General features: G+C 71.4%; 55 protein-coding genes (1 of these 55 only partly in view). 23 read left to right on the top strand and 32 right to left on the bottom strand.

Annotated features, from left to right (window positions below):
• The 3 genes in view from AB0C01_RS13080 to AB0C01_RS13090 are tightly spaced (at most 20 nt apart) and all read left to right on the top strand, a layout consistent with a single transcriptional unit that may run on beyond the window.
• Positions 1-41 carry the 3' portion of an LLM class flavin-dependent oxidoreductase gene (locus tag AB0C01_RS13080; protein ID WP_357255447.1) on the top strand. Its footprint begins 1,297 nt before the window's first position, so only the last 41 of its 1,338 coding nucleotides appear in the window; its start codon lies beyond the left edge, outside the window; its stop codon occupies positions 39-41.
• A gap of 20 nt (positions 42-61) precedes the next feature.
• Positions 62-1,105: an aldo/keto reductase gene (locus AB0C01_RS13085; protein ID WP_357571185.1), complete on the top strand. Its 1,044-nt coding sequence runs from the start codon at positions 62-64 to the stop codon at positions 1,103-1,105.
• Entirely contained in the window at positions 1,105-2,229 is a 1,125-nt protein-coding gene (locus AB0C01_RS13090; RefSeq protein WP_357255452.1) for an LLM class flavin-dependent oxidoreductase, read from the top strand. The genes AB0C01_RS13085 and AB0C01_RS13090 overlap by 1 nt, the downstream gene beginning before the upstream one ends.
• Before the next feature lie 108 nt (positions 2,230-2,337).
• On the opposite strand, the gene AB0C01_RS13095 is transcribed toward AB0C01_RS13090, so the two are convergent.
• From AB0C01_RS13095 to AB0C01_RS13105, 3 genes are all read right to left on the bottom strand, one after another.
• Positions 2,338-2,784, bottom strand: coding sequence for a glutaredoxin domain-containing protein (locus tag AB0C01_RS13095; protein ID WP_357571186.1), 447 nt, complete (start codon positions 2,782-2,784; stop codon positions 2,338-2,340).
• A gap of 6 nt (positions 2,785-2,790) precedes the next feature.
• On the bottom strand, positions 2,791-4,086 hold the full coding sequence (locus tag AB0C01_RS13100) for a GAF domain-containing protein (protein WP_357255456.1): 1,296 nt from the start codon (positions 4,084-4,086) through the stop codon (positions 2,791-2,793).
• Between the two features lie 146 nt (positions 4,087-4,232).
• Entirely contained in the window at positions 4,233-4,697 is a 465-nt protein-coding gene (locus AB0C01_RS13105) for a hypothetical protein (protein ID WP_357571187.1), read from the bottom strand.
• Positions 4,698-4,936: 239 nt separating this feature from the next.
• On the opposite strand from AB0C01_RS13105, the gene AB0C01_RS13110 reads away from it, so the two are divergent.
• The 3 genes from AB0C01_RS13110 (at position 4,937) to AB0C01_RS13120 (ending at position 7,857) form a co-directional block, all read left to right on the top strand.
• Positions 4,937-6,349, top strand: coding sequence for a hypothetical protein (locus AB0C01_RS13110; protein WP_357571188.1), 1,413 nt, complete (start codon positions 4,937-4,939; stop codon positions 6,347-6,349).
• 200 nt (positions 6,350-6,549) lie between these two features.
• A complete protein-coding gene (locus tag AB0C01_RS13115) occupies positions 6,550-7,155 on the top strand; it encodes a response regulator transcription factor (RefSeq protein ID WP_357571189.1) in 606 nt (201 codons plus the stop codon).
• Between the two features lie 117 nt (positions 7,156-7,272).
• Entirely contained in the window at positions 7,273-7,857 is a 585-nt protein-coding gene (locus AB0C01_RS13120; RefSeq protein WP_357255464.1) for a response regulator transcription factor, read from the top strand.
• Positions 7,858-7,883: 26 nt separating this feature from the next.
• Here the strand turns inward: AB0C01_RS13120 and AB0C01_RS13125 are convergent, their stop codons facing one another.
• The 4 genes from AB0C01_RS13125 to lanKC form a co-directional block, all read right to left on the bottom strand.
• Positions 7,884-9,659 carry an ATP-binding cassette domain-containing protein gene (locus AB0C01_RS13125; RefSeq protein WP_357571190.1) on the bottom strand — a complete coding sequence of 592 codons (1,776 nt, stop codon included), beginning with the start codon at positions 9,657-9,659 and terminating at the stop codon, positions 7,884-7,886.
• Complete coding sequence (locus AB0C01_RS13130) at positions 9,656-11,380, bottom strand: ABC transporter ATP-binding protein (protein WP_357255468.1); 1,725 nt, start codon at positions 11,378-11,380, stop codon at positions 9,656-9,658. Before AB0C01_RS13130 ends, AB0C01_RS13125 begins: the two co-directional genes overlap by 4 nt.
• Positions 11,381-11,452: 72 nt before the next feature.
• Positions 11,453-11,572: a SapB/AmfS family lanthipeptide gene (locus AB0C01_RS13135; RefSeq protein WP_013734295.1), complete on the bottom strand. Its 120-nt coding sequence runs from the start codon at positions 11,570-11,572 to the stop codon at positions 11,453-11,455.
• Positions 11,573-11,577: 5 nt separating this feature from the next.
• A complete protein-coding gene (lanKC, locus tag AB0C01_RS13140) occupies positions 11,578-14,154 on the bottom strand; it encodes a class III lanthionine synthetase LanKC (RefSeq protein ID WP_357571191.1) in 2,577 nt (858 codons plus the stop codon).
• A 241-nt stretch (positions 14,155-14,395) separates the two neighbouring features.
• Here lanKC and AB0C01_RS13145 point away from each other — a divergent pair, with 241 nt between their 5' ends.
• The 3 genes from AB0C01_RS13145 (at position 14,396) to AB0C01_RS13155 (ending at position 17,927) form a co-directional block, all read left to right on the top strand.
• Entirely contained in the window at positions 14,396-14,716 is a 321-nt protein-coding gene (locus AB0C01_RS13145; RefSeq protein ID WP_357571192.1) for a helix-turn-helix domain-containing protein, read from the top strand.
• A 122-nt stretch (positions 14,717-14,838) separates the two neighbouring features.
• Positions 14,839-15,846, top strand: coding sequence for a zinc-dependent alcohol dehydrogenase family protein (locus AB0C01_RS13150; protein WP_357571193.1), 1,008 nt, complete (start codon positions 14,839-14,841; stop codon positions 15,844-15,846).
• A 335-nt stretch (positions 15,847-16,181) separates the two neighbouring features.
• A complete protein-coding gene (locus AB0C01_RS13155) occupies positions 16,182-17,927 on the top strand; it encodes an RICIN domain-containing protein (RefSeq protein WP_357571194.1) in 1,746 nt (581 codons plus the stop codon).
• Positions 17,928-17,997: 70 nt separating this feature from the next.
• On the opposite strand, the gene AB0C01_RS13160 is transcribed toward AB0C01_RS13155, so the two are convergent.
• From AB0C01_RS13160 to AB0C01_RS13175, 4 genes are all read right to left on the bottom strand, one after another.
• Positions 17,998-19,452, bottom strand: a complete 1,455-nt coding sequence (locus AB0C01_RS13160) for an alkaline phosphatase PhoX (protein WP_357571195.1) — start codon at positions 19,450-19,452, stop codon at positions 17,998-18,000.
• 131 nt (positions 19,453-19,583) lie between these two features.
• Entirely contained in the window at positions 19,584-20,702 is a 1,119-nt protein-coding gene (locus tag AB0C01_RS13165; RefSeq protein ID WP_357571196.1) for a Gfo/Idh/MocA family oxidoreductase, read from the bottom strand.
• On the bottom strand, positions 20,672-21,382 hold the full coding sequence (locus AB0C01_RS13170; RefSeq protein ID WP_357571336.1) for a ThuA domain-containing protein: 711 nt from the start codon (positions 21,380-21,382) through the stop codon (positions 20,672-20,674). The genes AB0C01_RS13165 and AB0C01_RS13170 overlap by 31 nt, the downstream gene beginning before the upstream one ends.
• Before the next feature lie 170 nt (positions 21,383-21,552).
• Complete coding sequence (locus tag AB0C01_RS13175) at positions 21,553-22,239, bottom strand: class I SAM-dependent methyltransferase (RefSeq protein WP_357571197.1); 687 nt, start codon at positions 22,237-22,239, stop codon at positions 21,553-21,555.
• A 162-nt stretch (positions 22,240-22,401) separates the two neighbouring features.
• Between AB0C01_RS13175 and AB0C01_RS13180 the strand changes: the two genes are divergently transcribed.
• Positions 22,402-23,031 (top strand): TetR/AcrR family transcriptional regulator, encoded by a 630-nt coding sequence (locus tag AB0C01_RS13180; protein WP_357255136.1) that lies wholly within the window; start codon positions 22,402-22,404, stop codon positions 23,029-23,031.
• A gap of 27 nt (positions 23,032-23,058) precedes the next feature.
• On the opposite strand, the gene AB0C01_RS13185 is transcribed toward AB0C01_RS13180, so the two are convergent.
• A complete protein-coding gene (locus AB0C01_RS13185; RefSeq protein WP_357255139.1) occupies positions 23,059-24,651 on the bottom strand; it encodes a mucoidy inhibitor MuiA family protein in 1,593 nt (530 codons plus the stop codon).
• A gap of 130 nt (positions 24,652-24,781) precedes the next feature.
• On the opposite strand from AB0C01_RS13185, the gene AB0C01_RS13190 reads away from it, so the two are divergent.
• Together AB0C01_RS13190 and AB0C01_RS13195 are read left to right on the top strand one after the other, a co-directional pair.
• Positions 24,782-25,462, top strand: a complete 681-nt coding sequence (locus AB0C01_RS13190) for a GAD-like domain-containing protein (RefSeq protein ID WP_357255142.1) — start codon at positions 24,782-24,784, stop codon at positions 25,460-25,462.
• Positions 25,459-25,743 (top strand): hypothetical protein, encoded by a 285-nt coding sequence (locus AB0C01_RS13195; protein WP_357255145.1) that lies wholly within the window; start codon positions 25,459-25,461, stop codon positions 25,741-25,743. The genes AB0C01_RS13190 and AB0C01_RS13195 overlap by 4 nt, the downstream gene beginning before the upstream one ends.
• Before the next feature lie 84 nt (positions 25,744-25,827).
• Here the strand turns inward: AB0C01_RS13195 and AB0C01_RS13200 are convergent, their stop codons facing one another.
• From AB0C01_RS13200 to AB0C01_RS13210, 3 genes are read right to left on the bottom strand one after another with little or no spacing between them, the layout of a single operon-like run.
• The gene (locus tag AB0C01_RS13200) at positions 25,828-27,321 is read right to left on the bottom strand and encodes an RICIN domain-containing protein (protein WP_357571198.1); all 1,494 of its coding nucleotides are present in this window, start codon (positions 27,319-27,321) and stop codon (positions 25,828-25,830) included.
• Positions 27,322-27,372: 51 nt separating this feature from the next.
• The gene (locus AB0C01_RS13205) at positions 27,373-28,812 is read right to left on the bottom strand and encodes a glycoside hydrolase family 43 protein (RefSeq protein WP_357571199.1); all 1,440 of its coding nucleotides are present in this window, start codon (positions 28,810-28,812) and stop codon (positions 27,373-27,375) included.
• A 36-nt stretch (positions 28,813-28,848) separates the two neighbouring features.
• Positions 28,849-30,378 carry a family 43 glycosylhydrolase gene (locus AB0C01_RS13210; RefSeq protein ID WP_357571200.1) on the bottom strand — a complete coding sequence of 510 codons (1,530 nt, stop codon included), beginning with the start codon at positions 30,376-30,378 and terminating at the stop codon, positions 28,849-28,851.
• 197 nt (positions 30,379-30,575) lie between these two features.
• Between AB0C01_RS13210 and AB0C01_RS13215 the strand changes: the two genes are divergently transcribed.
• Positions 30,576-31,058 (top strand): hypothetical protein, encoded by a 483-nt coding sequence (locus tag AB0C01_RS13215; RefSeq protein ID WP_357255158.1) that lies wholly within the window; start codon positions 30,576-30,578, stop codon positions 31,056-31,058.
• A 60-nt stretch (positions 31,059-31,118) separates the two neighbouring features.
• Here the strand turns inward: AB0C01_RS13215 and AB0C01_RS13220 are convergent, their stop codons facing one another.
• From AB0C01_RS13220 to AB0C01_RS13230, 3 genes are all read right to left on the bottom strand, one after another.
• A complete protein-coding gene (locus tag AB0C01_RS13220) occupies positions 31,119-31,994 on the bottom strand; it encodes an endonuclease/exonuclease/phosphatase family protein (protein ID WP_357571201.1) in 876 nt (291 codons plus the stop codon).
• Positions 31,995-32,174: 180 nt separating this feature from the next.
• A complete protein-coding gene (locus tag AB0C01_RS13225; protein ID WP_357255164.1) occupies positions 32,175-32,720 on the bottom strand; it encodes an SUKH-4 family immunity protein in 546 nt (181 codons plus the stop codon).
• A gap of 149 nt (positions 32,721-32,869) precedes the next feature.
• Positions 32,870-33,784 carry a phosphotransferase gene (locus AB0C01_RS13230; RefSeq protein WP_357571202.1) on the bottom strand — a complete coding sequence of 305 codons (915 nt, stop codon included), beginning with the start codon at positions 33,782-33,784 and terminating at the stop codon, positions 32,870-32,872.
• Between the two features lie 180 nt (positions 33,785-33,964).
• Between AB0C01_RS13230 and AB0C01_RS13235 the strand changes: the two genes are divergently transcribed.
• Complete coding sequence (locus AB0C01_RS13235; protein ID WP_357571203.1) at positions 33,965-34,717, top strand: hypothetical protein; 753 nt, start codon at positions 33,965-33,967, stop codon at positions 34,715-34,717.
• Between the two features lie 9 nt (positions 34,718-34,726).
• Here the strand turns inward: AB0C01_RS13235 and AB0C01_RS13240 are convergent, their stop codons facing one another.
• Positions 34,727-35,743: an ATP-binding protein gene (locus AB0C01_RS13240; protein WP_357255173.1), complete on the bottom strand. Its 1,017-nt coding sequence runs from the start codon at positions 35,741-35,743 to the stop codon at positions 34,727-34,729.
• Positions 35,736-36,431 (bottom strand): response regulator transcription factor, encoded by a 696-nt coding sequence (locus AB0C01_RS13245; protein WP_357255311.1) that lies wholly within the window; start codon positions 36,429-36,431, stop codon positions 35,736-35,738. Before AB0C01_RS13245 ends, AB0C01_RS13240 begins: the two co-directional genes overlap by 8 nt.
• A 149-nt stretch (positions 36,432-36,580) precedes the next feature.
• Between AB0C01_RS13245 and AB0C01_RS13250 the strand changes: the two genes are divergently transcribed.
• Positions 36,581-37,660 carry an NAD-dependent epimerase/dehydratase family protein gene (locus tag AB0C01_RS13250; RefSeq protein ID WP_357255176.1) on the top strand — a complete coding sequence of 360 codons (1,080 nt, stop codon included), beginning with the start codon at positions 36,581-36,583 and terminating at the stop codon, positions 37,658-37,660.
• Here the strand turns inward: AB0C01_RS13250 and AB0C01_RS13255 are convergent.
• Positions 37,632-38,987: a hypothetical protein gene (locus AB0C01_RS13255; RefSeq protein WP_357571204.1), complete on the bottom strand. Its 1,356-nt coding sequence runs from the start codon at positions 38,985-38,987 to the stop codon at positions 37,632-37,634. The two genes, AB0C01_RS13250 and AB0C01_RS13255, sit on opposite strands and share 29 nt — an antisense overlap.
• 147 nt (positions 38,988-39,134) lie before the next feature.
• Here AB0C01_RS13255 and AB0C01_RS13260 point away from each other — a divergent pair, with 147 nt between their 5' ends.
• The 7 genes from AB0C01_RS13260 (at position 39,135) to AB0C01_RS13290 (ending at position 44,335) form a co-directional block, all read left to right on the top strand.
• A complete protein-coding gene (locus tag AB0C01_RS13260) occupies positions 39,135-39,812 on the top strand; it encodes a glycosyltransferase family 2 protein (RefSeq protein WP_357255181.1) in 678 nt (225 codons plus the stop codon).
• A complete protein-coding gene (locus tag AB0C01_RS13265) occupies positions 39,809-40,489 on the top strand; it encodes a DUF2064 domain-containing protein (RefSeq protein ID WP_357571205.1) in 681 nt (226 codons plus the stop codon). The genes AB0C01_RS13260 and AB0C01_RS13265 overlap by 4 nt, the downstream gene beginning before the upstream one ends.
• A gap of 95 nt (positions 40,490-40,584) precedes the next feature.
• Positions 40,585-41,199, top strand: coding sequence for a methyltransferase domain-containing protein (locus tag AB0C01_RS13270; RefSeq protein ID WP_357255314.1), 615 nt, complete (start codon positions 40,585-40,587; stop codon positions 41,197-41,199).
• Positions 41,196-42,344: a molybdopterin-dependent oxidoreductase gene (locus tag AB0C01_RS13275; protein WP_357571206.1), complete on the top strand. Its 1,149-nt coding sequence runs from the start codon at positions 41,196-41,198 to the stop codon at positions 42,342-42,344. The genes AB0C01_RS13270 and AB0C01_RS13275 overlap by 4 nt, the downstream gene beginning before the upstream one ends.
• Positions 42,341-42,754: a hypothetical protein gene (locus AB0C01_RS13280; protein ID WP_357571207.1), complete on the top strand. Its 414-nt coding sequence runs from the start codon at positions 42,341-42,343 to the stop codon at positions 42,752-42,754. Before AB0C01_RS13275 ends, AB0C01_RS13280 begins: the two co-directional genes overlap by 4 nt.
• Before the next feature lie 31 nt (positions 42,755-42,785).
• Positions 42,786-43,628 (top strand): S-methyl-5'-thioadenosine phosphorylase, encoded by an 843-nt coding sequence (locus tag AB0C01_RS13285; RefSeq protein WP_357571208.1) that lies wholly within the window; start codon positions 42,786-42,788, stop codon positions 43,626-43,628.
• Positions 43,629-43,723: 95 nt separating this feature from the next.
• The gene (locus AB0C01_RS13290) at positions 43,724-44,335 is read left to right on the top strand and encodes a DM13 domain-containing protein (RefSeq protein ID WP_357571209.1); all 612 of its coding nucleotides are present in this window, start codon (positions 43,724-43,726) and stop codon (positions 44,333-44,335) included.
• A gap of 9 nt (positions 44,336-44,344) precedes the next feature.
• On the opposite strand, the gene AB0C01_RS13295 is transcribed toward AB0C01_RS13290, so the two are convergent.
• A complete protein-coding gene (locus AB0C01_RS13295; RefSeq protein WP_357255197.1) occupies positions 44,345-44,947 on the bottom strand; it encodes a histidine phosphatase family protein in 603 nt (200 codons plus the stop codon).
• 9 nt (positions 44,948-44,956) lie between these two features.
• On the bottom strand, positions 44,957-45,601 hold the full coding sequence (locus AB0C01_RS13300) for a transcriptional regulator (RefSeq protein ID WP_357255198.1): 645 nt from the start codon (positions 45,599-45,601) through the stop codon (positions 44,957-44,959).
• Between the two features lie 87 nt (positions 45,602-45,688).
• Between AB0C01_RS13300 and AB0C01_RS13305 the strand changes: the two genes are divergently transcribed.
• Complete coding sequence (locus tag AB0C01_RS13305; RefSeq protein ID WP_357571210.1) at positions 45,689-46,819, top strand: PEP/pyruvate-binding domain-containing protein; 1,131 nt, start codon at positions 45,689-45,691, stop codon at positions 46,817-46,819.
• Positions 46,820-46,860: 41 nt separating this feature from the next.
• On the opposite strand, the gene AB0C01_RS13310 is transcribed toward AB0C01_RS13305, so the two are convergent.
• The 9 genes from AB0C01_RS13310 to AB0C01_RS13350 all read right to left on the bottom strand — a co-directional run bounded on the left by AB0C01_RS13310 (position 46,861) and on the right by AB0C01_RS13350 (position 55,651).
• Positions 46,861-47,238: an AtzH-like domain-containing protein gene (locus AB0C01_RS13310; RefSeq protein WP_357255204.1), complete on the bottom strand. Its 378-nt coding sequence runs from the start codon at positions 47,236-47,238 to the stop codon at positions 46,861-46,863.
• A 79-nt stretch (positions 47,239-47,317) separates the two neighbouring features.
• Positions 47,318-48,946, bottom strand: coding sequence for a regulator (locus AB0C01_RS13315; RefSeq protein ID WP_357571211.1), 1,629 nt, complete (start codon positions 48,944-48,946; stop codon positions 47,318-47,320).
• Positions 48,947-48,958: 12 nt separating this feature from the next.
• Complete coding sequence (locus AB0C01_RS13320) at positions 48,959-49,651, bottom strand: cysteine hydrolase (protein ID WP_357571212.1); 693 nt, start codon at positions 49,649-49,651, stop codon at positions 48,959-48,961.
• 9 nt (positions 49,652-49,660) lie between these two features.
• Positions 49,661-50,350, bottom strand: coding sequence for an isochorismatase family cysteine hydrolase (locus AB0C01_RS13325; RefSeq protein ID WP_357255211.1), 690 nt, complete (start codon positions 50,348-50,350; stop codon positions 49,661-49,663).
• A gap of 39 nt (positions 50,351-50,389) precedes the next feature.
• Positions 50,390-52,192, bottom strand: coding sequence for an allophanate hydrolase (atzF, locus tag AB0C01_RS13330; protein WP_357255214.1), 1,803 nt, complete (start codon positions 52,190-52,192; stop codon positions 50,390-50,392).
• 81 nt (positions 52,193-52,273) lie between these two features.
• Positions 52,274-52,939 carry a GntR family transcriptional regulator gene (locus AB0C01_RS13335; protein WP_357255217.1) on the bottom strand — a complete coding sequence of 222 codons (666 nt, stop codon included), beginning with the start codon at positions 52,937-52,939 and terminating at the stop codon, positions 52,274-52,276.
• A 153-nt stretch (positions 52,940-53,092) separates the two neighbouring features.
• Positions 53,093-54,352 (bottom strand): SpoIIE family protein phosphatase, encoded by a 1,260-nt coding sequence (locus tag AB0C01_RS13340; protein ID WP_357255220.1) that lies wholly within the window; start codon positions 54,350-54,352, stop codon positions 53,093-53,095.
• Complete coding sequence (locus AB0C01_RS13345; protein ID WP_357571213.1) at positions 54,349-55,179, bottom strand: alpha/beta hydrolase; 831 nt, start codon at positions 55,177-55,179, stop codon at positions 54,349-54,351. The genes AB0C01_RS13340 and AB0C01_RS13345 overlap by 4 nt, the downstream gene beginning before the upstream one ends.
• Before the next feature lie 235 nt (positions 55,180-55,414).
• Positions 55,415-55,651 (bottom strand): hypothetical protein, encoded by a 237-nt coding sequence (locus tag AB0C01_RS13350; protein ID WP_357255225.1) that lies wholly within the window; start codon positions 55,649-55,651, stop codon positions 55,415-55,417.
• Between the last annotated feature and the right edge of the window lie 346 nt (positions 55,652-55,997).

Raw genomic sequence — 55,997 nt, forward strand, 5'->3', positions numbered from 1 at the left:
TCAACCAGTCCGCACGGCGGCTCGCCGCCGCTTCCCACTGACCACCTGGAGAGGACGAACGATGGTGGAGCAACGACCCTTCGGGCGCACCGGCGTACGAATCAGCTCGCTGACGCTGGGCGCGATGAACTTCGGCGAACGGGGGAACCCCGACCACGAGGACGGCATCCGGATCATCCATCGAGCCCTCGACGCGGGCATCAACGCCATCGACACCGCCGACGTCTACTCGCACGGCGAGTCGGAGGAGATCGTCGGCAAGGCGCTCGCCGGTGGGCGTCGCGACGAGGTCTTCCTCGCCACCAAGTTCCACGGCCAGGTGGGCGACAACCCGCAGCACCGGGGCAACTCCCGCCGCTGGATCGTCCAGGCGGTGGAGCACAGCCTGCGTCGGCTGGGCACCGACTGGATCGACCTGTACCAGGTGCACCGGCCGGAGCCGGACACCGACTTCGACGAGACCCTGGGCGCGCTCACCGACCTGGTCCGCCAGGGCAAGATCCGCTACATCGGCTCCTCCACGTTCGAGCCGTCGGCCATCGTGGAGGGTCAGTGGCTCGCGGAGCGGCGCGGCCGGGAGCGGGTGGTCAGCGAGCAGCCGCCGTACTCGATCCTGGCCCGCGGGATCGAGCGCGAGGTGCTGCCGGTGGCGCAGCGCTACGGGCTGGCGGTGATCCCGTGGAGCCCGCTGGCCGGCGGTTGGCTCTCCGGGCGCTACCACGGCAAGCTCGACGCCCCGATCTCCCGCCGGGCCGACCGGCTCCCCGCGCGGTTCGACCCGACCCGCCCGGCCAACGCCGCCAAGCTCACCGCCGTCGACAAGCTGGCCGCCCTCGCCGACGAGGCCGGGTTGTCGTTGATCCACCTGGCTGTCGCGTTCGTCCTGGAGCACCCGGCCGTCACGTCGGCGATCATCGGCCCGCGCACGCTCACCCATCTGGAGTCACATCTCGGCGCGGCCAAGGTGACCCTGTCCCGCGACGTGCTGGACCGCATCGACGCCATCGTGCCGCCGGGCACCACCCTGAACCCCGCCGACGCCGGCTACCAACCACCGTCGCTGACCGACCCGGCACAACGGCGTCGCGGCGGAGGGAACGGCTGATGAGCGCGAAGTTTCTCTGGTACATCCCCAACCAGGTCGAACCCGGCCACCGCGGGGACGACGTCGTCCAGCACCACAACAGTCTGGACACCCTGACCGGTCACGCCCGGGCCATCGAGCAGCACGGGTGGGCCGGTGCGCTCATCGGCACCGGCTGGAGTCGCCCCGACACCTTCACCGTCGCCGCCGCGCTGGCCGCCCGCACGACGACATTCCAACCACTGATCGCGATCCGGCCCGGCTACTGGCGTCCGGCCCACTTCGCCGCTGCCGCCGCGACGCTGGACCACCTCACCCAGGGGCGGGTGCTGATCAACATCGTGTCGGGCAAGGACAACCTGGCCGCGTACGGCGACACCGACGGCGACCAGGCCGCACGGTACGCCCGGACCAGGGAGTTCATCCAGATCGTGCGCCGCCTGTGGACCGACGACACCGTCACCTACCGCGGCGAGCACTTCAGCGTCACCGACTCGACGCTCGGGCCCCGACCGGTCGTCCGGGGCGAGCGCCGGCACCCACCGCTGTACTTCGGCGGTGCCTCGGCCGCCGCCGAGGAGGTGGCCGCCACCGAGGCCGACGTCCAGCTCTTCTGGGGCGAGCCGCTCGACGGCGTGGCCGAGCGGATCGATCGGCTGCGGCAGCTCAGCGACAAGCTGGGGCGCGAGCACGCCCCGTTGGAGTTCGGGCTGCGGGTCACCACGCTGGTCCGGGACACCACCGACCAGGCGTGGGCCGACGCCGAGGCGAAGGTTGCCCAGCTGGCAAGCCGCAACGGCGGCATCGAACGCAACCCGCACTGGCAGGCCGCAGTAGGCCAGCGGCGGTTGCTCGACCTCGCCGCGCGCGGCGAGGTGCTCGACGACAACCTGTACACCGCTCCCGGCAGGTACGGCGGCGGCGGGGCCGGCACCACCTGGTTGGTCGGGTCGGCCGAGGACGTGGCGCAATCACTGCGCAGGTACCAGCGTCTCGGCATCACGCACTTCGTGCTCTCCGACACGCCCTACCTCCCGGAGATCGACCGCCAGGGCACGCAGCTCCTGCCCCTGCTGCGGGAAGGGGCGATCGACGCCCGCCGGACCAGCACGCGGGACCGGGGCGCGGTACCGGCGGTCAGCTGAACCCGATCACCCGCAGTGCGGCCCGGTCGGCCCGGCAGGCAGCGTGTAGAGCCGGGCGGCCGGGCACCCTCTGGCGTGGCGGCACGGTCCGTCGTCCCTCGGTCCTGCTCAGACCGAAAGGAGCCGCTCGCGGAGCCAGGCCCGGTCGGGGTTCACCACAGCCTGATCACCGAGTACGACAGTGGGCACCGTCTCGTTGCCACCGGCTACCGCCCGGACCGCGGCAGCACCCGCCGGGTACCGCCAGATGTCCACCCAGTGCGCCCGCCCGGCGAGCCGGCCAAGCGCGAACCGGAGCTGGAGGCAGTATCGACACCCCGGGCGCCAGTACACGATCGGCCGCCCGTCCGCCGCGCTGGCCCGTTGCGCCTCGGCGGCATCCACCGAGCGGGGAAAGGCCCACGGCGACAGCACCAGTGCCAACGTCAGGAAGATCACCAGCTCGACGCCGCCGACGGCGGGCAGACCGTCGGCCAGTTGTGTCACCAGGACCAGCACGCCGCACGCCGCCATCACGATCGCCAGGATCCACCGCCGCAGCCAGGGTGAGAACATACTCGTCTAGCGCTTGAGGTACGCCGCCAGGCCGCCGAGCTCCTCGCTGGCGATGAACACCGACCGTACGTTGAGGATGGCCTCCTCGACGTGGGCGGAGCAGCCCCACGCCGCGTCGCCCCACGAATCGGCGATCTTGATCTCGGCCGGGGCGGTGCATCCCAGGGCGCCGCCGAGCTCGCAGTGCTCCGGGTGCGGCATGGCCGCCTGCGTGGCCGCCGCCGCGCGCATCCGGGCGGCGAGTTCCGCGGCGGCGCTCGCGCGCTGCTCGGCCTCGGCGCGCAGCTCCCGTTCCACGCGTACCACCTTGGCCAGCTCGTCATGGGCGGACCTGGCACGTGCTTCGGCGGCTCGGCGCGCCTGCTCGCTGTGGTGACACTCGATGGCCAGGGCGGCGGTGCCGGCGAAGACCCGGGCAAGGGCGAGGTCGGAGTCCTGCGGGGCGCGCGGGGTGCGGTGGTACATGGCGAAGGTGCCCAGGAGGCCGCCGTCGCGGGCCAGGATCGGCGTGGACCAGCAGGCCGACAGACCAGCCTGCTCGGCCAGGTGCCGGAAGTCGTCCCAGAACGGGTCGGTGCTGATGTCGGTGACGATCACCGGCTCCCGCCGGTGGGCGGCCGTGCCACAGGACCCGACGCCCTCGCCGGTGGCGATCCCGTCGATGGCCTCGTTGTAGAAGTCGGGAAGGCTGGGTGCGGCACCGTGGCGCAGGTGCCGGCCGTCGGGATCGGCGAGGAGAACGGAGACGAGCACCTCCTGTGGTGCGAGATTCTCGATACAGCGGGCCATCCCGTCGAGCACCTCGGTCAGGGGTGCCTGCCGGGCGATCTGCTCCACCAGGGCGCGGTGTTCGGCCATCAACCGCTGGGCCTGCTTGACCTGGGTGGTCTCCACGCCGAGCACCCGGATCCCGGAGACCTGACCGGAGACGTCCCGGCGCGGCTCGTAGGTGAAGTCGAAGAACGCCTCCCGCGCCTGCGGGCCGGTGCCCAGCAGGATCCGGGCGTCACTGCCGGTGTAGGGCGCACCCGTGCGGTAGACCTGGTCCAGCAGCCCGATGAAGCCCTGACCGGCCAGTTCGGGCATCAGGTCCACGAGCGCGACCCCGGTGCGGGCCCGTTCCTCGCCGATGGTGGCGAAGAACGCCGGGTTCGCCGTCTCCACCAGGTGCTCCGGCCCCGCCAGCGAGGCGAAGACGGCGGTGGACTGCCCGAACAACGCCCGCAGATCCTCGTCCGCCCCTCCCTGCTCGGAACCCGCCGGATCCGCAGCCCTGGGCAGTTGGCCTGGTACCGCCGTCACGTCGTGGTCCGCCTCTCGTCCGGGTTACGGGAATGACTCGGTGGTGCGTCGCTCGGTGTACCTGTGCTGACCGTACGCGCGGAGGGTGGCTGAGGCCGCCGACGCAGCGTACCGGCGGGACGGACCGACGGCGAACGCACGCAGGTTCAGGACCTCCGGCGGCCGTAGGAGACGGTTGTCCCCACCAGCAGCACGGCCCCCAGGAAGAAGTAGGTGTTGATTCCTAGGCCGACCCAGAACTCGCCGGTGGAGATGTCGTCGGCGCCGACAAAGCCGCCGCGGCGGACACCGGTGACCATCAGCAGGTTCTCGACCATCCCGGGAACACCCCGGAGCACGAGCAGGATGCTGCCGCCCAGGAGCGGCGGCAGAAGGAGCCACCGGGGAAGGTGCCGAGCCCAGGGACGGACGGTGGCGTGGACGACGACCGCCCCGACGGCCGACACCGCGATGAGTACGACGTTGAAGATCACGTAGGCCCGCAGACTCCACGGTCCGCCACCGGTCGGATCGTCACCGGGATAGAACACCAGGACCACATGGGACACGACGAAGAAGATCAACCAGGCGAGGGCGCCGTACGCCCAACGCGGATCCTTGCAGGCGGGCATACCAGCACCATCGTCGCGCCGGCCCGACGACGCCTCCCTCCTTCGGGGGGCATTCCTCCCGCGGCTGAGCGAGGCGCGGCAGTGTCCACACGCCCAACGTCCACGCGCTCAACTCGGTTCCGAGGCGAGACACTCGGTGCGGAGACGCATGGCCGACAGAACGAGAATCAGCGGATGCAGATACGTGAGCGCATCGCTACCATGGGTCAGCAATCCAGAGGGAAGGGGGTCGTGGCCGCGTGCGAAGTCCCGTCAACGGAACCGCACCGACGTCCGCGCCGGGCGGCCCGTCCGCGCCGCCTACGGCCGACCGACTGCGCCGGCTCGTCCGCCGGACGGTGCTGTTCGCGGCTGCCGTCGGGGCCGGTTTCCTCCTGGCCGCGCTGTTCCAGGGGCCGGCCGCCGCCGACGGGATGCGCAGCGGCTCCGGCGCCGAGCCTCGTCTGGAGATCGGCGGTCTGGTCGAGCCGGTCACGCGGCTCATGGAGGCGGCACGCCCCGACCAGGACCGCCAGCGGGCCGCGGGTGCCGACCACCGCCGCAGCGGTGCCCCCGACGCCCCGGTGACCAGAGCCATCGGTGATCTCGTCGCCCCCCGCGACACGAAACCCGCGCCGAGGGCTCCACGGTCGACGGTGTCCGTGCCGCTCCCCCGGGTCGACACCTCCGGCGCAGCGGAGCGCGAAAGCCTCCGGCCCGCCTCCTCGGCTCGCGCGGATCATCGTCCCGCTCGCCGCGTTCCGGCGGCGCGGCCACCCGCTGACCCAGTACGGCAGGCGGCCCGCGCCGTGCCCGAACTGCCCGCGATGCCCAGACCAGCCGATACGCCGGCGGCGGACCTGATCACCGCCCCGCTACCGCGCGTCGCGGACACCGTGCACGCCCCGATCCCGCGCGTCACGGACCTCGTGCACGACGCGGTGCCGCGCGTCGCGGACACCGTGCACGCCCCGCTGCCGCGCGTCGCGGAGATCGTGCACGCTCCGATCCCGCACGTCACCGACGTCGTGCACGACACGCTGCCGCGCGTCACGGGCATCGTGCACGCCCCCCTCCCGCACGTCGCGGACCTCGTGACCGCCGCGCTGCCGCACGTCATCGGAGTGGTGAGCGCAGTGCCGATTCCGCCTGTCGTCACGGCGCTCTGCCAGGTCACGGATGCCGCCCTGGCGCCCGCTCGCGACGCGATGGCCGTTCCGGCGGCGCCTCCGCCGCCCAGTCCCCCACGGCTCGGGCCGGCCGCCGAGCCGCTGGCCGCCCCGGCACCCGCGCCGGCCGTACCGACGCCACCGGCGCAACAGGCGGAACCGGCGGCGTCGGCGGAACCGGCGTTGGCACCGGCACACGCCGCCGCGGCGGCGGCCACGGCCGCGTCACCGTGGCTGTCCGTCGTCGAGCCCGCGCACGCCAGGGCCTCGACGGGACATCCCGCCGCGCGCCCGGATCCGGTGACCGTGGACGTCGACCTTCCGGGTCGACCCGTCACGCCCGCTGACCAGGACGCCGACGGTGCCGACGACGGATCGCCGCCCGGCCCGGGACTGGTCCGACCGGCCGACCGGCAGGCGTACCTGCGCGCCGGGCAACTCCGCGACCTCGTGCCCCTTCTCGTCGAGAGCCGCGCTCCGGCACCGATCGCCCGCCCCGGCTGAGGCGGGTCGACCGACCCGGGTGGCTGGCCCGCACGGCCGTCACACCCTCCGGTCTGGTCGACCAGTGCCCGTGCCCGTCCGTCGTACGGGTGCCACGGGCCATGCCTATCCGTCCGTCGCGCACGACCGCCCTGACCAAACCCGTGCATGTTCCGGGATCGGTGGCCGGTGTGACGCGTACCTGAGATCGGAGAAACGTGGTGATCCACGTTGTCGTCGCCGAGGACATGGGTTTGCTGCGTGGCGCGCTCTGCGCCGCGCTGTCAGGTGAGGAGGACATGAAGGTGGTGGCCGACGTCGACGGCGTCGGCGAACTGTTGACCGTGGTCCGGCGGTGCCAGCCCCAGGTGGTGGTGCTGGCGCTGACACCGGAGCTGCCCGACCCGGTGGAGGTGGTGGCGCGGATCTGCGCCGATGTGCCGCATGCCGCGGTGCTGGCGATGAGCCCCCGGTGGAGCCCGACGCTTGTGGAGGCGGCACTGGCGGCTGGCGCGCGCGGCCTGGTCGGGAAGGACAGCTCCCTGGCGGAGCTGGTACGGGCGATCCGTGCGCTGGCGGCCGGGGAACGAGCGATCGACCCGGCCGCGGCGGTGGCGGTGCTGAGCCCACCGGAGATTCCGTTGACACCCCGGGAGATCGACGTGCTGCGGATGGCCGCCGAAGGGCTGCCCCTGAAGGAGATCGCGGCCCGCCTCTTCCTGGCCCACGGAACGGTGCGCAACCACCTGTCGGTGATCCTGCGCAAGACGGGGACCCGCAACCGGTTGGAGGCGGTGTGGCGCGCACGGTGTAACGGCTGGTTGTAGCCGTACGGGCGGGTCCGGCGGAAAGGTCTGGGCTCGCCCCCTCGCCGTGCGGACCCACCGGATGCGTGTTTGAATATTGACGTTGAGTGATCACCATCGGAGTGCGGGAAGGTCATCGTGATCCGTACCCTGCTCGCCTTGGACGGTGCCCTGGTGCTGGGCGCACTGTCGTTCGTCCTCGCCGCCGAGGACGACATCGATGTCGTGGCGGAGGTCGGCCGGGGCGACGCCGTCTCCGCGGCCGTCCACGCCCAACGCCCAGACGTGGTGGTGGCCGACCTCGACGTCGTCGAGGCGGTCGAGCCGAGCCGACTCGGCCCGTGCCCCGTCCTGGTGCTTGCCCACCCACAGCGGGCGCGGCGGCTGCGCGGCATGCTCTGCCCCAGCCGGACGGTCGGCATCCTGCCCAGCGACGCCGGTCCGCAGCGGGTCATCGACGGGATCCGCCGGCTGGCCCGCCGCGAGCCGGTGCTTGACGCTGATCTCGTCGTCGCGGCGCTGCGCTCGGACGGCCCGCTGACCAGCCGTGAGACCGAGGTACTCACGCTGACGGCGGCGGGGGCGCCGGTCGCTGAGGTGGCGGTGTCGCTCGGGCTCAGCCGGGGCACCGTCCGCAACCATCTCGGTCGGATCGCCCGCAAGGTGGGCGCGCGCACCCGGGTGGAGGCCGTGCGGATGGCCGGCGAGGCGGGCTGGATCTGAGCGGTGCCGTCGGCTCGGCCGGGGCTTCAGCCCCGCCAGGCCGGTGCCGTCCGGGGCGGCAGCACCGGATCGTCCCAGCAGCCGACGAGCGCCCGGTAGGTGGCCGAACGGGCCAGCAACTCCCGGTGCGTCCCGAGCACGGGCTCGTCGCCGTCGAGGACCAACACCCGGTCGGCCCGCAGCGCGGAACTGATCCGGTGCGCGATCACCACGAGGCTGCCGGGCCGCCGGGCGAAGGCACTCTCGACCGTCGCCTCCAACGCCGGGTCCAGGTGGCCGGTCGCCTCGTCGAGGATCACCAGCGGGGCGGGTGCCAGCCAGGCCCGGACCGCCGCGATGAGCTGCCGCTCCCCGGCGGAGAGCACGGCCGGCGTGACCGGCCCGCCCAGCCCGCCCAGGCGGGTCGCCAGTGGACGCGCGCCGAGGGCGTCGAGGGTGACCTCCAGCGTCCGGTCGTCGACGTCTGGCCGTAGGTAGCGGAGGTTGTCGGCGAGACTGCCGGTGAAGACGTACGCCTCCTGGGGCACCAGCACCCGCAGGCCGGCCAGCACGTCCGGCTCAGCGTCGGTGACCGCCACACCGGCCAGGTGGATGGTGCCGGTGTGCGGCGGTACCAGTCCCGCCACCAGGGCGGCCAGTGTGGACTTTCCCGCGCCGCTCGGTCCCACCACGGCGAGGTGCTCCCCGTCGGCCACCGTCAGCGAGAAGTCGCGGACGACCGGACGGGCGCGCGGGCCGTAGCCGAAGGTCAGCCCCCGGACCTCGACGGCCGGCGAGCAGCCGACCGGGCCGGTGGACGGGCAGCGGGGCGTCCGGCTGGCGGGGCCGGGCCGGCGGGGGCCGGCGGGGGCCGGACCGGCGCGCAGGATGTTCTCCAGGGTGACCACGTACCGCAGCCCGCCGCCGCCGAGGCCCTGCACGAGGGTGTGCAGGGCCGGTTGCAGCCCGGTGGAGACGTAGATCAGCGCACCCAGCACCGCGCCCGCGGTCAACCCGCGCTCGACCAGCCACGGAGCAGCCGCGAGCAGCACCACGAGCGGCACCCACCCGCCGATGCCGAGGCTGAGGCTGCGGATCGCGGCCATCCGGGCGAGGGTGCGTTCGGCCGCGGCCTGCGCCGACACCAGGCGTTCCACATCGGCCGTCACGCGTGTCTGAGCGCCACAGGCCAGCACGTCGCGGTGACCGGCAAGCGCCGTCGCGGCCGACTGGCCGAGCTGCTCGCCGGCGCGGACGTACGCGCGCTGGTGCGCGGCCATCGCCGGCAGCGCGGCGAGGAACACGGCCAGTCCGGCGACCATCGGCGCGGCGGCCAGCACCGCCACCACCGGTGCCAGGGCGAGGAGGCCGAGCAGGGCCGCGCCGGCGGAGAAGAGAAAGCCACGGGTCACCATCAGCAGACCGGCGAAGGTGTCGCGGACGATTTCCATCTGGTGGGTCAGTCGGGTCACGGCGGCGCTGTCCGGGCGACCACCCGCCCGGGTGGCGTCGCGAATCGATCCCCGGACCACCTGGGCGGCCACCTCGTCGCGGAAGGGCTCGACCACGGCGCCGAGGCACCGGTACGTCCGACCGGTCGCCACCGCGCCGACCAGCACGGCCACGGCGAGGGCCGCCAACCACACCAGGCCGTCGAGGAGACGTCCGGCCAGGAAGCCGTCGTCGACGGCGCGGGCGACCAGGAGGCCGGCGAGCAGGGCGGGCAGCGACTCGACGAGCGACCAGCCGCAGAGCCGGGCGAGATCGCGCCGGCGGGCCCGCAGCGCGAGCCAGGTCACCCGCCGTACGCCGGGTCGGTTCACGAGACACCGCCGGCCGGTTGGAAGACAGCCCGGTAGTCCGGGTCGGCCCAGAGCCGCAGGTGCGGCGCCAGTCCGCGCAGCCGACCGCCGTCCAGCCAGGCGACGAGGTCGGCCGCCGCGGCCACCGCCGGCCGGTGGGTGACGACCAGTCGGGTACGCGAGCCGACCCACCCGATCACCGCCTCGGTGATCAGGTGTTCGGTCGCGGTGTCCAGGCTGGACGTCGCGTCGTCCAGGATGAGCAGCCGCTCGGCGGCGAACGCCCGGGCCAGGCCGAGGCGCTGGGCCTCACCGCCGGAGAGCGGTGTGTCCACGAGCGGGGTGCGGTAGCCGTCGGGCAGCCGTTCGATCACGTCGGCGACCGCCGCCAGGTGGGCCGCCCGGAGGACCGCCGGTGTGGCCGGGCTCCGGCCGGGCGGCACCGCCGAGTCAACGGGCAGCGCCAACCCGATCGCGTCGTGGACTGTCGCGCCGACGAGCACCGGCCGGTCGAAGGCGTAGCCGACGGCTCGGCGCAGCGCCGAGGGGTCGAGGTCGCGCAGCGGCACCCCGTCGAGTTGTACTTCACCTCCGTCGGGGTCGTGCAGCCGTCCCGCCACGGCGGCCAGGGTCGACTTGCCGGCGCCGGACGCGCCGACGACGGCCACCGTCGCGCCGGCCGGTACGTCCAGGTCGATGCCGTCCAGGATCGGTCGGCCGTCGTCGGCGTACACGCGCACCCCGCGCAGTCTCAGGCCGCCGTCGCCGGGTGGTAGGGGCCGGTCGCCGGCCGGCGCGATCGGCTGTTGCAGCAGCTCGGCGACCCGGTGTGCCCCCGCACGGCTGCGCACCAGGTGGTTCAGGGTGGCGAGCACTCCGCCGAGCCCGGCGCCCATGGCCGCGTAGCGGACGGCGGCGACCAGTTGGCCCGGGGTGAGCCAGCCGGCGGTCAGGGCGTACCCGCCGACCGCGACGACGCTCAGGTGCACCAGCGGTGCCACGGCGGAGGTGCGCGCACTGGCCCGGGCCAGCAGGTCCCAACCGCGCCGGCCGTGCCGGCCCAGCTCCGGCAGGGCCGCGAGCACCCGGTCCTCCTCGCGGTGGGTGGTGGCGGCGGCGGCGATGGTCCGGGCACCGGTCAGCGACTCCAGCAGTCGGCCGGCGATGCTCCCGAGAACCCGTTGGTACCCGGCGGTCGCGGCCGAGGCGTCGGTCACGAAGGCGCGCATGAGGACGGCGAGCAGCACGAGACCGGCGAGCAGGGTGATCCCGAGGACCGGTTCCATGATGGCGAGCGCGACGACGCTGCCGAGCGGTGGAAGCACCGCCACGACGGCCAGCACCAGGGCGTTGCCGGCCTGCCCCGCGTCGGCGGCCTGGCCGACCAGCCGGCCGACGAGATCACCCACCGGGTGGCGGCGGGTGGCGCGGACGTCCAACGCGAACACGTGCCGCAGCAGCTGCCGGCGCAGCCCGGCGGTGGCGCGTGCCGCGCCGAATCCGCTGGCCAGATCCGTGAGGGTGTCGACGCCGATGAGGACGACAACCAGGCCACCGGCGGTCACCGCCCACCAGCCGGAGCCCCCGCCGAGGGCGGCGTCGACGGCGTGGCCGAGGACCGCGGGTAACGCCAGTTCGGCAGCCGCGCCGAGCAGCGCGACCGCCGCGAGTGCGCCGGTCCAGCCGCCGCCGGCCCGGGCCGTCCGCCGGAGCAGTCGATCCCCCGAGGCGAACGTCGGCATCGGACCTCCCCGGGTACGCGGTTGCCCTGGGTGGGCACGTCTGCCCACCCAGGGCCTCGCTTGTGCGGCGGATCAGTTGCAGGTCGTGACGGAGAGCGAGCTGTCGCCGCAGAGCAGCAGGCTCGCCCGGCTACCGCCACCCGTGCGGTCGGCCGGAGCCATCTCCAGGCCCTGGAGGTCCAGAAGCGCCATGTCGTTCACCTCCCTTCCTTCTGTTCGCCGATCAGGTCGCCCCCGCTGTTGCGGGGGAGTCTCGTCGCGCCCGGTAGGGGCGCGAGGAAGGGCAGCACCGGCCGCCGGTCGTGCTGTGCGCAGGCCAGCGCGAAGAGCACGCCGGCGGTGCCGGTGCCGAAGTCCATGGAGAGCCGCAGCAACTGCTCACCGGGGAACGCGGTTCCGTCCCGGTACGGCAGCGCGTGCCAGGTCAGCCGATCCAGTTGCGCGCCGAGTTCCCGGCGGTCGGCGTCGTCGGTCGAGGCGGCGAGGTAGGCGATGATGCCGGCGCGACCGGCGAAGAGCCCGGACTGCGCGTAGAACGGTGAGCGCGCCGCGCGGCGGATCCCCGCGCTCGCCTCGGCGAACCGGTCGTCGGCGCGGTGCCGCAGGTACTGGTCGAGGACCAGCCCGATACCGACGCTGCCATGCGCCAGGTACGGCATGGTCCGCCAGCCCTCGTTGACCTCCAGGGCACCGTCCGGGCGCAGCACACACCGACGCAGGTCCTGGCGCAGCGCCGTGGCGGCGTGCTCCAGCAGCTCCTCGTCGCCGCTGAGTTCGTAGAGCCGCACCAGCATCAGGGCCGGTCCGGTCCGGCCGCGCAGCAGCCCGGCGTACGGGTTGCGTCCGCCGCTGATGTCGGGTCCCGGGTCGTCGGCCAGTTGCCCGATCACCCGTTCGGCGACCCGCCACGCGGCGTCGCGCACCGACACCTCCCCGGTCCGCGCGGCCGCGTCGGCCAGGTTGAGCGCGATCCCGGACAGTCCGCTCGCCAGGCTGTGGTCGAGCCCGTCCAGGGGCTCGCGTAGACAGATGTCGAGCACGTCCAGCGCGTCCTGCCGGCGTCCGAGGTGTTCGAGCGCGTAGGCGACGCCGTGCAGTCCGTCGTAGAAGCCGCAGCGGGTGCCGGACGGCGGCGCCGTCGCCCGCCGCACCAGCCAGTTCTCGTGCTCGGGCCACCGCCCGGCACCGCTGCGGTCCAGCGCGTAGAGCACTCCCGCCGCCCCGTGGGCGAGGTTGAGGCCGCCACTGCGGAACTGTTCGATGTCACCGGGGAAGAGCCGGTCGTCGCGCTCGGGAGTGGCGCTGGCCAGGATGGCCGTCGCCAGCTTCTCCCGCGGGACGGACGCGTGGTGTGCCTCCGCGGCCCGGGGACCACCGGTGATCTCCTCGACCGCGGGGTCGAGGAAGGACCTCGGCACCGGGAAGTTCGCGGTGATGATGTCGGCCAGGTGCGTCACCTTCGCCGGTGCGAGCCGGACCAACTGGGTCAGGGGCAGGAACAGCGCCAGCCGCAGGCACGCCAGGGCGTACCTGTCGACCGCCGGCCCGGTCCGGTCCCGGGGGGCCGCGAAGCCCTGGTTGCGCAGCCCGGGTCGGCGGTGCCCGGCGATCGGGGCCGCCACCTCGAAGTCGACGAGGGCGACCCGGTCGTCCGGCCGGATCATGATGTTGAACAGGTGCAGGTCCCCGTAGACCAGGCCGCGCTCGTGGATGGCCGCGACGACCGACTCGACCTGTTCGTAGGTCTGCCGGGCCCACTCCGCGTACGCCGCCCGGTCGTCGTCGGTCGCGTCGGCGTCGATGAGCGGGTACCTGTCGACGAGCACCTTGTTCAGCGGTCGGCCCTCGATGAACTCGAGTGCGAGGAACCGGTGCTCGCCCAGGACGAACTCGTCGTGCACCCGGGGCACCTGCGGGAGGTCCGCGAGGTGCCGCAGGGCGTCCGCCTCGCGGGCCAGCCGGGCGACGGCGTCGGTGCCGTCCGCGTCCAGGCCGGCGTGCGGCCGAGCCTCCTTCAGCACCACCTCGGTGTCGGTACGCAGGTCCCGGCCCACGTACAGCCCACCGCCGTTGGAAAAGTGGATCACCCGCTCGATCCGGTACGGCACCTGGTCGGTGCTGGTGCCGCTGCGGGCCGCCAGGTGCGGGCCGAGGAAGTCGGGCAGGGTGACCCAGGACGGCACGTGGAAGACCGGATCCCGGCGGTCCGGCACCAGCGTGCCGGACTCGTCCTCGATCGCCGGCACCACCTGACCGTCGGGCGAGTGGCAGTAGCGGGCGGCGAAGCCGCCGTAGCGCACGTGGACCGGGCCGTTGCCGTAGCGGAGGTCACTGAGGATGTACGGCCCGGTCTCGCCGGTGAGCAGTTCGTCGAGTTCCTTGCAGGTCAGCTCCAGCTCCGCGTCGTCGCGGGGGTAGACCGTGACGAACTTGCCACTGGCGGCCCGGGCGGCGTACTTGGAGTTGCGCAGCAGCAGCGTGCGGGGTCCACGCAGGAACTTGAAGGACAGGCCCCGGGGGACGCAGTAGTCCCAGACGGTGTCCAGCACCCGCTCGGCGTTCGCCAGACCCGCCGACACGTGGATCTTCCAACCCTGCTGCGGCAGCGAGCCGCCGTCCGGCGCGTAGATCAGCCAGTCGTCGAGCGGCTCGCGGCGCCAGCCGGTGGGCAGCGGCCGTTCGGCGGCCGGGAAGACGGGCTGCGCGACGGCGCTGCCGAGTGAGTCGTAGAACAGCGGATCCGCGGCGCAGTAGCTGTCGTAGCGTTCGTCCACTGTCCCCACCATGCCCTTCGACTCGGCCGGCTGATGTTCCGGCGTTGCATCGAGTCTCGTCCACGGGACGTGGTGGATCCCAGTGCGCATAGTCACGACGTTCGATGTGGGGTGCACGGGTACCCAGTGACAATAGTCAGGGTCACCGGGACTACTTTGATCAGCGTCGTACGATGGGTGGATTGCGATACACCCGTTGCAAGGAGCTGCCGTGCCCCGCCCTCGTAGTGCCGTCCGGACCGTGGCGCACCCCGACGTGTCCGAGGTCTCCTTGCAGCAGGTCATGGAGGCGCTGGCGGATCCGGTGCGGCGAGCCGTGGTGTCCCAGCTGGCCGACCGGGGTGCGGACATGACCTGCGGGTCGTTCGAGACGCCCGTGTCGGTTTCGACGCTGACGCACCATTTCAACACCCTGCGCGAGGCCGGCGTGATCCGCCAGTACTACGTGGGGACGGCCAAGATGAACGCGCTGCGAGCGGACGAGATCGAGCGCCGCTTCCCCGGCCTGCTTGCCGCGGTGGTGGCCGCCGCCGGCAGCGAGGCGCGGACCGATCCGGCCTGAGCCACGACGTCTACTCCGACGATGGTCGAAGTTTGACCATCATCGAACCTCGGAGTAGCGTACGGGACGCCATCGAGGCTCGGTGGCGTTTCCGTGACCCCTAGCGCAAGGACTCCTGCACCGTGGCGAAACTCGTACAGTTCGACCGGCTCGGCGGTCCCGAGGTTCTGACCCTGCGCGACGTCGAGGTGGCCGCTCCGGGCACGGGCGAGGTCCGGATCCGCGTCGACGCCATCGGTCTGAACCGGGCCGAGATCATGTACCGCGAGGGCGTCTACTTCGACAAGCCCGTGTTCCCCTCCACGCTCGGCTACGAGGCCGCCGGGGTGATCGAGGCGGTCGGCGCGGACGTGGACCACCTCGCCGAGGGCGACACGGTCGCGGTCGTACCGGCGTTCCTGCAGAGCAGGTACGGCACGTACGGCACCCACGTCATCGTCCCGGCCTCGGCTGTCGTACCCCGCTCCGCCCACGTCGACCCGGTCCATGCGGCAGCCACGTGGATGGCCTACATCACCGCCTACGGGGCCCTCGTCGAGTCCGGCAAGGTGCGCCCCGGCGACCACGTGCTGATCACCGCCGCCTCCAGCAGCGTCGGCCTGGCCGCCATCCAGATCACCCGCCACCTCGGTGCGATCCCGGTCGCCACCACGCGTCGCTCCGACAAGAAGCAGCGCCTGCTGGACGCCGGTGCGGTCCACGTCATCGTCACCGACGACGAGGACCTCCCCGCCCGGCTCAAGGAGATCACCGGCGGCGAGGGCGTCCGCCTGGCCTTCGACCCGATCGCCGGCCCCGGCGTCGAGACCATCGCACTGGGCATCGCTCCCGGCGGCTTCCTGGTGGTCTACGGAGCACTCGACCAGCGCCCCACGCCGCTGCCCAACGCACAGTCCTACCCCGCGCTGACCAGCAGCACCTACACCCTCTTCGAGATCACCATGAACCCGGAGCGCCTGCGTCGGGCCGTCGCGTTCGTCAACGCCGGCATCGCCTCGGGTTCCCTCACCCCGGTCGTCGACCGCACGTTCGACCTCGGCGACATCGCCGAGGCCCACCGCTACCTGGAGGCCAACGGCCAGGTCGGCAAGGTCGTCGTCACCGTCCCGCACGACGACGTAACCGGCTGAGGCCGCCGGCAAGCGAGAGTACGCGCCGCCGCGCCACCACCCGCCGAACCCGAGGATGCCCGCCAACCTCGTCGGCACCGGTGGCGCGGCGGCACTGTTCCATCCGCCACGCAGAGTGCCCATCCGCTCACTGAGCTGCTCGTTCTTGACCCTTGGCGACGACAGAACTTAGACTCCCGTGATTGTTAACGTTAACAGTTACGTCACTCGATCGTAATCGACAGGTCATCGCCACCGGGGTCCCCGTCAACCCCGGTGACGACGCGACAGACCGGTGCCGACCGGGCCGAGGGGACCGCGAAGGCGCGTACCACCACCAGCCAGGAGGACGAGACATGACGCACGAGCAGAACGAGCCGGTGAGCGGCGAACGGAAATTGCTGAGCCGCCGAACCGTCCTGACGACGATGGGGGCCGTACCGGTCGCGGCGGTCGCCGCGGTCGCGGTGCCCACGGCGGCCTTCGCCGCACCGGCGAGCATCAATCCGTCCGCCATCCGGCAGACGATCCGGGGCTTCGGCGCCATGGCCCACGCCGCCTGGATCGGCGACCTGACGGCCGCCCAGCGGGACACGGCCTTCGGCACCGGCCAGGGTCAGTTGGGGTTCTCCCTGCTGCGGATCCCCGTCAACGAGAACCAGGCGGACTGGAGCGCCGATCTGGCGACGGCGCAACGCGCGGTCGCGCTCGGAGCAACGGTCTTCGCCTCCCCGTGGAACCCCCCGGCCAGCATGATCGAGACCTTCACCCGCGGCAGCCAGACCAACGCCCGGCGCCTGCGGTACAGCTCGTACGCCGCCTACGCCACGCACCTGAACAACTTCACCACGCACCTGCGCAACAACGGGGTGAACCTGTACGCCATCTCGGTCCAGAACGAGCCCGACTACGCGGCCGAGTGGACGTGGTGGACCAGCACCGAGATGCTCCGGTTCCTGCGGGAGAACGCCGGCTCGATCAGCACCAGGGTCATCGCGCCGGAGTCCTTCCAGTACGTGAAGTCCGTGTCGGACCCGATCCTCAACGACTCGACGGCGCTGGCCAACGTGGACATCATCGGCGCACACCTCTACGGCACCTCGTACTCGAACTTCGCGTACCCCCTGTTCAAGCAGAAGGGGGCGGGCAAAGAACTCTGGATGACCGAGGTCTACTACCCCAACAGCAACACGAACTCGGGCGACGCCTGGCCTGAGGCACTCGACGTGGGCGAGCACATCCACCGCGCCATGGTCGACGCCGAGTTCCAGGCGTACGTCTGGTGGTATCTGCGGCGCAGCTACGGCCCCATGCGCGAGGACGGCCAGATCAGCAAGCGCGGGGCCATGATGGCGCACTTCGCCAGGTTCGTCCGTCCCGGCTACCAGCGGATCGACGCGACGGCGAACCCGACGTCGAACGTCTATGTCTCGGCGTACCGCGGCGGTAACACCGTCGTGATCGTCGCCGTCAACAAGAACACCTCGGCGGTGAGCCAGCAGTTCACCCTGTCCAACAGCACCGCGTCCGGCAGCGTCTCGAACTGGCTGACCGACGGGAGCAGGACCGTCGCGCCCCAGGGCGCGCTCACCATGTCGAACGGCTCGCTCACCGTCACACTTCCCGCCCGCAGCGTGATGACCTTCGTGACCACCGTGAGCGGCGGCACCACCCCGGTGGGAGACACCTACAAGCTGGTCAACGTCGACACCGGCGTGGTTCTCGGCGTACAGAACATGTCCACGGCCGACGGCGGTCTGGCGGTGGTGTGGGGCGACACCGGCACCGCCGACCACAACTGGGTCCGGGTCACCGACGGCAACGCGTTCCGGTTCCGCAACGTCAACAGCGGCAAGGTTCTCGGCGTGGAGAACATGTCCACCGCCGACAACGCCCGCGTCATGCAGTGGAGCGACAACGGCACCGCCGACCACCGGTGGACGCTGGTGGCCAACAGCGACGGTTCCTACCGGATCCGCAACGTCAACAGCGGCAAGGTGCTCGCCATCCTCAACGGCTCCAGCACCTGGGGCACCCAGGCCGTCCAGTACACCGACAACGGCAGCACCAGGAACAACTGGCGGCTGGTCCAGGTCGGCTGACGGTCCACCGGTGCGGCTCCGGTGGGGATCAGACTGATCACCTGATCCCCACCGGGCCGGTCCCCCTCGGTCAGCCCAGGTACTTCTCCCACGGGCCGGTGATCGCCAGGGTGAGGCCGGGGTCCTGCATGTTGACGAAGAGCACCCGGCCGTCGGCCGTGAAGGTCGGCCCGCAGAACTCCGAATCGTTGAGCTGGTTGCGGGCGATCGCGTACGTCGGTCCACCCGGGGTCGTACTGAGCACGTGGGAGGCCCCGGTGCCGTCCTCGGCGAGCACCAGACTGCCCCACGGGGTGACGGAGACGTTGTCCGGGCCGTCGAAGGTGAGGTCGTTGTACTTGACCGGGGTGCCCTCCTCCGACGCCGTCTGGTGCGGGAAGTACGTCACCAACTGGATGGTCTGAGCCTTGAAGTTGTAGAACCAGACCATGCCGTCGTGCGGCGCGGCGTCGGCCGGCAGGTCACCCTCGTCCCAGGCGTAGGAGTTGACCACGTACACGCCCTCGTCGGTGCTCCACACACCCTCGAACTTGCGTCCCCGGGTGACCTGACCGTCGGCGAACTGCTCGCGCACGGACGTGTGCCGCGCGTCGCGGTCCGGCACCTCGATCCACCGTACGGGGAAGGGGCGGCCCAACTGGGCGGAGGTCAGGTAGGCGACGTCCGGCAGCACCGAGCCGTCGTCCAGGATGATCTGCATGGCGGCGAGGACACCCGCGTTCGGTGCGAGGCGGGTGAGCACGCCAGGACCGAGCTTGACGCCTCGTGGCGCCGACCAGCGGTAGAAGAGGCCGTTGGGCTCGTCGGCGTCCTCGGAGAGGTAGATGGCGGTGCGGTCCTTGTCGACAGCCAGGGCCTCGTGCGAGTAGCGACCCAGGCACTTGATCGGCTTCGGGTCCGCGCTGCCGTCGGCCCAGACCTCGAAAACGTACCCGTGGTCCTTCTGGTAGACGCCGGACCGGTCGCCCTCTTCCCACTCGTCGCCGGCCCGGTCCTCGGTCTCCTCGCAGGTGAGCCAGGTGCCCCAGGGGGTCGGCCCGCCGGCGCAGTTGGAGATGGTGCCGGAGAGGGCGACGAACTCACCCAGGTTGCGGCCCGCACGGTCCGTCCTGATCACGGTGCAGCCGCCGGCGTCGACGGCGCCCGCGTCGTACACCGTGCCCTTGACGTGCGGTACGCCGAACTCGGCGCCCGGGTCGATCTCGTGGTTCTGGATCAGGGTGTACCGGCCCTGGCCGGCGTCGTAGACGGCCATGCCGTCATGATCCGACGGCGTCACGCCCTGACCACGGTCGAGCCGGGTGACGCCGGTCCGGGTCACCACGGTGTAGCTGAAGCCCTTCGGCAGGGCCAGGATCCCCTTCGGGTCGTCCACGAGCGGCGGGAAGGGCGTCGGACCACCCTTGACCGGCGGGTGCGGCCGCCCCGGGCTGGCCTGCGCGAGGGACGGCAGCCCACCGGCGACGGCAAGGCCCACGCCGGCGGCGGCGCCGCCCGCGAGGAAGGTACGACGGGAGGAAGGCACTCGAATCAGCTCCTGGTCAGGGTACGTGCGACGGCTGACAGCACACTCCGACGGGCGGTCACCGACACGTCGCCTGAGGGTTCGAGAGGTGACATCGAAGTGAAGAATCAGGTCCGTTCACCGTCGCGCCGTCAGTGCGTGGTTGCGTGGTACCCCTTCCAGTCCTCGACGAGGGTGAGCGGAACGGGTGTGGGCCGCTCCACCGCCGTCGTCAACTCGATCCGGCGGCCCTCGGCTGCCGCCCGGAGCAGGGCGGTCATCGTCTCCAGCACGTGTAGTGCCATGTCGCCGCCGGCCCGTGCCGGGCGTTTCCCGTCGGCCGTGATCAGGTCGATCAGGCCGATGCCCCGGGACGACTCCAGGTAACCGGCCCGCGGTGGGAGGACCCGCCAGTCGTCGTCGCCGAGCGCGCGGAGGCGGACCTCTCCGTCGAAGTAGTTCGGGTCGGGTACGGCGAGCGTGCCGGTCTCCCCCCGTACCTCGATCGGTGCGGCGGTCGTCGCGACCCCGTCGAAGCTCGTGGTGATGGTGGAGAGAGCGCCGTTGGCGTGTTCGAGCACGCCGGTGACATGGGTGTCCACCTCCACCGGAATTCGCTGGCCGGTCCGTGGACCCGAGCCGATGACGCGCTCGGCGCGTAGGCGGCTGGCGGCTCCGACCACCGCGCGCACCGGTCCGAGCAGGTGGATGAGCGCCGAGAGGTAGTACGGACCCATGTCCAGCAACGGTCCGCCGCCCGGGGCGTAGTAGAAGTCGGGGTTGGGATGCCAGCGCTCGTGCCCCGCGGTGACCATGACGGCCGATGCGGACATCGGGCGTCCGATGAGTCCGTCGTCGATCGCCGCCCGCGCCGTCTGCGTGCCCGTGCCCAGGACGGTGTCCGGCGCGCACCCGACCCGCACGCCAGCCGACGCGGCCCGGTCGATGATCGTGCGGCCGTCCGGGAACGTCACGGCGAGTGGCTTCTCGACGTAGACGTTCTTGCCGGCGTCGATGGCGCCCAGCGAGATGTCGGCGTGCGCCGCGGGGATCGTCAGGTTGAGCACCGTCCGCACGTCCGGGCGGGCGAGCAGGCGTTCGACGCTCATCGCCTCGGCCCCGGGGATCGTGGCGGCCACCGCGGCCGACCGGGAGGCGTCGAGGTCGGCAAGGGCGGCGATCCGCACCGCGGGGTGGTGGGCGAGGGTGTCCAGGTAGGCGCGGGAGATGACCCCGAGACCTACGATGCCGACGCCGTGCGGGTCGCCCACACCATCCCCCTCTCGATGACGGTACGCACACTCGCGTGCTCCAGCACGTCCAGGCTGTGTCCGGGGGTCGTCACGACAATGCGCCCGGCACCCCAGCGCCGGGTCCAGATCGCCGGTGACGTGACCGGTCGGTGCCACGGATGCCACGCCTGCGTGGGGTGGGTCGTGACGGCCAGGACGTCGATCAGGTCGTCGTGCAGCACCCAGTACTGTTCGGTGACCAGGTCGAAGTCCTCGACACCCGCGGTGATCGGATGCTCCCGGCCGAGGTCGGTGACGCGCACCGTGTGCGGTAGGAAGTTGTCCTCCGCGCCACCCTGCCGCTCGCACGGCTCCTTGCCCGGATGCGTCGCGAACTGGCCACCCACCAGGTGCAGGTATTCCGAGGACGCGCGGAACGAGTCCACGATGCCGCCGTGCCAGCCGGTGAAACCCGTACCGGCGCTGACCGCCGCGCTCAGGCCCGCCGCCTCGGCCGAGGTGATCTGCGACATCGTCATGCACTGCACGACGAGGTCGGTGTCGGCCATCTCGGCGGCATCGGCGTAGATCTCCGTCGACTCCTCGACGCGGACGGCATAGCCGCTACGCTCGAGGAACGGGATGAACAACTCGGTCGCCTCGACCGGCTGGTGTCCCTCCCACCCGCCCCGAACCACAAGTGCCCTGCGCTGCGCCACCCTCGCTCCCTCCCACGGTCCGCCGCCACCGGGCTGGCCGGTCCCGACCTCGGCGACGTACCGCCGATACCCGTGCTTGTCGGGCACCGAAACCGTACTCCTGGTGGAGTCTACGGATTGACAGGTGACGAACCGTCCTACCGCGACGGTGGAGGCGAGGCCTGCCGTGGTCAGCCCAGGGCGGCGGCTGGCCTGGTCGCGACGTAGTGGAGGCCCGTGGCCCGGATCCCGTCGGCGTTGATGGCCGCCTGTTCGTCGGCTTCGCTGACGGGGTGCAGGTCGGGGAAGAAGTACGGTGCGTGGGTGCGCAGCCTGGTGTGGAAGCGGGCCTGGAGCGCCCGGCAGATCGCGTCGCCGCGGTGCAGGCCCTCTCGCCCGGCCCAGCCTTCCAGGTAGTCGTCCCAGGGTTGCCCGGAGGCGAGCCACTGCTCGTGGTGGCTGTGCAGCCAGCCGCGCTCGCCGCTGTCGGGCAGCCGGTCGAAGCTCCAGCGCGCGGTCGCCTCGTCGAACCTCTCGTAGGCCCACTCGACGACGATGAGTACGCCGCCCGGCGTGAGCGCCTCGGCGGCCCGAGCCAGGACCTCGTCCAGGTCGGTGACGTGGTGCAGCGAGGTACAGGCGACGATCACGTCGACCGGCTCGCTCAGCTGGTGCTTCTCGAATTCCGTCCGGTGGTATCCGGGTCCGGACGGCGCCACCGGGTCCACGCCCACGGCGGCGAAACCGTGCTCCCGCATCGCGGGGACGAAGCCACCTTCCGGGCCGCATCCGATCTCCAGCACCCGGGCTGGTGCCGGTGGCAGGTGGGCGCGTACGAACGCCCAGCGGGCATCGAGCCAACGCTGCTTGGCGGTCATCGGGTCAGCCGTCCTCGGCGATCAGCTCGCCCTGTTCCGCGGTGACATCGCGGGCGACGGCGAAGGCGGCGGCGGTGAACCGGGTGGTCCGGATGAGAGACATTGCTGCACCCTTCGATAGAGTTCGTTATTAGAGTCAGGCTCTAGTGATACAGTGCAGTCATGCCACTGGTCAAGAGCGCCGGCAAGAAGGGCGAGAAGTCCCGGCAGACTCGGCGACGCATCCTGCAGGCTGCGTACGAGCTGTTCGTCGATCAGGGCTACGGGGCCACCACGCTCCAGGGCATCGCGGAGCGGGCCGGTGTCGCCGTGCAGACCATCTACTTCGCGTTCGGCAACAAGCCGTCGCTGCTCAAGGAGCTGGTCGACGTCACCATCGCCGGTGACGACGAGCCGATTCCCACGATGCAGCGGGCCTGGTTCCGCGACGCTCTGGCGGCTGACACCGCCGAGGCGCAGTTGCGGGCACATGTGAGCGGCACCTGCGAGGTGCTTCAGCGGGTGGCACCGATCATGGATGTGCTGCGCGCCGCCGGAGCACAGGACCCAAGCCTGGCCGGGATGTGGCAGCAGGACACCGATCCGCGCCTCGAAGTCCAAACCGCAGCCGCGCGCAGCCTCATCGCCAAGCCCGGCGCCACGGCAGACCTGACCGTCGAACACGCCGCCGACCTGCTCTACGGCCTGCTGAGCCCAGAGCTGTACCTGCTGTTCATCCGCGACCGAGGCTGGACCCCCGACCGCTGGGAGCAGTGGGTGTACGACACCCTGCACGTGCAGCTCTGCCGTTGACGCGGCAGCGGAGGCACCACGCGGCGCCTACTCGCGCCAGCCGGTCAGCTCCACGCCCTTGGCCAGCTCCACCCGGAAGCCGATGGTGATCTCACCACTGGCGCCGGGCGCGAGCGACAGCCGCCAGGCCAACTCCCCCAGCTCCGTACGCTCCGCAGGCGGCGGCACCAGGTTCGTCTCCCGCACCACCACCGCCTCGTCGCGGGACACCGGCAACTGGTCGCGCACCTCGACCGTCGCCGTCCGCGGTGTGTGGTTGGCGACGGTGATCCGGTAGTCCACCTCCCGCCGCCGCGTCGACCCGAGCGTGGCCTTGGTCTCCGAGCGCCGGTGCAGCTTGCGCTCCACCCGCAGCCGGTCGTCGACCCCGAGCCCCAGCTCGATCTCCTCGCCCGGCGCCCACATCGGCAGCGGGGTGGCCGAGACGAAATCGGCGCCGTGGAACACCGCCGCCGCACCGGGCAGCATCGTGTGCTCGGAGGTGTTGCGTACCGTGGCCCGCAGGTGCGCCTCGGCGACGCGGACCGGCACGGTCACGTGGTCCAGCCGGGCGGGCATGTCCAGCACGGCGATGGTGGCTCGGTGCGCGCTGCCGTCGGCCGGCACCGCTGCCGGCCGGGCCGGCCGATAGGTGGCCGCGCTGACGCCCTGCTCGACCTGGGCGACGCTCTCCTTCAGGCGGGGCGGGAGCGCCCCGGGCCGGGCCGGGCCTCCGCCCGGTACCGGCACCGGCATCCCGACCGGCGCCGGGGGCGGCGCCCCGACCGGCCCGGCCGCCGTCACGGGCCAGGCTGGCGCCGGCTGGAGCCGGTCGAGATACCAGGGCGACAGTTCGGGTACGACTGTCGTCGCGGCCGGCCGGGCGGTCGAGAGCTGGAGCTCGCACTCCGGCCAGTCCTCTCCGGTGTTCTGGCTGACCAGCCCGAACCAGGTGACGGTCACGGTGTCCTCGACCAGCCGCAGGTCATAGGAGGGCCGCCACACCGCACCATCGACCAGGTAGGTCAGCTCTAACTCCACCTCCGCGTCGTCGGCCGTCACCAGGACCGTCACCTCGGCGGCCAACCGGTCCGGCGTCCGCTTGCCGCGCGCGCCGTTCAGGTCGCGCTCGACCGCGGCCACCTCCGCGGCCAGGTCGGTGCGCCGCCGGGACAGCCCGCGCCGCCGGCCGCGTGACTCGGCGAGCTGACCGGCCACCGAGTCGGTGAAGGCCGCCACGTCGGTCGGTGCCGCGTCGCCGGAGGCCAACGCCCGGGCGTACGTGCCACCGGCGCGCTCGGCCAACCGGATGAGGAACTCCCCGCGCTGCTCTTCGATGCCGGCCGCGTCCTCGACCTCGGCCAACTGGTCGGTCAGCTCGCGCTGTCGTTGTTCGAGGGTGACGATCTGCGCGTCGGCGCTACGGGCCTGCCGCCAGGTTTTCAGGTCCACACCGAGTACCGTGGCCGCGCCCCGACCACCGACCCGAATGGAGTCGCGCCGCAGGCCGATTGGGAGTGGCGCGACGCGTACACGGTGCTCTCCGGCGGTCAGCCGATGGCTGCCCCGACGGGTGACCCGGGCCCGGTCGGGGTAGACGGTGACGCCGACGATGGGTGCGTCGATCTCGGTGCTTTCCACGTCGCGAGGGTAGTCCACGCGTACCGCGCAGGCGCTCCCTCGCAGCACCGACGGCGGCAGCGGCGGACCTCTAGGCTGCCGTTGTGCTCATGGACGATCGGGTGGCGGCGGCCCGCATCAACGTCCAATGGTGAAGGGCGAAGCGATGGCGCAGCATGAAGTGGCGGAGTTGGCGGGGAATTGGGGACGTCCCACCTACTCCGCTCCGGTCCCCGCTGGTCGGCTGGCTCAGTTCGCAGGCGTTGTGCCCGACCTGCTGCTGGCATGTTGGCGCCACTACGGATTCGCCGGCTTCGGTAACGGATTGTTCTGGTTGTGTGATCCCGAGGTGTGGCAGCCGGCGATCGACGCGTGGACAGACGACCTCGTCCTGCCGAGAGAAGACCGATGGATCGCGGTGAGCCGCAGCGCGTTCGGCGATGTGCAGGTGTGGGGTCAGCAGACGGGTTCGCGGTTGACGATCACCGCCCAGCACGGGTGGGTGATCCATACGGATCGGTCGGGCCGCGTGCTGTCAGACGATGGCCGCGATGACCGGCTCTACGCTCTGTTGATGTGCCAGGACCGCCGCAGTGTTGACCTGCACGGTGCCGATGGGAAGCCGCTGTTCGATCGGATCCTCGCACTGCGTGGCCCGGTGGGACCCGACACCATCTACGGCTTTGTCCCGGCCCTGGGTCTCGGCGGGGCGCTGCGTCCCGACCGGGCGGAGATCGTCGACGGACCCGTGCATCTGGAGCTGCTCGCCGAGCTCTCCGAGCGTCGCGTCGTCGACAACGACGACCTCCTGCAGATGTGGATCGGCCAGTGACCGACCCGGGCGCTGCCGGCGATGCGGCGGTGTGGCGGGCGGTGCGGGCCACCGACACGGGCCTGAATGGACGTGCCGCGCGCCTGCTGACCAGTGAGCCGACCGACGACGCGGGATGGCCGGCCGACCTGCCAGCCGGTGTGACGGAAGTGGTCATCGTCGAGGACACTCCCAGCCCGACAGCCACCCTGAAGGTGCAGACCAGCGGGGACGCCACGCCGAAGATCGCGCGGATCAGGTTCGACCAGCTCGCCGTACGCGCCACACCCGTGCAACGGTGACCGCGACGCCGATGCGGCCCGTACACCTCGTGTTCCGAGGTGTACGGGCCGCACCGTGGGTTCGTGACGACGTCGGGCCGACCGTCAGACGGCCGTGCGGGACCACTGCTGGTTGGTGCCGGTGTTGCAGGTGTACTGCTTGAGGACGACACCGTCCGCGGTCGACGCGGCCGGCACGTCCACGCACTTGTTGCTGTGTCGTGCCCGGAGCTGGAAGTAGTTGCCGTTCGTCACCATCTGGAACTGCTGGTTGGTGCCGTTGCCGCAGGTGTACTGGACCAGTTCGGCACCGTCGGCGGTCGACGCGCTCACCACGTCGAGGCACTTTCCGCTGAGCCGGCTGACGATGCGCCAGTAACCGCTGCCGGCGTCCTGGAACTGCCACTGCTGCCAGGCGTTGCCACCGTAGGTGTTCTGACTGACGCGCGCGCCGTTGTCGGTGTTCGGTGACTGGACGTTCAGGGCCTTGCCGCTGTGCCGCACGTCGACCCGGTAGAACGTCCCCGTCGACGGCGGAGGCGTCGTCGGGTCGCCGCCACCGATGGTGTCGCCCCACGCGTACCGGATCCGGTCCGCGCCGGAGGTGTTGCGGACGGTCAGGTTGAGGTCGGTGCCGCTGCCGGTGAGGGCGAACATCGAGTACCAGTCGTAGCCGATGGTGCCGGTCTTGCCGCCGAGGGCGGGCCAGTAGGTGCCGCCCATCTGGTTGTCCCGCATGACCTGGGCCATGGCGCGGATGTAGCGCACGAAGTTGTCGGTGCTGCCCGCGTCGGCGTAGTTGCGACCGTCGTTCATGGGGCCACCGAACTCGGTCGCGACCGCGCGCGAGGCGCAGTTGCCGAGGCGGGCCTGGATGTGGCTGCGGAAGCCGTCGTAGGTCATCGCGCCGTAGAAGAAGGTGTAGTAGTGGAAGGACAGCAGCGTCGAGTTGAAGCGGCTGTCGTTGCAGATGTCGCGCAGGTCCTGGCTGAAGCCGGTGCCGCCGATCAGCACCCGGCCGGGCACCGCCGACGTGTGGTAGCTGAGCCAGTTCGCGGCGACGTTGCGCCACTCCGTCGAGCTGTAACCGTGCGGCTCGTTCATCGGCTCGAAGTAGACGTTGGCGTTCGAGCCGTACGTGTTGGTCACCGTGGACCACATGGTGTTCCAGGCGGCGAGATTCGTGATCCTGCCGCCGGAGGCGGCGGCGTCCTCCCAGTAGGCGAGGATGACCTTGAAGCCGCGGGCGGTGGCGGCGTCGATGGCGCCTCGGTAGGCCTCCCACCAGGCAGTACCCACCGTATGGGTGTTGATGGGCAGCCGGACGGTGTTGACGCCCATGGTGGACGCCATGTCGTCGTAGATGGCATTGGCCTTGGCCCGCACCGTCGCGTTGCTGTCGGACATGCTCAGACCCTGCACGACGAGCGGGCTGGTCTTGAAGTTGTCACCCAACATGGCCCAGTTCATGCCGCGGAACTGGTTGGTGGCGGCGGCAGCGGGCGACGACGCGACGACGACCACGCCGCCGACCATCGCCGTCACGGCGGCCACCAGGGCGATCAACGTCCGGCGCATCGACCGGCTGATCCGTTTCATGTGTTGTCCAATCACTAGATCGTGCCTCTCCAGGCTCGACAGCTCGAGGGGTTAGCTGGTCACGCGGAAGGTCGCGTCGGCACGGCTCTGCGCGTCGGAGATCGGGTCGAGCCGGAGCAGGTAGGCGTAGTGCCGGAGGTAGCGGTCCGGGTGGCTGTAGGACTGGAACGACGTCCACGAGGAGTTGGCCAGACCGGCGACCTGCCGGAAGGTGGCGTCGGCGGCGAAGGTGGCGGTGCCGTCGTTGGCTTCCAGTCGGAAGTCGAACCCGTAGTGGCGCAGGTAGTAGCCCGGGTAGTTGACCGACTGGATGGAGACCGTGCCGGAGCCGGCCAGGCCGGGCACGACCCGCCACTGGCCGTCCTGGGCCGGGCTGACGTTCGGGTCGATGCGGACGTCGTAGTCGTAGTGCCGCACGTACCGGTCCTGGAAGTTGTACGACTGGATCCGGTTGACGGCGGTGACGGGCCAACGGGCGAGCACCCGGTTCTGTTCGGCGGCGGTCAGGTTGAGGATCGTGCCGTGCCGCTTCTTGGTGCCACCCATGGCGTACGAGCCGGACGCGGGCAGCCGGTAACTGCTCGGGCTCGACGGGTTGGTGGTCAGGACGGGCAGGTAGCCGCGCCCGGAGGAGTACTGGTCGAGGTAGAGCACCCACTCGTCGCGGTTGTTGTACTTCAGCCACATCGGGCCCTCGACCTGGGCGCCGGTCAGCCCGATGCCGGACAGGTTCCCGAGGTTCGTCCAGGTGCCGAGGATGGAGTTGCTGCCCTCGATGGCGATCTGGCCGTCCCGCGAGGCCCGCACGTACCGGTAGGCGCCGACGCCGGCCGGCACCTCGACGATCTGGGTGTCGATGATCTCCTGGTTGCCGGGTCGGTTGATGTAGACCTGCGGCGTGGTGATGCTGCGGAAGTTCGTCGTGCGCGCGGCGTAGATGCGGTGCTTGGTCGCCCCGTTGATCGGGACGTTCGTCGCCCAGTAGAGGACGTAGTCGCCGGTCTCCGGGTTCCAGATCGCCTCCGGCGCCCAGGCGTTGCGTCCGTCCGGGATCGCGCCGGCCACGTTCAGCAACCACGGCGTGGACCAGTTGACCAGATCGGTGGACTCCCACACGACGAGGTTGCGGCTGCCGTTGTTGATCGCGGCCGACCAGTCCTGACCACAGCCGATGCACAGGTCGGTGGCGATGATCCAGTACCGGTCACCGTTGGGTGAGCGGACCAGGGCGGGATCGCGGACGCCGCGGGTGCCGACTGTGGAACGCAGGACGAGCCCGCCGTTGTTGAGGTCGGTCCAGCGCAGGCCATCGGTGCTGTGGGCGAGGTAGATCTGCTGGGCGGTCGACGACTCGCCGGTGAAGTGCGCCATCAGGTAACCGACGGTCGGGTCGAGTGCGGACGCCTCCTTCGGTGTCGCCGCCGACCAGGTGGTGAACAGCAGGCACGCGGCCACCGCGACCGCGCCGAGCCGCGCGAGGACTCTCGACATGTGTCTTTCTCCTTCGCGGAGGGGCATCCGGGTCAGCTAGAGGGTCGGTACGACGGGACGGATGGTGCCGTCGGCGTTGAACTCCATCCGGTCGATGGCAGTCTCCCGGTTGGTGCCGTTGCCGGCCGGAACAGCGAACCGGTGGTAGGCGATGTACCAGGTGTCGCTACCGGGCGCCCGGACCACGGAGTGGTGGCCGGTGCCCTTGATGCCGACGTCGAGCCGCTTCTGCAACACCACGCCGCGCCTGGTCCACGGGCCGAGGGGCGACGGGCCGGTGGCGTACGCGACCCGGTAGTCCTCACTGCGCGTGTCGTTCTCCGACCACATGAAGTAGTACTGGCCGTTGCGCTTGAACACGAACGGCGCCTCGTTGTAGCCCGACGGCGTGCTGACCCGTACCTGCGCGGCGTCGAAGGAGGTCAGGTCCGTGTTCAGCCGCACGGCCCGCGCGACGCCCTGACCCCAGTACAGGTAGGACTGCCCGTCGTCGTCGGTGAACACCATCGGGTCGATCGCCTGCCCACCGGAGAACTGGTCGCTGCGGACGAGCGGCCGACCCAGCGCGTCGCGGAACGGCCCGGTGGGGCTGTCGGCCACGGCCACACCGAGGTGTTTGGCGGTGTTGCCGCTGGCCGCGCCGCCGCTGAAGTACAGGTAGTAGCGGCCGTTGGCGCTGGCCACCGCCGGCGCCCAGGCCGAGTTGTCCGCCCAGGACACGTCCGGGCCGTGGTCCAGGACCACGCCGTGGTCGGTCCAGTTGACCAGGTCGGTGGAGGAGAACGCCTTGTGGTAGGTGCCGGCCCAGCTCGCGTAGCCGTCGGTGGTCGGGTAGAGGTAGTAGCGGCCGTTGAAGACGGCGAGGTGCGGGTCGGCGAAGAGGCCCGGGATGACCGGTCCCTTGGTGGTCCTGGGCGCCCACGGCGCGACGAGACGGAAGGAACTGTCCGCCCGGAACGCGGCCGTGTCCTGGTAGGCGTCGAGCCAGAGTGCGAAGTCACGGTGCCGGATCCGCCGGGTCGGATAGTTGTACGAGGCGAGCGCCACCGAGCCGGAGACCGAGCCGTCGACCGCGCAGAAGGTGGCGTCGGCCCGGAACCCCGCGTCACCGGCGTTGGGGTCGATCCGGAGACGGTAGTCGCGGTGTCGCAGGAACAGGCCCGTCTTGGTCTGGAACGAGTAGCAGGCAGGCGAGGCCAGGCCGTTGACCACGGTGAAGGTGGCATCGAGCTTGACCTGGTTGGCGCTGCTGGAGGTCACCGGATCGAGCTGCCCGAGGTAGTCGATGTGCCGCACGTACCGTCCGGTCTGGTTGACCGCCTCCAGCGAGACGGCACCGGTCGGCAACGTGGCGGCCTGCGCCGGCCCGTCGGCGACCACCACGAGAGTGGCGGCGGCCACGGCGGAGAGCGCCAGGAACCGGAGGCGGACGTAGCCGTTGGCCCCGTAGCGCAGCCGCCACCGGTGGTCGGCTCTGCCGGTGTCGGCCCAGCGCGGGGTGGCCGCACCGTCCGGCGCCGACGCCGGCCCGCTGGTCGATGCCGCGGACGTTCGCCTGGGAATCACGGTGACGACTCCTCCTCCGGGCGGCCATCGATGTTAGCGTTAACAAGATCAACTCGCCACGCGGTACAGGAGCAATGTGTTCTGCTCGTTAAGTTCGCGTTGCGGACCAGTGTTAGCGATCGCATCAACGGGTGTCAAGGATCGAAGAAGTTCGCTCACCTTGATCGCGCCGCCACGGCCGGCGCTATCGTTCTGGCATGGTGCTCACGTCATCCGATGCCATCGGTGCCGCCTTCCTCGCCGCCGAGCCGGCCCACGGCGTCGACCTCAGCCTGTTCGGACAGTTCACCGGCTCCTGGGCGCTGGACTGCACCGAGTACGACCCCGACGGGTCCTCCACCGTTCGACGAGGCGAGTGGCACTTCGGGTACGCCTTGGGCGGCCGGGCCACCACCGATGTCTGGATCCTGCCGGGTGTCGAACACGGCGTCAGCGTGCGATTCCCCGACCCCGCTGCCGGCGCGGGGGTCTGGCGCTCGACGTGGGTGGGACCGGGACGGCGGCGGACGCACACCTTCCTTGCCTCTCGCGTCGGCGAGCAGATCGTGCTCGACGGCGGCGACCTCCGCTGGACCTTCTCCGACATCGAGTCAGACGAGTTCCGGTGGCGCAACGAGGCACGCCAGCCCGACGGCACGTGGCGGCTCGACCAGACGTTCCGGGTGTGGCGGCAGGCCTGACCTGACCAACAGTAGGCACAGACCGCTGCGGAGGCCGATGGTCGGCCGAAGGCGGACGCGTCAGTTCTGGATGGAGAACGTCGCGACGACACCGTTGTGGTCGGACCTGGTGGCACCGACGATGTCGTAATCGGTCATCCACATCACCTGGTGACCGGGTAGCCGCTTCCAGAAGTAGACGTAGTCGATGTGCCGATTGCCGTGTGTCCCGGTGCCCTTCTCGCCGTAGAGGTTGTAGTTGGAGCGCAGATTCGGCAGCTCGTTGGCCTCGAAGACCTGCCACGGGAACTTCGCGTACCCGTAGCTCCGGTCGGCGCTGAAGTCGACGTTGAGGTCACCGCTCACGATGACCTGGCCCTCGTCCTGCTTGTCCACCGCCAGGTCCTTGAGGCCTTGGAACTGCGCCTCGGCGCACCTGGTGCGCGGCAGGTCCTCCGGTCGGCCAGCGTTCTCGATGCTTGCCACCGCGTGGGCGTTGATGTGGGTCACGTTGCGGCCACTGGCCTTGTGCCGGTATTTGACCCAGTTGTTGTACCGCGCGGGCGGCACCTCGCCCGGGCCGTTGGTGTCACAGACGAAAATCGACCCCTTGTCGAGTACGTCGAACACGCTCTTCCTGGCGATCAACGCCTCGCCAGCCTGGTTGGTCCCGCCCGGCGCGTACAACCACCAGCCGTTGTCGGCGGCCCAGCTCTCCAGGAACGCCTTGCGGGCACCGACCTCGTTGAGACCGACGAGGTCCGCCTTGGACGCGATCAGGTTCAGGTCGTACACGAAGTCGGCCTGGCTCAGCCCGTAGTAGATGTTCAGCGTCGCCGCCTTGAAGCCCACGCTCGCGGCAACCGCAGGGGTTGCCGGCAGCAGAGCCGCCACCAACGCGACCGCAACCGCGAGAGCGCCCAGTGCGCGGGCCTGCCAGTCCGTTGTCCTGCGCATCGATGTCCCTCCGCACAAGCCGCCGTCGGTGGCGGCCAACGAACCCTATCGACCCAAGTCGACGCGGTGCCGAACGTCCGGTAACGAAGGATCGACAGACCTGGGTCGATCGACGACCATGCTCCGCAGCGATGTCGAGTCGACCCGGCCGCGCGGGAAGCAGATCACCTCGTGCCGCGGTCAGTCGTCCGTGTCCTCGTCCTCGTCGTCGCCGGGCGTGGTCAGGCCCTGCTCGTCGAGGAAGCCCCACCAATCGTCGTTGTCGGAGCCGACCTCGCCGTACCCGGCCCCGAAGACGTAGTAGGCGAGGAACGAGTCGAGGTCCGGCGCGACTTCGAGGAACGTCTCACGCATGAACCACTCGTCGGTGGTCTCCGCCGGCAAGTACCAGACCGCGCCGGTATCGCGTCGGATCAGCAGCGGCTCGTCACTCAGCGTGCCGAAGACCAGCCACTCGCCCGGTTCGTCCGCGACGCCGGTGAACTCGGGCATCAGCTCGATGTAGTACTGGACGTCGCCGAGCAGGTCAGTTCCGCGAAGGTCGAACGAGCCGGCCCGGAGGCCGTTGGTGGTCTCCAACAGCTCCCGGACCGACCGCGGCAGAGCTGCGGGAATCTGGTCGGCCGGAGCGCCGTCGTAGATCTCGGCCCACACCAGCGTCGCCGGCTGGTCCGCCTCCAGGTCGGTGCGCAGCTCCGCGATGAGCTCCCGCAGGTCGGGGTTCAAGCCATTACCTCCATTCGGATCGGCGCGCCATCGGGCAGCTTCTTGATCTGTTGCCAGCTTTGCCGGCCGACATCCCGTGTGTTCCACCGAGAGGGTGGTCAGATCCGGCATCCGGTCCGGCTGAACCTGGTTAGCGTTCAGAGCTGGGGTCAGCGGCTCTGCTGGAACCAGGCGGCGACCAACTCCAGCGGGCGGCGGCGGCCGGTGAAGATGGTGACCGTGTCACGGAGGTCGTAGGTCTGGCGGGCATCCGTGGGCGTGGTTACGAGGCGGTTGAGCATCGCGGGGGCTAACCAGAAGTACTTCGCGGCGCCGGTGAGTTGGATGGCGCGGCGGACGGTGGCGGCGTCCACCGCGCCAGCGAGGCCGCGAAGGTAACCGGTGGTGACCAGTTCGACGACCTCGTCGATCAGGACCAGGTCGACCAGGCCGTCGAAGAACGTGTCGAGGATGAGGTTGGCGGCGTCCTCGCCGAGTGGACCGGGACCGACGAAGCTCCAGTCCAGCAGCACCGGCCCCGAGTCGTCGACGATCAGGTTCGTCGGCCACACGTCGTGGTGGCAGAGGGTGCGGGGCAGCTCATCCGTGGCCCGCAGCACGTCGTACCGGCGTAGCCAAAGCTCTCGGAGGCTGGCCCGGAGGTCGTGCGGCCAGGCGGAGGCCGCGGTGGGATGGTCCCAGGGAATCGGTTCGGTGACGGGGCGGGTCGTGGTGTAGTCGCGCAGCCAGTCGCGGGACAACCATGGCTCGGTGGGGCGCCGGCCCAGCCAGAACGCGTGCCCAGCGCCGAGCCGCTCGGCGAAGTCGCCCAGCGTCGCGGGCGTTGCCGCGGTGCCGGGCACACCGTCGACGTGCTCCAGCCACAGCGCGACCGACCCGTCGGGCCGGTCCGTCCACTCCAGCAGGGCCGGAGCGCGGATGCCCGCTACCGAATAGGCAGTCTTCGCCAGCCCATCGCGGTAGGCCAGGGCTTCTCGCTGCCAGTAGTTCCAGTGGCCCTGGTCGGTGCTCGCCGCCCAGTGCGCGGGCACCCCGTTCCGGCCCGGCGGTGCCGCGATCTTCAAGATTGTTCTCCGGCCATCGCGGTTCACCCGCCAAATACCACCGGTCGCCCCGTTGAGCGAGTTATGGGTCAGCAGTTCGGCCTCCGACTGCCGCCCTATGAGGTCACCAGGCGGGTTCATCGGCCCATCCTAGGTACCGCCCGTTCATCGGCGGTGAGCACGGACGGCTACGGTGCTGCGATGGCGGTGTGGGAGCTGTGGCGGCAGGATGACAACGGTAACCGGGTCCAGATAAGCGCTTTCGCTGATCGGGTTGAGGCGCTGGCCAACGCCCTGGCGTTGGAATCTGGGGTGGTGCACAAGCAGACCTACTGGCTCCACGGGCCGCCCGAGCCGGTCTGCCGCACGAACCGCGACCTCTACCGACGCCTTGTCCGAGAAGGCGAGGGGATGAACGCCGCCGGACACAGTTTGGACAGGTTCCTGCGCGGCTGGTGGCAGGTTGCCCGGCCGCTGTCAGGTCAGGTCCGGCTGGACCTGGACACGGTTGCCGCGATGGTCACGGCGGCCGGCATGGTCGAGCCGGCGCCGTTGCAGGCCTCCTGGCGATCCGCCGAGTTCCGCTACACACACGAGCCGACCACGTATGCCCACTGGGAAGCCATCGTCCTGTCGCAGATCGCGGACCTGGCCGACTTCGCCGACCAAGGTCCCCTCGACAAGTACGCCTACTTCGGCATCTACGCGCCCCGTCCCGCCGGATGTGTACGAGCCCTGAGCACCACCTGGTACAACTTCGATCCGAAGGGTTACCTGGAATGCGGGATGGCCGGGGCGCTGGGCGGCTGGAGCGAGGACGACGGCATACGACAGCCGCTTCCTGGCCCACACCCGGAGTTCGTGGACGAACGGGAGCCAGGCGATCAGGCCATCGATTTCCTCGGCTGGGACGATCTGGCAGAGCTGGCCCGATGTGGGCAGCAGTACGAGTAGCAAACCACGTCAGGCGGTGGCCAGGCGAACCATGAACTGGCAGCCCTCCGGGGTGTTGCGCACCTCCACCCGACCGCCGTGCGCCTCCACCAGGCCGTGGACGATGGCCAGGCCGAGCCCTCCGGACGCCCCACCGTCGCCGGGGCCGGGCGTGCGGGCCGGCTCGCCACGGAACGCGATGTCGAACAGTCGGGGAAGGTCGGCCGGGGGGATGCCGCCGCAGGTGTCGGCGACCGACAGCCAGGCGTGGTCCTCGTCGTGGCCGGCCTCGATGCGTACGGTGCCGTCCTCCGGGGTGTAGCGGACCGCGTTGAGCAGCAGGTTGGCGACGACCCGGGCCAGCTCCGGCTCGCTCGCGGCCACCGTCGGCCAGCCCGACTCGCTGGCGATCAGCTTGATCCGGCGGGCGTCGGCCAACGGGGTGGTGCTGGCCAGCGCGTCCGACACCACCTCGCCGAGCGGCACCGCGGTCAGCGACAACCGCAGCGCTCCGGCGTTGATCCGGGACAACTCGAACAGGTCGTCGACGAGTCGGGTCATCCGGTCGGTCTCCAGGCGGATCCGGCGGTGGTACTCGTCGACGGTGTCCGGATCGCGGACCACCCGGTCCTCCAGCGCCTCCGCCATGGCCCGCAGCCCGGCGAGCGGGGTACGCAGGTCATGGGAGACCCAGGCGACCAGGTCGCGTCGCCCCTTCTCCAGGTGCCGTTCCCGTTCCCGCGCCTGGTCGCGCCAGACCGCCGCGCGGGCCAGTCGACGGCCGAAGTGCCCGCCGACGGCGAGGCTGACCACCCCTGCCGCCGAGACGGTGATCAGCACCACCTCGAGGTCGTGTGCGGAGAGGAACATCGCCTCCGCGACCGCCAGCACCCCCACGGCGACGGCGACCACCGTGGTGGCGAGCAGCACGCTGAGGTGCACGGTGATCGAGCTGCGCCGAAGCGCGCGCAGCAGCAGCGCGCCGGCGAGCCCGATGCCCAGTGCCGCGCCGAGGGCGATCGCGAAGATCAGCAGTAGGTCACGCATCGGCTGGCTCGTACCGGTAGCCGACGCCCCAGACGGTCACGATCCGCCGGGGATCGGCCGGGTTGTCCTCGATCTTCTCGCGCAGCCGGCGTACGTGCACGGTCACGGTGGAGTGGTCCCCGAAGTTCCAGCCCCAGACCTGCTCCAGGAGTTCGGCCCGGCTGAACACCCGGGACGGGTGCCGCATGAGGTGGACGAGCAGGTCGAATTCGCGCAACGTCAGCACCAGGTCGGCATCGGCGAGGCGGGCGGTCCGGGAGGTGGTCTGCACCACCAGGCTGCCGTCGAGGAGCGCCTCCGGCCGCTCGGGTGGCGGCCCGCTCGCGGCGCGCCGGAGCACCGACCGGACCCGGAGCACCAGTTCCCGGGGGGAGAAGGGCTTGGTCAGGTAGTCGTCCGCGCCGAGTTGCAGCCCGAGGATCCGGTCGGACTCGTCACCCCGCGCGGTCAGCATGATGATCGGGATGCCGTCCGGCCGGGCGCGCAGCTCCCGGCACACCTGTAGGCCGTTGATCCGGGGCAGCATCAGGTCGAGCACGACCAGGTGCGGCACCTGGCGCGCCACCGCCGCCAGCGCCGCTGCCCCGTCCGCGGCGTGGCTGACCTGGAATCCGTCGTGTTCGAGGTACCGACAGATGACGTCACTGACGGTCTGGTCGTCGTCGACCACCAGCACCCGCTGTGTCACGAACGTCCCCCGCTCCGGCCCGTCGACCTGTCCATCCGCCCAGCGTAGCCAGGCGGTGGGCGCCGACCGCACCGGCGAAACCTAACGAGGTTCTTACGGCTGCGCGAGCCGGCCGGTACGGGCGTACGCGGGGTCCTACGGTGACCGGAATGCGGATACTTGTCACCGGTGCTGCCGGGTTCATCGGCTCCCACGTCGCCGACCTGCTCGGCGAGGAGGGGCACGAGGTGGTGGCCGTCGACGCGCTCCTGCCGGAGGCGCACGGTGCGACGGCACCGCCCTGGGCGCAGCGACACGACCTCGTGGTCGGCGACGTGCGCGACCATGAGCTGCTGACCCGGCTGCTCGCCGGGGTCGACGCGGTCTGCCATCAGGCGGCCATGGTCGGCCACGGCGTCGACCCGGCCGACGCCCCCCGCTACGCCGCCCACAACGACCTCGGCACGGCCACCCTCCTCGCGGCGATGCACGCCACCGGCGTACGCCGGCTGGTGTTGGCCAGCTCGATGGTGGTCTACGGCGAGGGCCGCTACCACTGCCCGGTCCACGGAATCGTCCGGCCGGCCGGCCGCCGTGCCGCCGACCTGGCCGAGGGCCGGTACGAGCCGATCTGCCCCCGGTGCGACCTGACGCTCTCCCCCGGTCTCGTGCCCGAGGACGCGCCGCTGGAACCGCACAGCACGTACGCCGCCACGAAGCTGGCCCAGGAACACCTCGCCGGCGCCTGGGCCCGGCAGACCGGCGGATCGGTCTGGGCGCTGCGGTACCACAACGTCTACGGGCCGAGGATGCCCCGCGACACTCCGTACGCCGGGGTGGCGTCGATCTTCCGGTCGGCGCTGGCCGCCGGGCAACCGCCGCGGGTCCTGGAGGACGGTCGGCAGCGGCGCGACTTCGTCCACGTGACCGACGTCGCCGCGGCCAACCTGCTGGCCCTGACGACACCGGCGCCGGAGCCTCTGGTCCCGGTCAACGTCTGCTCGGGTGAACCGCACACCGTCGGTGAGCTGGCCCACGAGCTGGCTTCGGCGATGGGCGGACCCCTGCCGGTCATCGTCGGCGGCGGGCGGGTGGCCGACGTCCGGCACGTCGTGGCCGATCCGGCCCGCGCCGCCCGGCTGCTGGGTTTCACCGCCCGAGTCGGCTTCGCCGCCGGCGTCACCGACTTCACCACCGCGGTGATGCGGGAGCCGGCGTCGGTCAGGACACCGTCCACAGTAGGTGGTTGACGGCGAGAGCCGTGCCGGCCTGGGCCGCCAGCCACCACCGTCGGTGTCCGGGGGGCAGGTGCGCGGTGGCGACCAGCAGCCAGACGGCGAACGGTAACCAGATCCGCTCCACCTCGGCCTTGCTGAGCCCGGACAGGTCCGCCGCGAGCACGGCCACCGCCGCCGCGACGGGCAACCACACGGTGGGGCCGGCGCTGACGATCCGCTGGCGTAGGGCCGTCCGGAGCGGTGGTCGGATCGACACGGCGGCCACCGCCCGGCGCAGCGCCGGCCCGAGCACCGGCCCGGCCGAGAGCAGCAGGGCGGCGAGGTTCGCCCAGATCCAGTAGCCGTACGGGCGTTCCGCCGCCCAGCCCTGGTAGTAACGACGCGCCACCAGGTGGTAGCCGTCCAGCCACCAGAAACCGGCGACGCTGAACCCGGCGACAACGACCGCGACCGCCGTCGCCGCGACCAGGAGCACGCCGAGGCGGTCCCGCGCCCGCAGCAGCACCACGGTCACCACGAGGACCCCGACCAGGACGAACCCGTACGACAGGTAGAGCGCGAATCCGAGCAGCAGCCCGCCGAGTACGGCCCCGGGTCGGCCACCCACCACCAGCAGCGCCAGTCCGGCGGCGATCACCGCCGCGAAGATCCCGTCGGCGGACGCGCCCACCCAGACCGCCCCCGGGAAGAGGACCAGGAACGGCCACACCGCCCGAGCGGCATCCTCGGCCCCGAGCGCCCGCAGCGTCACCGGCACCGACACGGCGACCGTGGCGCCGAGCACCACACACGCGAGCCCGGCGGCGGTCCCGCCGCCCAGGCCGACCCGCTCCAGGACGACGAAGAACAGCAACGCTCCCGGTGGATGACCGGCGGCGTGGGTGGACCACGAGTCGGGCTGGAAATCGAGGATCCGATCGGCGTAGCCGGCCACCATCGCACCGACATCCGTCACCCGGGGTACCTCGTGCAGGTACTCGGCCTGCACAGTGAGCCGCTCGGTCAACCCGGCGGACCAGCCGTCCACCAGGGCCAGCGACAACGTCCAGAGCACCGCGCCGAGGTAGCCGACGACCAGCAGCAGTGGCCACCGCGCGGTGGCCCCCCAGCGGGTACCCCGCCAGACGAACAGTGCCGCGACGAGGAGCGCGGCGGGAGTGCCGGGACCCAGATGCGGCTGCCACGCGGCGTAGAGCGGGGCGGCGTCCGCGTGGAGCTGCACGCCCCGATGGTTGAGCAGTGCGCCGACGGTGACGGCGACGACGAGCAGGGCAATCTCGGCGCCGATGACGATCAGGTCGGCGGACCGGGGTCGCCCCGGCCGGGTCATCATGGTCATGGTGACGGCCGACGATACGACCTCCGGCCAGGGATCCGACGGCGCGACGGCGCGACGTCAGGGACTCGTAAGATCCCCTGCCGCGTAAGCGATTCGTAAGGAGCGACGGCGGTCCGGACGGACCGTGGCGGGCCTAGCGTCGCCGGTATGCACACAACGATCGACGTGGTGCTGCCCTGCCTGGACGAGGCGGCCGCACTGCCTGCCGTCCTGAGCGGGCTGCCACCCGGCTACCGGGCCATCGTGGTCGACAACGGCTCGACCGACGGTTCGCCTGCCGTCGCGGCCGAGTACGGGGCGCGTGTCGTCCACGAGCCGAGACGCGGGTACGGCGCGGCGGTGCACACCGGCCTGCTGGCGGCGGACGCGGAGCTGGTCTGCGTCCTCGACGCGGACGGCTCGTTCGACCCGGCCGAGTTGCCCAGGCTCGTCGCGGCGGTGCTCGACGGTCGGGCGGATCTCGCCGTCGGGAGGCGTCGGCCGGTCTCGGCGCAGGCCTGGCCGTGGCACGCCCGGATGGGAAACGCGCTGGTGGCCGCGCTGCTGCGGCGGCGCGGCGTGCCGGTGTACGACATCAGCCCGATCCGGGTGGCCCGGCACGCGGCGCTCCTGGGACTCGGCGTTGAGGACCGCGCGTTCGGTTACCCCCTGGAGTTGCTGCTGCGCGCCACCGAGGCGGGCTGGCGGATCCTCGAGCTGGACGTCGCGTACGCGCCCCGGGCCGCCGGCACCAGGTCGAAGGTCTCCGGGTCGGTCCGGGGCACGGTACGGGCGAGCCGGGACTTCGCTGGAGTGTTGCGCGCCGGCGTCGGCGGTGGCCGGTGAACGTCCTGCTCCTGGTCGCGAAGGCACCGGTCGCGGGGCTGGCCAAGACGCGCCTGTGTCCTCCGGCGAGTCCCGCCCAGGCGGCCCGGGTCGCGGCGGCGGCGCTGTTGGACACCCTCGCGGCGGTACGCGCCACCGCCGCGACGATTCCCGTGCTGGCCCACACCGGTCGGTTCGCCGATGCCGAGTGCGGCGCGGAGCTGACCGCAGCGCTGGCGGGCTGGCACCTCGTCGCACAGCGCGGCGCCACGTTCGCCGACCGTCTCGCGAACGCGCACGCCGACACCGCCGTGGCCTTCCCCGGCCGACCGGTGCTACAGATCGGCATGGACACCCCGCAGGTCCGGCCGGCCCTGCTCACCACCGCCCTGGAATTGCTCGCCGCGCACGGAGCCGTGTTCGGGCCGGCGCTCGACGGGGGCTGGTGGGCACTCGGGTTACGCGACCCGGCGTACGCGGGCGTGTTGCGCGACGTGCCCATGTCCACCGACGACACCGGTCGCCGTACCCTCGCCGCTCTCCGGGAGCACGGCGTACGCCCGGCGATCCTGCCCGGGCAACAGGATGTCGACGACTGGCCCAGCGCGCTGGCGGTCGCGGCCGACCTGCCCGGCACGCGGTTCGCGGCTGCCGTCGAGTCGGTGGGCGGCCACCTGGTGAACGGACGCCTCCGGTGAGTTCGACGATGATCCTCGACGGTTTCGCCGTGGCGCTGGGCGGGCTCGGCGGGTGGTCCGCCGACCAGGATGCCCGCGGTACGCCGGTCGCCCCGATGCCTCCGGCCCCGTCCGAGCACTGGCTGGTGCACACCGACGGACGACGCGACCTGTTGCCGGTTCGGCGCTGGCACGGTCCTCCCGAACCGGCGATCGAGTCGCTCGCCGCGCGCTGCGACGGGCCGACGATCGACCTCGGCTGCGGCCCCGGCCGACTGACCAGGGCGCTCGCCCAGCGCGGTCTCGTCGCCCTGGGGGTGGACATCTCCGCCGAGGCGGTACGGCTGACCCAGGGCCGGGGTGTGGTCGCCCTGCGACGCGACGTCTTCGACCCCCTGCCCGGCGAGGGGCGGTGGGCTCACGCCCTGCTCGTCGACGGCAACATCGGCATCGGCGGTGACCCGGTCCGGCTGCTGCGTCGGTGCGCGGCCCTGCTCGCGGCCGACGGGACGCTGCTGGTCGAGGTGGAGCCCCCGGGAGCCGGGCTGTGGCAGGGACAGGCGTTCGTGCTGTCCGGGGCGTCCGGCGACGGGGTACGTCAGGGGCCGACGTTTCCCTGGGCGCGGGTCGGTGCGGACGTGCTGGCCGGTACCGCCGCCGCTGCCGGCCTACGGGTCGCGGACCGTCTCCGGTTCGGCACACGCTGGTTCGCCGAGTTGGTCCGCCAATGATCCGCCAGCCGCGCGTCCCCACCCCCGAGGACTTCACCGCGCCGTCGCACTCACCGCTGGTCGCCGCCCGGCTCGGCCTCTGGCTCGGGGTGGCGTTCGGGCTGTGTTTCGGCACCGGGCTGCTCAGCCACTACCTCCAGCACCCGCCCGGTTGGTTCACCTGGCCGACCCGACCGGTCAACCTCTACCGGATCACCCAGGGCGTCCACGTGCTCTCCGGCATCGCGGCGATCCCGTTGCTGCTGGCCAAACTGTGGAGCGTCTACCCGCGGCTGTTCGTCCGGCCGCCCCTGCGCCAGCCGATCCGGTTGTCCGCCCACGCCCTCGAACGGATCTCCGTCCTCGTCCTGGTCTGCGCGGCGTTCTTCGAACTGGTCACCGGCCTGTTCAACGTCGCCCAGTCGTACCCCTGGGGGTTCTTCTTCCCGACCGCGCACTACGCGGTCGCCTGGCTGGTGGTGGGCGCGTTGCTGCTGCACGTCGCGGTGAAGCTCCCGATCGCCCGCGCGGCACTGGGCACGCCGCTGCGGCCCAGCGCCGGTGGGCGAGACGATCGGGACTCGTCCGGACGTCGCGCGTTCCTGCGTACCTCGGCGGGTGTCGCCGGAATCGCCGTGCTGGCCACCGCCGGCGTCACCGTCCCGTGGTTGCGTCGGGTGTCCCCGCTAGCGTGGCGGTCCGCGTCCGGACCGCAGGGCGTGCCGATCAACCGGACGGCCGCCGCCGCGCGCATCGCCGTTCCACCCGACTGGCGGCTGGAGATCGTCTGGCCGGGCGGGCGGTACGCCCTGTCCCTGGCCGACCTGGCGGCCCTGCCGCAGCGCACGGCCGAACTGCCGATCGCCTGCGTCGAGGGCTGGAGCGCCTCCGCCCACTGGACCGGTGTGCCCGTCGTCCACCTGCTCCGCCGGGCCGGCGCACCCACCGGCCGACCGGTTCGCGTCACCTCCCTGGAGACCGACGGCCTGTACGCCGCGAGCACCCTCCCCGCGGCCCACGCCAGTGACCCGCTGACCCTGCTCGCACTGCGGATCAACGGCGAGGACCTGTCCCCTGACCACGGGTACCCCTGCCGCCTCATCGCGCCGAGCCGACCGGGTGTGCTCCAGACCAAGTGGGTGGCCCGGCTGGAGGTGCTGCGGTGAGAACCGTCCGACTGCTTCTGCTCGTGCTCGGCACCGCCGCGGCGGCGTACGGCGGTTGGCTGCTCCTCCCCCAGCTCGCCACCACCCTGCCGTGGCTGCTCGGCGGTCCGCTGCTGCACGACATCCTGGTGGCACCGCTCGTCGGACTTGTCGGGCTGGCCCTGGGCCGACTGGTGACCGACCGGTTCCGCCGGGCCTGGATCGGCGCGGGCCTGCTGGCCAGCGCCACGTTGCTGCTGATCGCGGTGCCCCTGCTGTGGCGACCGCCCTCGGCGCCTCCGAACCCCGGCCTGCCGGACCGTGACTACCCACTGGGGCTCGTGGCCGGGCTGGCCGTCGTCTGGGGCGTCATCGTGCTCGTGCTGGTCGTCACCACGATCGTCGGCCGGCGCGGCGCCAACCGTTCCTGAGTCCCCCACCCGCCTCCGAGGAGACGTGCACATGTCAGAAGGCAACGCCCGCCCGCCGATCGGCGTGATCGGCGGATCGGGTTTCTACGAGTTCCTCGACGACGTCAGCGAGGTCACGGTCGACACACCGTACGGACCGCCGAGCGACTCGCTGTCCGTCGGGAGCGTCGCCGGGCGACCCGTGGTGTTCCTGCCCCGCCACGGACGTCGGCACACCCTCCCCCCGCAACTCATCAACTACCGGGCCAACCTGTGGGCGCTGCGGGCAGCGGGCGTCCGGCAGGTGCTCGCACCGGGGGCCGTGGGCGGTCTGCGACCGGATCTGGGTCCCGGCACCCTCGTCGTGCCGGACCAACTGGTCGACCGGACCGCCGGCCGCGAGCAGACCTACTACGACGGGCGGCCCCGCGCGGACGGGCAACTTCCCGGGGTCGTCCACGTGCCGTTCGCCGACCCCTACTGTCCGGTGGGGCGCGCCATCGTCCTCGACGCCGCCCGCAACGCTGATTGGCAGCCGGTCGACGGCGGCACCATTGTCGTCATCGAAGGGCCGCGCTTCTCCACCCGCGCCGAATCACAGTGGTACGGCCAGCAGGGCTGGTCGGTCGTCGGCATGACCGGTCACCCCGAAGCGGTGCTGGCCCGCGAACTGGCCCTGTGTTACACCGCGCTGTCGCTGGTGACCGACCTCGACTCCGGCGTCGAGGTCGGGCACGGCGTCACCCAACAGGAGGTGTTCACGGTCTTCGCGCGAAACGTCGAACGCCTGCGCGTCCTGCTCGGCGACGCGATCCAGACGTTGCCGGCGGACCAGGCGGGCTGCCCGTGCGCAGAGGCCCTGTCCGGCACGGACACCGGCATCACGCTCCCCTGACAATCGGGGCGGGGTTGTCGACAGCTGCCGATTCGTAAGGGTTCCGCAAGGGTTCGCGACCGGTTCGACGGTTGCCGCGGCCGTACGCTGCGGTGATGGGAAAGCCGATCTTCCGGTCGCCGGTGGCCTGGGCCGCCCTCGTCTCCGCCGTCGTCGTGACGGCCCTGGCCCTCTCCTGGTTTCAGCCGTGGAAGCTGTTCACCGACACCTACGTCGACGAGGCGCTCCCAGGCGCGGGGACGACGTCGACCGTCCCCGCGCCGACCTCCACGACCCCGGCCCCCACGACCCCGCCCCGCACGACCCTGGCCCCCGCGACCCCGGCCCCCGCGTCGAAGGCCACACCGGCGGCTAACGAGATCCTGGCCGCCGGGACGTTCGTCACCCACGAGCACCAGACGACCGGCAGTGCCGAGATCCACCGGCTCGCCAACGGACGCCACCAGCTCGTCCTGCGCGACCTCAAGACGTCGAACGGGCCGGATCTGCGGGTGTGGCTGACCGACCAACCGGTCATCCGGGGCACGGCCGGCTGGCACGTGTTCGACGACGGCGAATGGGTCGAGCTGGCACGACTCAAGGGCAACAAGGGCAACCAGGTGTACGACCTACCGACCTCGGTGGACCCCCGTGACTTCCGGAGTGTCTCCATCTGGTGCAAGCGATTCTCGGTCTCCTTCGGCGCGGCCGACATCAAGACCACCTGACCCGGCCCCTCACGGGCGTGCGGCCGAGCGGAACCCCGTCCAGCGCAGCTCACCCGACAGGTGGCTCTGGTCGTTGAACATGACGAGCGTGGGCGACAGGCCGGCCCGGTATTCGAGCACGGTGAGGCCGGTGTTCGCGCTGTCCAGGCCGAGCCACCGGGTGGGCGGGGCCGCCAGCGCGTGCCGCACCAGCCACGCGATCGGGTACGCGTGCGTGATGAGCACCTCGTGCGAGTCCGGCTCGGTGCGCTCCGGGGCCGTGGTGAACCTCGCCACCAGGGCCTCCGCGATGCGTGTGCCGGCTGCCGCCTCGGCCTCGTCGTAGCCGTCGAAGAAGCCGGCCCAGGAGCGGGGCATCTCGTCCGCGTTCGGCACGTACGGCACGTGGTCGACGAGTTCGGCCGCCTCGGCGACCGGCACGTCCGGCAGGTGCTTGGCGATCTCCCGCGCGCTCGCGGCGGCACGCGGCAGCATCGAGTGCCACACCGCGTCGATCGGCAGGCCGGCGAGACGCCGACCGAGCAGGTCTGCCTGCCGGTGTCCCACGTCGGTGAGCTGGCCGAAGGCGTCCGCCGCACCGTGTCGGGCCAGGTAGAGGTATCGGACAGCCACGGCGGGAACCTATCGGCTTTCCGGTGCGGCGTCGCGGGCGATCCCGAGTGTCGACAGGAGGTCCTCGTGCAGCTCCATCCACACGGCGTGGCACGATGCGACCCCCACCCCGGTCACCCACCGCCCGTCCCCGGCGCGAGCCCGGGTGAGCGCCGCGTCGAACCGGTCGGCGTAACCGTCGAACCGCCTCAGCACGCTGACGAGCGCGCCGATCAGCCGGGTCAGCTCCACGCCGATCGCGGTGAGCTCGTCCAGCACCCGGCCGTCCCACTGCGGGTCGGTGTGGTCGTTGGACGTCAACCGGTCACCCTCGACCGGCCGCAGCTGCCAGTCGGTGCAGGCCCGGACCAGTCGCCCGTTGAGGGTCTCGAACTCCTTGTGGGCCTGCTCGACGGTGGCTCGCGCGCCCGCCTGGTCCAGCTCCTCGCCAAGCTTCCGGGAGTCCTGCTCGCGGCCGCGCTCGGTGAGCGTCCACCCGCCGGTGCCACCGAACTCGACGTGGGTCACCCACCCGTACGCCTCGAAGTCCAACAGCAGCTCGGCGGCCGTCTCCAGGTCGACGCCGGTGCGGCCGGAGACGGCCGCGTCGTTGGCCACCCCGGCGACCCGCACGGCGTGCAGAACCGACAGGTCCGGTGCTGAGGCATGCGTCATGGTGATCAGCATTCCGACTCCCGCATCGGACGTCAACGTGGCGCTTCGGGTCCGGGTAGGCTCGCCCAGCAGTTGAAAGGGGGTCTGTTGCTGATCGACCTGAGCGACGCCGAACCGGCGACGTCCGGCGGCAAGGCCGCCGCGCTCGCCCGGCTTCTCCGCGCGGGCATGCCGGTCCCACCCGGGTTCGTGGTGCCGACCACCGCCTACCGGGAGACCGACGACGGTCTCCCGGCGGAGCTGATCGACGAGATCGCTCAGGCGCTGCCGCGGATCGGGGACGGCTACCTTGCCGTGCGGTCGTCGGCGACGAGCGAGGACACCGCCCACGCCACCGCGGCGGGGCAGCACGACACCTTCCTGGGCGTGCGCGGCCCCGAACAGGTGGCGGACGCCGTCCGCGGATGCTGGTTGTCGCTGTGGTCCGAGCGTGCCGTGGAATATCGGCGTCGGCAGGGCGACAGACCGTCGCCGTCGATCGCCGTGCTGGTGCAGCGCCTGGTGGACGCGGACGTCGCCGGGGTGATGTTCACCGGCGACGACATCCGGATCGAGGCGTCCTGGGGGTTGGGGGAAAGCGTGGTCAGCGGCCACGTCACCCCGGACTCGTGGACGCTCTCCGGCGGCGACATCACCCACCGGTCGCTCGGCACGAAGGAGACCCGGGTCGACCGCACGGTCACCCGCGAGGTGGCACCGGCCGACCGGGAGCGCTTCTGCCTCACCGACGACCAGCTCACCCGGCTTGGGCAGCTCGGCCGGCGGGCAGCCGACCTGCTGGGTGGCCCGCAGGATGTCGAGTGGGCGATCGCCGGCTCCCGGATCTGGATCCTCCAGTCGCGCCCGGTCACCAGCGCCCTCCCTCCCGCGCCAACGGTCGGCGGCGAGGGCGGTCAGGCCCGCACCGGTACGCCCGGCAGCCCCGGCCGCGCCACCGGGCCGGTGCGCGTCGTGCGTGGCCCCGCCGACTTCGCTCGGGTCCGGCCCGGTGACGTCCTCGTGTGCCGTACCACGGATCCGGCGTGGACCCCGCTGTTCGGGATGGTCGCCGCGGTCGTCACCGAGATCGGCGGTCTCCTCTCGCATGCCGCGATCGTCGCCCGCGAGCAGGGCCTCCCGGCCGTCCTGGCGGTCGCGGACGCGACGACTGCCCTGCCCGACGGCGCGCCCGTGCGGGTGGACGGGAGCACCGGCCGGGTCGCACTCCTCGATCCCTGATCGCGAGTGGCGCCCGGCAGCACGCTGCGTCGGCCACGAAGCTAGCCCACCGAGACGGAGACGTGCGCGGTGACGATCCGCCAGCCGACGGGCAGGCGTACCCAGGTCTGGGTCTGCCGCCCGGTGGCGGCGGTGCCGGCGTACCCGAATCGGGTCGTCACGACCGCCAGGTCCGGGCCGAACGTGGTGACCACCGGATCGACCAGCCGGCGGCCGGCCGGCAGTGGTGGCTGCGCGGCCCGCCACTTGCGCTGCTCGTCCAACCCGTACTGATGGTCGGCGAGGCCGAAACGCACGGTCTGTTCGGAGTCCCAGAAGTACCCGCAGATCTCCTCGGCGTCGCCGTCGGCCAGCGCCCGCTCGTAGGCGGCGAAGGCCGCCGTCACCTCGGCGACCACGTCCGTCCGGTCGATCTCCATGCGGTACGTCCCTTCGATCCGGTGGTCGGGAACTGGCCGGCCCGGTCGGTGGCTTGCCGCCCCGACCGGGCCCGCCGGCTCAGCCGCTCAGTGCCGACGTCCGCCGCTCGCCGTCGGCCCGATCGGCGTCGAGGTCAGCCGGACCGTGCTCCCGGTCCAGTGCGGCCTCCTCCGGGTCGGGCTCGCGGGGAGTGGGGCGACCCAGCGCGAAGATCACGCAGATCACCGCGACGAAGAGGTAGCCGAGTGCCACCTGGCCGTTGGCGTTCCATTCGACGCGCTCGCCGTGGATCAGCCCGATGAACGACAGCGCAGCGCCGGTGCCGGCGAAGATCGCGGCCCGGACGAACCGCTTGTCGATGATGAAGACCACCACCGCGCCGAGCACCAGGCCGGCGAGGATCGCGCCCTGACCGAGCACCAGCAGCCCGTCGTAGACCACGCCCGCGCCGTTGAGCGCATCGTCGCCGACCGCCGCGGCGGTGGTGCCGGCCGCCGCCAACGCGTTGTCGATCTGCCCGGTCGCCCAGGCCGCGATGTTCGGGATCAGCGCGGCGACCACCGCGGCGGCGTGCGCCCGAGGGGTCGCCTGGAACGCCTGTGCGCCGATCAGCAATCCGATGTAGAGCAGGATCGGCACGATGGCCGCCGTCGGGAAGATCGCGCCGAGCAGCCCGAACATGCCGAGGAAGCACAGCACGGCGATCACCACCCCGGTCGCCATCGAGTAACCGCTGCGACCACCGGCCGCCTTCCAACCCGGGTGCCCGACGTAGACGGCCGGCGGGAAGGGCGAGCCGAGCGCGGCCCCGATCACCGCGCCCGCGCCGTCGGCCAGCAGCACACTGCGCAGGTTGTAGTTGTCCCCCGCGGTGGCGGCGCTCTCCACGTTCGTCATGCCCTCGGTGAAGTTGTAGACGCCGAGCGGGATCGCCGTCGCCAGCAGCGGCGCCATGTCGGCCAGCCCGGTGAGGAGCAGGTCCAGCTTGAACGACGGTACGGCGATCGCGATGTCCCGGGCCGCGGCCGTGACGTCCGGCACCGACATCGCCCCTCCGGCCCAGCCGATCGCGGTGCCGAGCAGCAGCGCGGCGAGGCCGATCGGGAAGTTGAACGGCAGCTTCACGTCGGTGAGCAGGCCGATCAGCAGCAACGCGAAGACCGGTAGGGCCACCCAGGCCATCCGCCACATCTGCCCGGCCGGATTCATCGAGATGAACGTGATCGAGATTCCCGCGAGGGTGCCGAGCAGCGCGGCCCGGGGCGCGTACCGGCGGATGTACGGCCCGACGAACGCGCCGATCAGCACGATCACGCCGATGATGAAGGCCCACGCCAGCCCGGCCTCCCAGGCCCGCACGGGGTCCTGGGTGCGCAGGTAGATCGGCAGCATGATGACGAAGATGACGATGAACATGTGCGGCACGCTCGGCCCGTACGGCAGGGCCGTCACGTCGGTGCGGTTCTCCCGTCGCGCCAGCCGGCGGGCCAGCCAGGTGTAGTAGATGTTGCCGGCGACCAGGGCGATGCCCAGCGCCGGCAGGATGGTGCCGAACACCTCCCCCTCGGGAAGGTTCACCACGGCGAGGCAGAGCCCGGTCAGGGTGAGCACGTTGACCAGGACGTTGACGCCGAAGCCGAAGAACGCGTTGGTGTCGCCGCGCACCCAGTACGGGAGCGGGGCGACGGTGGGCTTGGTCGAGACCATGGCTGCTCCCGGTCAGGAAGAGGGTTGCAACACGGTGGTGGTGGGCAGCGCGGCGCGGACCTGCGCCGAGTCGGCGACCCACCCGAAGATCCCGCCCTGGGCGGCGATCATGTCGAGCCCGACCCGCTGGAACTCGGGGAAGTAGGACCCGACGCAGTCGGCGAGCACGAGGCACTCGTACCCGCGGTCGTTGGCCTCCCGGACGGTCGTGTGCACGCACACCTCGGTGGTGACCCCGGTGACCAGAAGACTGCGGACGCCCCGCTCGGCGAGTAGGCCGGCCAGTTCGGTGGCGTAGAAGGCGCCCTTGCCGGGCTTGTCGATGACCGGCTCGTCAGGTAGCGGTGTCAGCTCGTCGATGATGTCGTGGCCGTACTCGCCGCGGACCAGGATCCGGCCCTTGGGTCCGAGGTCACCGATCCGCATGCTGGGCGCTCCGCGGCTGAGCTTGGCCGGCGGACAGTCGGACAGGTCGGGCAGGTGCCCCTCGCGGGTGTGCACGATGGTCATGCCGACGGTGCGGGCGTCGGCCAGCAGCGCCGCGAGTGGCGGGATGGTGCGGCGCAACTGGCCGACGTCGTTGCCCAGGCTCGCACCGAACCCGCCGGGTTCCAGGAAGTCGCGCTGCATGTCGATGACGAGCAGCGCCGTGGTCGAGAGGTCGAAGGTGTACGGGCCGGGCCGTGCGGCGGGGATGGTCAACATGGGCGCACCTCACTGGGCCGTGGCGGCGATGACGTCGTCGGATGTGGTGACGCAGCCGAAGACGCCGCCCTGCATGGTGACCATGTGCAGTGCCGCGTCGTGGTTGGCCTTGTCGGTGGCGCCGGTGCAGTCGGAGAGAATCAGGCACTCGTACCCCCGGTCGTTCGCCTCGCGCATCGTGGTGTGCACGCAGACGTCGGTGGTGATGCCGGTGAGGATCAGGTGGGTGATGCCCCGGGTGCGCAGCACCAGGTCGAGGTTGGTGGCGTAGAAGGCGCCCTTGCCGGGCTTGTCGATGATCACCTCGCCGGTCACCGGGGCGACCTCGGGCACGATCTCCCAGCCCGGCTCGCCCCTGATCAGGATCCGGCCGGCCGGGCCGGGCGTGCCGATCTCGGCGCCGATGCGGGCCGACCGCCACCGCTTGTTCGCCGGCAGGTCCGACAGTTGCGGGTCGTGCCCCTCCCTGGTGTGGACGACGAGCATTCCCAGCAATCGGGCGTGCTCCAGCAGCCGGGCGGTGGCCGGCAGGCCGGCCCGGGTGAGGCCGATGTCGTAACCCATCGCGTCGACGTAGCCGCCCGGTCCGCAGAAGTCGGTCTGCCAGTCGATACAGAGCAGTGCGGTTCGCGCGGTGTCCGCCGCGCCGTCGTACGGCCACGGGTAGGGGTTGGCCGGTACCGGCCCGATGCTGCCCATCCTCTCGCCTCCTGTCGTCGTCGCTGGTGCCTGTCCGCGCTAGCGCCGGGTGGCGGCGCGGCGGTAGGCCCGCCACCCTCCGGTGGCGCTGATGTCCTCGGCCGGCGGGCCGGCGGCGTACGCCTCGCAGAGGAAACCGAGCACGTCGCGCCCGTCGTCGAGCCGGACCCAGCCGAGCGAGAGTGGGGCCGGGACCCCGGCCAGCAGACCGCCGACGGCGGAGCCGGGCAGTCGCCACAGCTCGACCTCGATCGAATGACCCGCCGGCTCGTCCGGTGCCACGCGGACCAGGCCGGGCAGTCCCTCGCCGTCGGGGGTGTCCATCCGGACGAGCCGGTAGAGCGGCGCGGTGCGGGCGGTGTCGACGAGCGCGGCACCCTGCCCGACCAGCTCACCGTTGCGGGACTCGCCCGTCAGGTGCCGGCCCACCACGGCGACCAGGAGTTCCGCCGGACGCTGCGCCGGTGGTGAGCTGACCTCGACCGTTCGGGTTGGTGGGCCGCCGTCGGTGAGGGTGGCGGCCAGGCGGGACAGGGTGGTGTCGCTGAACGCCGGGCCGACCAGGGTCAGGCTCGCCGGGCGACCGGTGCTGGTGAACCCGTTGGGTACGGTCACCGCGGCCAGGTCGAGCAGGTTCGCGAACTGGGTGTAGCGGCCGAGCATGGCGTTGCGCCCGATCGGGTCCTCGGCGATCTCGTCGAGCGTGAACGTGGTGCCGACGGTGGGCACGACCAGCACGTCGATGTCCTGCCAGAGCTGGTCGACCTGCGCCCGCAGCTCGCGCAGGCGGTGCTGGCCCCGAAAGGCGTCGATGGCGTCGTAGCGCCGCCCGGTCTCCAGCACGGTCCGGGTGACCGCGAGGACCGACTCGGGATGCGACCGCAGGAAGCCGTCCAGCGCGACGAGCCTCTCGGCGACCCAGGGTCCCCGGTAGAGCAGGTCGCCTGCCTCGAAGAAGTCGCCGAGCGGCACCGACCGAGGGGTCCCGACGAAGGTGCGCAGCCGTTGCACTCCCGCGACGAACCGAGCCTCCTGCCCGGCGTCGCCGAAGAACTCCAGGTCCTCTGCCCGGGGCACTCCGAGGCGGAGCGTCCCCGGCAGGCGGGCAACCACCCGCTCCGCCGGCAGCGGACGTCCCCAGGGGTCGGCCGCCGTGACGCCACGGGCCGCGTGCAACACCTCGACGGCGCCGGCGACGTCGGCGGCGAAGACCGACACGCAGTCCAGCGAGCGGCAGGCCGGCACGACACCGGCCGCGCTGAGCAGACCCCGGGTGGGTTTGAGGCCGACGATCCCGTTCAGTGCCGCCGGCACCCGACCGGAGCCGGCGGTGTCCGTACCCAGGGCGAAGCTGACCTGGCCGGCGGCGACCGCGACCGCGGAGCCGGAGCTGGAGCCGCCGGAGATCAGCCCGCCACCGAAGACGCTCTCGCAGCTGCCGTAGGGCGAGCGTGCGCCGGTCAGGCCGGTGGCGAACTGGTCGAGGTTGGTCTTGCCGACGAGCATCGCGCCGGCGTCGAGCAGTCGGCGCACCACCGGCGCGTCCTCGGCGGCGCGGTACCCGAAGTCGGGGCAGCCGGCGGTGGTGATCATGCCGGCCACGTCGATGTTGTCCTTGACCGCGAACGGGATGCCGTACAGCGGCAGCGCGGGATCACCGTGGCGGGTCAGCGACTCGGCGCGTTCGCGCAGGTGCTCAGCCGGGACGGTGCTGATCCAGACCGGCCCGCCGGCACGTCCGGCAAGCCCGTCCAGGACGCGCTCGGCCTGGGCCGCCGGGGTCAGGCCGCCATCGCGGTACGCCGACCGAAGCTCCGAAATGGACCCTACTGGTTCTGGCATACAGTCGATTGTCGACCGAACTGTTACGGGAACCAGCGCGCTGTGTAACGACGACATGACGGCACCCGGGCCGCGCCGCGCCTAACCGAGGTACGAGCGCGCCCCGTGCCCCGCGAGCACGGTGAGCACCTCCTCCGCGTCTCCCCCGGCGACCGCCTCGAACAGCCGCTCGTGCCGGTGGACCCCGTCCAGCGGCTGCGCCAACTCGGCCTCCCGGCGCAGGTTGATCGCCATGTAGAGCTGCAACTTCACCAGGATCGAGCCGTACACGGCGGACAGTTGGCGGTTACCGGCGAGCGCCACCAGCGCGACGTGGAACTCCCGGTGCGACTCGGCGACCGCCATCCGGTCGCCGGACCGGGTCGCCTCCCTCATCTGGTCCAGGGTCGCCCGCAACCCGGCCAGGTCGCTCTCCCGGCCGACCGGGATCCCGGCCCGCACCGCGAACTGTTCCAACATGTCCCGCAGCTCGTACAGCTCCCGCACGTCGCGGTCCGACAGGGTGGCCACCCGGACTCCCCGCCGCGGCACGTGCTCGACCAGTCCCTGTTGGGCCAACAACCGCAGCGCCTCCCGCAACGGAGCCCGGCTGATCCCCAGCCGTCGGGTCAGCTGCTCCTCCACCAGGCGTTCGCCCGGGTCGCTCTTGCCGCTGAGGATCTCCCGGGTCAGCCGGGAGACGGCGAGGTCCACCAGACTGACGCTCTCCAGCTCACCATCCACCGACGAAGCGGCCACGTCGTTCACGCCGATGAGTCTGCCACCCGCCCCCGGCCGACCGGTGTGGCCTGGTCGCCTCGTACGACCTGTCTCCGGTGCCGCCGCCTCCGACGGCATCGCCCGGCGTCGCGCCGCGCCGATCGGCGGCCGGCAACCAGCGGGCTTCTGGGGTTTGGCCGGTCAGCGTCGCATCGGTGGGGCGCCGATGGCCAGGACCGCGGTGTCGTCGGTGAGCCCGTCGCCGAACGTGTCGAGCAGATCGGTGACGGCGGCGACGGTATCGGCGGCGGTGGCGGGCGCGAGAGAGCCGGCAAATCGGGCGAGAGCCGCCGCTCCGTAGCGACCGTCGGCGGTCTCACCGCCATCGACACGAGCCTCGGTGAGTCCGTCGCTGTAGAGGAACAACGTGTCGCCGGGGTTCGCCACGATCGTGGTGTTGGTGTACCGGGACTGCGGGAAGGCCCCCACGATACGGCCCTTGGTGGGGTGGTAGTGGGTCGCGCCGTCGGCACGCAGCAGCAACGGTTCCGGGTGCCCGCCGCTGGCGATGATCGCGGTGAAACCGCCGACGGCCGGCGTGGGTGTGAGGATGCCGAACACGACGGTGCAGTAGCGCGCGTCCGAGCGGTATTCCTGCCAGAGCACGGTGTTGAGGTTGTGCAGCGCGGCAGCGGGATCGGGGTCGTAGACGGTCGCGGCGCGCAACGTGTAGCGGGCCAGGGCGGTGACGGCGGCCGCTTCGACGCCTTTGCCGCTGACGTCGCCGAGGAAGAACCCCCAGCGGCCGTCGATGAGCGGGAACAGGTCGTAGAAGTCGCCGCCGACCTGGTCGGTGGAGGCGGCCCGGTAGTACGCGGCGCTCTCCAGCCCGGGCGGGGTCTGCAGTACGGCGGGCAGGAGACTGCGTTGCAGTTGGCTGACGAGATGTCGTAGCCGTTGGTCCTCGCGCTCCGCGGCCCTGCGGGCGTGGAGAAGCTCTCTTTCGTAGGCGCGGCGCATCTTCGCGTCGAAGATGGCCGTCCGGATGAGTTGGGGTTGCCCCTCGCTGCCGGTCTTGACGACTGACGTGACGAGGACCGGCATCCGGGAGCCGTCCCTGGTGCGAAGTTCGAGGGAGACACCGGCGATCTCGCCCTGCATGGCGAGCATCGGCGCGAAGTGGGTCTCGTGGTAGATCCGGCCGCCACCGGTGAGCAGATCACTGAAGCGACGCCGGTCGACGAGCTCCTCGCGGCGGTAGCCGAGCCAGCCCAGCAACGTCTCGTTGATCTTCGCGATGGTGCCGTCCAGCAGGGTGGACAGGTACCCGCAGGGCGCATTTTCGTACAGGTCTTCGAGGTTGTCTTCAAGCAGGGCAGGAAAACCGACCCCACTCGGCTGGGCACTCCCGTCATCGCCCAGGCCCTGACCGTCCGGGTCGGGCCCCGCGGTGGCGGTCATCGGTAGGCGGCCCTGACGAACGACGTGATCGCTGCGGCCGTCGCCTCCGGCGCGCTCAACTGCGGGCAGTGCCCTGTCGCATCCAGTGTGACGAGTCGACTTCCAGGAATCTGCCGATGGACGAATGCCCCCACCTCGGGCGGTGCGATGGCGTCCTGAGCACACTGCAGGATCAGGGTCGGAACTCTCACGCTGGCGAGATCCGTGCGGTTGTCGGACAGGAACGTCGCCCGGGCGAACACCTGCGCCATGGCGGGATCCGTCCGGCAGAAGCTAGCCGTCAACTCTTCACCCAGCTCCGGCCGCTCGGGATTGCCCATGATCACGGGCGCCATGGTCGACGACCAGCCGAGGTAGTTGCTGTCGAGTGAATCGAGCAGGTCGTCGATGTCCTCGCGAGTGAAGCCGCCCCGGTAGTTCTCGTCATCGATGTAGCACGGCGACGGGGTGACCAGGACAAGTGCGGAGAAGCGGTCCGGTTCGCGGTTCGCCGCGAGGACCCCGATGCTCGAACTCACCGAGTGCCCGACGAAGATCGGCTGCTGGAGGTCGAGGTCCTGGCAGATGGTCAGCACGTCGTCGGCGTAGCCGTCCAGGGAGGCGTACCGGTCTGCGTCCCAGGCCATCGGGTCGGCCTTACCTGATCCGACATGATCAAACAACACCAACTGGGCCCATTGTCCGATTTCGGCGACCAGATGGCGCCACATCTGCTGATCGCAGCCGAAGCCGTGCGCGAGCACAAGAGTCGGGCCGCCCTCACGACCGGTCACCATCACGTTGTTGCGGTCCCGCACAAGCATCCGCCCATCTTCCATCACCCGCATCGGCGGTCCAAGCAGGGCTCACCTGCCCTGGGCTGGAGGTGGCCGCCGGCGCGGCGGATGCGGGTCCGGTCTGCTCGACCTCCGCCACGGCCGCCGTGACCTGCGCCACGCCGAGTGCCGCCAACGCCGCGTGCGGCTCGGCCACCGGCGTTGCTGGTTCCGGGTTCGGCGGCGGCGTTTCCGGCCCACCCCGCCGCCAGGCAACGGCGGGGCGGGCCGGTGGCACCGCGTCGGCTCACCCGTCGCCGGCGGCACGGTGGCGGTCGGCCTCGGCGTCCGCGGCACCTGTCGGAACGCCGTCGCTGTCGCGGGCGGCGTGGGACAGGTCCACGTCCGCTCCGGTCCGGGCGGCGTCGGCCGCCGCGTCGTCCGCGCCGACGATCTCCCCGCCAGCGTCGGCACCCGCGCCGTCGTCGTCGATGAGCTGTTCGGGGGCGGCCAGTGCGATTGGTACGTACCTGGGCTCGGTCATCTCGTCCTCCTCCGGGGTCCCTGCGTGCTTCCCCTACCGCTACCCCGAGGAGTGCTCGACACACCCTCGACCATGTCGGCGAGGGGGTGCACGGACACCGTCCAGATGAGAGCCAGCTGCACCGCGACGATCTGCGGGGCATCTCCGGCGCATCGGCGTCGCGCTCGGAACGGGCAGCGGACCGTCGGCCAGCATCACGCTACGTAGTGACGTCATACGTCAGACGATGATGCTAATCTATTTCGGCGCGGTAAACGGATCTCGACTGCGGAAGGATCACGATGCCATCGGATCGGCCGACAGTCAGCTCCGCCTTCACGCGTCATACCCGTGCACGGGCGGCCGG

This window comes from Micromonospora sp. NPDC048905 (assembly GCF_040649655.1).
Lineage (GTDB): Bacteria > Actinomycetota > Actinomycetes > Mycobacteriales > Micromonosporaceae > Micromonospora.

Bases quoted from the DNA above. Each gene is read 5' to 3' on its own strand.
- AB0C01_RS13085 (WP_357571185.1), top strand. From the start codon at position 62: ATGGTGGAGCAACGACCCTTCGGGCGCACCGGCGTACGAATCAGCTCG.
- AB0C01_RS13090 (WP_357255452.1), top strand. From the start codon at position 1,105: ATGAGCGCGAAGTTTCTCTGGTACATCCCCAACCAGGTCGAACCCGGC.
- AB0C01_RS13095 (WP_357571186.1), bottom strand. From the start codon at position 2,784: ATGTTCTCACCCTGGCTGCGGCGGTGGATCCTGGCGATCGTGATGGCG.
- AB0C01_RS13105 (WP_357571187.1), bottom strand. From the start codon at position 4,697: ATGCCCGCCTGCAAGGATCCGCGTTGGGCGTACGGCGCCCTCGCCTGG.
- AB0C01_RS13130 (WP_357255468.1), bottom strand. From the start codon at position 11,380: ATGCCGACGTTCGCCTCGGGGGATCGACTGCTCCGGCGGACGGCCCGG.
- AB0C01_RS13135 (WP_013734295.1), bottom strand. From the start codon at position 11,572: ATGGCGCTTCTGGACCTCCAGGGCCTGGAGATGGCTCCGGCCGACCGC.
- AB0C01_RS13155 (WP_357571194.1), top strand. From the start codon at position 16,182: ATGACGCACGAGCAGAACGAGCCGGTGAGCGGCGAACGGAAATTGCTG.
- AB0C01_RS13175 (WP_357571197.1), bottom strand. From the start codon at position 22,239: ATGACCGCCAAGCAGCGTTGGCTCGATGCCCGCTGGGCGTTCGTACGC.
- AB0C01_RS13180 (WP_357255136.1), top strand. From the start codon at position 22,402: ATGCCACTGGTCAAGAGCGCCGGCAAGAAGGGCGAGAAGTCCCGGCAG.
- AB0C01_RS13200 (WP_357571198.1), bottom strand. From the start codon at position 27,321: ATGAAACGGATCAGCCGGTCGATGCGCCGGACGTTGATCGCCCTGGTG.
- AB0C01_RS13205 (WP_357571199.1), bottom strand. From the start codon at position 28,812: ATGTCGAGAGTCCTCGCGCGGCTCGGCGCGGTCGCGGTGGCCGCGTGC.
- AB0C01_RS13215 (WP_357255158.1), top strand. From the start codon at position 30,576: ATGGTGCTCACGTCATCCGATGCCATCGGTGCCGCCTTCCTCGCCGCC.
- AB0C01_RS13220 (WP_357571201.1), bottom strand. From the start codon at position 31,994: ATGCGCAGGACAACGGACTGGCAGGCCCGCGCACTGGGCGCTCTCGCG.
- AB0C01_RS13235 (WP_357571203.1), top strand. From the start codon at position 33,965: ATGGCGGTGTGGGAGCTGTGGCGGCAGGATGACAACGGTAACCGGGTC.
- AB0C01_RS13240 (WP_357255173.1), bottom strand. From the start codon at position 35,743: ATGCGTGACCTACTGCTGATCTTCGCGATCGCCCTCGGCGCGGCACTG.
- AB0C01_RS13250 (WP_357255176.1), top strand. From the start codon at position 36,581: ATGCGGATACTTGTCACCGGTGCTGCCGGGTTCATCGGCTCCCACGTC.
- AB0C01_RS13255 (WP_357571204.1), bottom strand. From the start codon at position 38,987: ATGACCATGATGACCCGGCCGGGGCGACCCCGGTCCGCCGACCTGATC.
- AB0C01_RS13260 (WP_357255181.1), top strand. From the start codon at position 39,135: ATGCACACAACGATCGACGTGGTGCTGCCCTGCCTGGACGAGGCGGCC.
- AB0C01_RS13270 (WP_357255314.1), top strand. From the start codon at position 40,585: ATGCCTCCGGCCCCGTCCGAGCACTGGCTGGTGCACACCGACGGACGA.
- AB0C01_RS13275 (WP_357571206.1), top strand. From the start codon at position 41,196: ATGATCCGCCAGCCGCGCGTCCCCACCCCCGAGGACTTCACCGCGCCG.
- AB0C01_RS13285 (WP_357571208.1), top strand. From the start codon at position 42,786: ATGTCAGAAGGCAACGCCCGCCCGCCGATCGGCGTGATCGGCGGATCG.
- AB0C01_RS13290 (WP_357571209.1), top strand. From the start codon at position 43,724: ATGGGAAAGCCGATCTTCCGGTCGCCGGTGGCCTGGGCCGCCCTCGTC.
- AB0C01_RS13300 (WP_357255198.1), bottom strand. From the start codon at position 45,601: ATGACGCATGCCTCAGCACCGGACCTGTCGGTTCTGCACGCCGTGCGG.
- AB0C01_RS13310 (WP_357255204.1), bottom strand. From the start codon at position 47,238: ATGGAGATCGACCGGACGGACGTGGTCGCCGAGGTGACGGCGGCCTTC.
- AB0C01_RS13315 (WP_357571211.1), bottom strand. From the start codon at position 48,946: ATGGTCTCGACCAAGCCCACCGTCGCCCCGCTCCCGTACTGGGTGCGC.
- AB0C01_RS13320 (WP_357571212.1), bottom strand. From the start codon at position 49,651: ATGTTGACCATCCCCGCCGCACGGCCCGGCCCGTACACCTTCGACCTC.
- AB0C01_RS13325 (WP_357255211.1), bottom strand. From the start codon at position 50,350: ATGGGCAGCATCGGGCCGGTACCGGCCAACCCCTACCCGTGGCCGTAC.
- atzF (WP_357255214.1), bottom strand. From the start codon at position 52,192: ATGCCAGAACCAGTAGGGTCCATTTCGGAGCTTCGGTCGGCGTACCGC.
- AB0C01_RS13340 (WP_357255220.1), bottom strand. From the start codon at position 54,352: ATGACCGCCACCGCGGGGCCCGACCCGGACGGTCAGGGCCTGGGCGAT.
- AB0C01_RS13345 (WP_357571213.1), bottom strand. From the start codon at position 55,179: ATGCGGGTGATGGAAGATGGGCGGATGCTTGTGCGGGACCGCAACAAC.
- AB0C01_RS13350 (WP_357255225.1), bottom strand. From the start codon at position 55,651: ATGACCGAGCCCAGGTACGTACCAATCGCACTGGCCGCCCCCGAACAG.